At 66.7% G+C, this 56,356-nt stretch carries 55 protein-coding genes and 1 tRNA gene; 20 read left to right on the top strand and 36 right to left on the bottom strand.

The window, feature by feature from the left end; translation table 11 throughout:
- Both ACFW3F_RS18370 and ACFW3F_RS18375 read right to left on the bottom strand, forming a co-directional pair.
- The coding region (locus ACFW3F_RS18370) for a condensation domain-containing protein (RefSeq protein WP_388059869.1) at positions 1 to 1,491 on the bottom strand (1,491 nt) is incomplete at its 3' end.
- Positions 1,488 to 1,718, bottom strand: a complete 231-nt coding sequence (locus ACFW3F_RS18375) for an MbtH family protein (RefSeq protein WP_388059871.1) — start codon at positions 1,716 to 1,718, stop codon at positions 1,488 to 1,490. The genes ACFW3F_RS18375 and ACFW3F_RS18370, both read right to left, overlap by 4 nt.
- A 651-nt stretch (positions 1,719 to 2,369) precedes the next feature.
- On the opposite strand from ACFW3F_RS18375, the gene ACFW3F_RS18380 reads away from it, so the two are divergent.
- A tRNA-Leu gene (locus ACFW3F_RS18380) sits at positions 2,370 to 2,465 on the top strand.
- Between the two features lie 18 nt (positions 2,466 to 2,483).
- On the opposite strand, the gene ACFW3F_RS18385 is transcribed toward ACFW3F_RS18380, so the two are convergent.
- The 14 genes from ACFW3F_RS18385 to ACFW3F_RS18450 form a co-directional block, all read right to left on the bottom strand.
- On the bottom strand, positions 2,484 to 3,860 hold the full coding sequence (locus tag ACFW3F_RS18385) for a glycosyltransferase (protein WP_388059873.1): 1,377 nt from the start codon (positions 3,858 to 3,860) through the stop codon (positions 2,484 to 2,486).
- The gene (locus ACFW3F_RS18390) at positions 3,857 to 4,867 is read right to left on the bottom strand and encodes a hypothetical protein (protein ID WP_388059875.1); all 1,011 of its coding nucleotides are present in this window, start codon (positions 4,865 to 4,867) and stop codon (positions 3,857 to 3,859) included. The genes ACFW3F_RS18385 and ACFW3F_RS18390 overlap by 4 nt, the downstream gene beginning before the upstream one ends.
- Entirely contained in the window at positions 4,864 to 5,823 is a 960-nt protein-coding gene (locus ACFW3F_RS18395) for a WcbI family polysaccharide biosynthesis putative acetyltransferase (RefSeq protein WP_388059877.1), read from the bottom strand. The genes ACFW3F_RS18390 and ACFW3F_RS18395 overlap by 4 nt, the downstream gene beginning before the upstream one ends.
- A 223-nt stretch (positions 5,824 to 6,046) precedes the next feature.
- A complete protein-coding gene (locus ACFW3F_RS18400; RefSeq protein WP_388059879.1) occupies positions 6,047 to 7,189 on the bottom strand; it encodes an acyl-CoA dehydrogenase family protein in 1,143 nt (380 codons plus the stop codon).
- 101 nt (positions 7,190 to 7,290) lie between these two features.
- Positions 7,291 to 8,877 carry an AMP-binding protein gene (locus ACFW3F_RS18405; RefSeq protein ID WP_388059881.1) on the bottom strand — a complete coding sequence of 529 codons (1,587 nt, stop codon included), beginning with the start codon at positions 8,875 to 8,877 and terminating at the stop codon, positions 7,291 to 7,293.
- Complete coding sequence (locus tag ACFW3F_RS18410) at positions 8,867 to 10,003, bottom strand: iron-containing alcohol dehydrogenase (protein WP_388059883.1); 1,137 nt, start codon at positions 10,001 to 10,003, stop codon at positions 8,867 to 8,869. Before ACFW3F_RS18410 ends, ACFW3F_RS18405 begins: the two co-directional genes overlap by 11 nt.
- Entirely contained in the window at positions 9,988 to 10,977 is a 990-nt protein-coding gene (locus tag ACFW3F_RS18415) for a transketolase family protein (RefSeq protein WP_388059885.1), read from the bottom strand. Before ACFW3F_RS18415 ends, ACFW3F_RS18410 begins: the two co-directional genes overlap by 16 nt.
- Positions 10,970 to 11,812 carry a transketolase gene (locus tag ACFW3F_RS18420; protein ID WP_388059886.1) on the bottom strand — a complete coding sequence of 281 codons (843 nt, stop codon included), beginning with the start codon at positions 11,810 to 11,812 and terminating at the stop codon, positions 10,970 to 10,972. Before ACFW3F_RS18420 ends, ACFW3F_RS18415 begins: the two co-directional genes overlap by 8 nt.
- A 3-nt stretch (positions 11,813 to 11,815) precedes the next feature.
- Positions 11,816 to 12,613: an SDR family NAD(P)-dependent oxidoreductase gene (locus ACFW3F_RS18425; protein ID WP_388059887.1), complete on the bottom strand. Its 798-nt coding sequence runs from the start codon at positions 12,611 to 12,613 to the stop codon at positions 11,816 to 11,818.
- Positions 12,610 to 14,046 (bottom strand): MFS transporter, encoded by a 1,437-nt coding sequence (locus tag ACFW3F_RS18430; protein WP_388059888.1) that lies wholly within the window; start codon positions 14,044 to 14,046, stop codon positions 12,610 to 12,612. The genes ACFW3F_RS18425 and ACFW3F_RS18430 overlap by 4 nt, the downstream gene beginning before the upstream one ends.
- A gap of 126 nt (positions 14,047 to 14,172) precedes the next feature.
- Positions 14,173 to 14,859 (bottom strand): HAD family hydrolase, encoded by a 687-nt coding sequence (locus tag ACFW3F_RS18435; protein WP_388059890.1) that lies wholly within the window; start codon positions 14,857 to 14,859, stop codon positions 14,173 to 14,175.
- Entirely contained in the window at positions 14,856 to 15,779 is a 924-nt protein-coding gene (locus ACFW3F_RS18440; RefSeq protein ID WP_388059892.1) for a phosphotriesterase, read from the bottom strand. The genes ACFW3F_RS18435 and ACFW3F_RS18440 overlap by 4 nt, the downstream gene beginning before the upstream one ends.
- A gap of 39 nt (positions 15,780 to 15,818) precedes the next feature.
- Complete coding sequence (locus ACFW3F_RS18445) at positions 15,819 to 17,366, bottom strand: FGGY-family carbohydrate kinase (protein ID WP_388059894.1); 1,548 nt, start codon at positions 17,364 to 17,366, stop codon at positions 15,819 to 15,821.
- Positions 17,363 to 17,959 carry a hypothetical protein gene (locus ACFW3F_RS18450; protein WP_388059896.1) on the bottom strand — a complete coding sequence of 199 codons (597 nt, stop codon included), beginning with the start codon at positions 17,957 to 17,959 and terminating at the stop codon, positions 17,363 to 17,365. The genes ACFW3F_RS18445 and ACFW3F_RS18450 overlap by 4 nt, the downstream gene beginning before the upstream one ends.
- 166 nt (positions 17,960 to 18,125) lie before the next feature.
- Between ACFW3F_RS18450 and ACFW3F_RS18455 the strand changes: the two genes are divergently transcribed.
- Positions 18,126 to 18,920, top strand: a complete 795-nt coding sequence (locus ACFW3F_RS18455) for an IclR family transcriptional regulator (RefSeq protein WP_388059898.1) — start codon at positions 18,126 to 18,128, stop codon at positions 18,918 to 18,920.
- A gap of 30 nt (positions 18,921 to 18,950) precedes the next feature.
- Here the strand turns inward: ACFW3F_RS18455 and ACFW3F_RS18460 are convergent, their stop codons facing one another.
- The 4 genes from ACFW3F_RS18460 to ACFW3F_RS18475 are packed head-to-tail and all read right to left on the bottom strand — an operon-like array spanning position 18,951 to position 22,815.
- The gene (locus tag ACFW3F_RS18460; protein ID WP_388059900.1) at positions 18,951 to 19,697 is read right to left on the bottom strand and encodes a succinate dehydrogenase/fumarate reductase iron-sulfur subunit; all 747 of its coding nucleotides are present in this window, start codon (positions 19,695 to 19,697) and stop codon (positions 18,951 to 18,953) included.
- Between the two features lies 1 nt (position 19,698).
- Positions 19,699 to 21,642, bottom strand: coding sequence for a fumarate reductase/succinate dehydrogenase flavoprotein subunit (locus ACFW3F_RS18465; protein ID WP_388059901.1), 1,944 nt, complete (start codon positions 21,640 to 21,642; stop codon positions 19,699 to 19,701).
- 58 nt (positions 21,643 to 21,700) lie between these two features.
- Positions 21,701 to 22,525, bottom strand: a complete 825-nt coding sequence (locus ACFW3F_RS18470) for a hypothetical protein (RefSeq protein ID WP_388059903.1) — start codon at positions 22,523 to 22,525, stop codon at positions 21,701 to 21,703.
- On the bottom strand, positions 22,522 to 22,815 hold the full coding sequence (locus tag ACFW3F_RS18475) for a hypothetical protein (RefSeq protein ID WP_388059905.1): 294 nt from the start codon (positions 22,813 to 22,815) through the stop codon (positions 22,522 to 22,524). Before ACFW3F_RS18475 ends, ACFW3F_RS18470 begins: the two co-directional genes overlap by 4 nt.
- A 107-nt stretch (positions 22,816 to 22,922) precedes the next feature.
- On the opposite strand from ACFW3F_RS18475, the gene ACFW3F_RS18480 reads away from it, so the two are divergent.
- The 3 genes from ACFW3F_RS18480 (at position 22,923) to aqpZ (ending at position 25,391) form a co-directional block, all read left to right on the top strand.
- Positions 22,923 to 23,597, top strand: a complete 675-nt coding sequence (locus ACFW3F_RS18480; protein ID WP_388059907.1) for a hypothetical protein — start codon at positions 22,923 to 22,925, stop codon at positions 23,595 to 23,597.
- Between the two features lie 93 nt (positions 23,598 to 23,690).
- Complete coding sequence (locus ACFW3F_RS18485) at positions 23,691 to 24,452, top strand: pirin family protein (RefSeq protein WP_388059908.1); 762 nt, start codon at positions 23,691 to 23,693, stop codon at positions 24,450 to 24,452.
- 159 nt (positions 24,453 to 24,611) lie between these two features.
- Positions 24,612 to 25,391, top strand: a complete 780-nt coding sequence (gene aqpZ / locus ACFW3F_RS18490; RefSeq protein ID WP_388059910.1) for an aquaporin Z — start codon at positions 24,612 to 24,614, stop codon at positions 25,389 to 25,391.
- Between the two features lie 11 nt (positions 25,392 to 25,402).
- Here aqpZ and ACFW3F_RS18495 read toward each other — a convergent pair whose 3' ends face one another.
- The 9 genes from ACFW3F_RS18495 to ACFW3F_RS18535 form a co-directional block, all read right to left on the bottom strand.
- Entirely contained in the window at positions 25,403 to 25,549 is a 147-nt protein-coding gene (locus ACFW3F_RS18495; protein ID WP_388059912.1) for a hypothetical protein, read from the bottom strand.
- Between the two features lie 402 nt (positions 25,550 to 25,951).
- Positions 25,952 to 26,959, bottom strand: a complete 1,008-nt coding sequence (locus ACFW3F_RS18500; protein WP_388059914.1) for a 2-hydroxyacid dehydrogenase — start codon at positions 26,957 to 26,959, stop codon at positions 25,952 to 25,954.
- Positions 26,960 to 26,963: 4 nt separating this feature from the next.
- Entirely contained in the window at positions 26,964 to 28,325 is a 1,362-nt protein-coding gene (locus ACFW3F_RS18505) for an enolase C-terminal domain-like protein (protein WP_388059915.1), read from the bottom strand.
- A 20-nt stretch (positions 28,326 to 28,345) separates the two neighbouring features.
- On the bottom strand, positions 28,346 to 29,065 hold the full coding sequence (locus tag ACFW3F_RS18510) for a sulfite exporter TauE/SafE family protein (RefSeq protein ID WP_388059917.1): 720 nt from the start codon (positions 29,063 to 29,065) through the stop codon (positions 28,346 to 28,348).
- A 46-nt stretch (positions 29,066 to 29,111) separates the two neighbouring features.
- Positions 29,112 to 30,176 (bottom strand): ABC transporter ATP-binding protein, encoded by a 1,065-nt coding sequence (locus ACFW3F_RS18515; protein ID WP_388059918.1) that lies wholly within the window; start codon positions 30,174 to 30,176, stop codon positions 29,112 to 29,114.
- A complete protein-coding gene (locus ACFW3F_RS18520; protein WP_388059920.1) occupies positions 30,169 to 31,188 on the bottom strand; it encodes an ABC transporter ATP-binding protein in 1,020 nt (339 codons plus the stop codon). Before ACFW3F_RS18520 ends, ACFW3F_RS18515 begins: the two co-directional genes overlap by 8 nt.
- Entirely contained in the window at positions 31,185 to 32,183 is a 999-nt protein-coding gene (locus ACFW3F_RS18525) for an ABC transporter permease (protein WP_388059922.1), read from the bottom strand. The genes ACFW3F_RS18520 and ACFW3F_RS18525 overlap by 4 nt, the downstream gene beginning before the upstream one ends.
- A gap of 31 nt (positions 32,184 to 32,214) precedes the next feature.
- Positions 32,215 to 33,141: an ABC transporter permease gene (locus tag ACFW3F_RS18530; protein ID WP_388059924.1), complete on the bottom strand. Its 927-nt coding sequence runs from the start codon at positions 33,139 to 33,141 to the stop codon at positions 32,215 to 32,217.
- Positions 33,142 to 33,158: 17 nt separating this feature from the next.
- Positions 33,159 to 34,733, bottom strand: coding sequence for an ABC transporter substrate-binding protein (locus ACFW3F_RS18535; RefSeq protein ID WP_388059926.1), 1,575 nt, complete (start codon positions 34,731 to 34,733; stop codon positions 33,159 to 33,161).
- Between the two features lie 437 nt (positions 34,734 to 35,170).
- Here ACFW3F_RS18535 and ACFW3F_RS18540 point away from each other — a divergent pair, with 437 nt between their 5' ends.
- Entirely contained in the window at positions 35,171 to 36,145 is a 975-nt protein-coding gene (locus ACFW3F_RS18540; RefSeq protein WP_388059928.1) for a 2-hydroxyacid dehydrogenase, read from the top strand.
- Complete coding sequence (locus ACFW3F_RS18545) at positions 36,145 to 36,540, top strand: universal stress protein (RefSeq protein WP_388059930.1); 396 nt, start codon at positions 36,145 to 36,147, stop codon at positions 36,538 to 36,540. Before ACFW3F_RS18540 ends, ACFW3F_RS18545 begins: the two co-directional genes overlap by 1 nt.
- A 29-nt stretch (positions 36,541 to 36,569) precedes the next feature.
- On the opposite strand, the gene ACFW3F_RS18550 is transcribed toward ACFW3F_RS18545, so the two are convergent.
- The 4 genes from ACFW3F_RS18550 to ACFW3F_RS18565 all read right to left on the bottom strand — a co-directional run bounded on the left by ACFW3F_RS18550 (position 36,570) and on the right by ACFW3F_RS18565 (position 41,464).
- Complete coding sequence (locus ACFW3F_RS18550) at positions 36,570 to 37,463, bottom strand: LysR substrate-binding domain-containing protein (protein ID WP_388059932.1); 894 nt, start codon at positions 37,461 to 37,463, stop codon at positions 36,570 to 36,572.
- Between the two features lie 88 nt (positions 37,464 to 37,551).
- Entirely contained in the window at positions 37,552 to 38,874 is a 1,323-nt protein-coding gene (locus ACFW3F_RS18555) for a glucarate dehydratase family protein (protein ID WP_388059978.1), read from the bottom strand.
- A gap of 21 nt (positions 38,875 to 38,895) precedes the next feature.
- Positions 38,896 to 39,828 (bottom strand): 5-dehydro-4-deoxyglucarate dehydratase, encoded by a 933-nt coding sequence (locus ACFW3F_RS18560; protein WP_388059934.1) that lies wholly within the window; start codon positions 39,826 to 39,828, stop codon positions 38,896 to 38,898.
- A 25-nt stretch (positions 39,829 to 39,853) separates the two neighbouring features.
- Positions 39,854 to 41,464, bottom strand: a complete 1,611-nt coding sequence (locus ACFW3F_RS18565; RefSeq protein ID WP_388059936.1) for an aldehyde dehydrogenase (NADP(+)) — start codon at positions 41,462 to 41,464, stop codon at positions 39,854 to 39,856.
- 428 nt (positions 41,465 to 41,892) lie between these two features.
- On the opposite strand from ACFW3F_RS18565, the gene ACFW3F_RS18570 reads away from it, so the two are divergent.
- The gene (locus tag ACFW3F_RS18570; RefSeq protein ID WP_388059938.1) at positions 41,893 to 42,492 is read left to right on the top strand and encodes a hypothetical protein; all 600 of its coding nucleotides are present in this window, start codon (positions 41,893 to 41,895) and stop codon (positions 42,490 to 42,492) included.
- A gap of 104 nt (positions 42,493 to 42,596) precedes the next feature.
- Here ACFW3F_RS18570 and ACFW3F_RS18575 read toward each other — a convergent pair whose 3' ends face one another.
- Entirely contained in the window at positions 42,597 to 42,989 is a 393-nt protein-coding gene (locus ACFW3F_RS18575; protein WP_388059940.1) for a hypothetical protein, read from the bottom strand.
- A gap of 171 nt (positions 42,990 to 43,160) precedes the next feature.
- Between ACFW3F_RS18575 and ACFW3F_RS18580 the strand changes: the two genes are divergently transcribed.
- Genes ACFW3F_RS18580 through ACFW3F_RS18600 form a run of 5 tightly spaced genes read left to right on the top strand, consistent with a single transcriptional unit; the run spans position 43,161 to position 46,582 of the window.
- Complete coding sequence (locus tag ACFW3F_RS18580) at positions 43,161 to 44,396, top strand: alkane 1-monooxygenase (RefSeq protein WP_388059942.1); 1,236 nt, start codon at positions 43,161 to 43,163, stop codon at positions 44,394 to 44,396.
- Positions 44,393 to 44,605, top strand: coding sequence for a rubredoxin (locus tag ACFW3F_RS18585; RefSeq protein ID WP_388059944.1), 213 nt, complete (start codon positions 44,393 to 44,395; stop codon positions 44,603 to 44,605). Before ACFW3F_RS18580 ends, ACFW3F_RS18585 begins: the two co-directional genes overlap by 4 nt.
- Positions 44,602 to 44,781 (top strand): rubredoxin, encoded by a 180-nt coding sequence (locus ACFW3F_RS18590; RefSeq protein ID WP_010842361.1) that lies wholly within the window; start codon positions 44,602 to 44,604, stop codon positions 44,779 to 44,781. Before ACFW3F_RS18585 ends, ACFW3F_RS18590 begins: the two co-directional genes overlap by 4 nt.
- Positions 44,778 to 45,983 carry an NAD(P)/FAD-dependent oxidoreductase gene (locus ACFW3F_RS18595; protein WP_388059946.1) on the top strand — a complete coding sequence of 402 codons (1,206 nt, stop codon included), beginning with the start codon at positions 44,778 to 44,780 and terminating at the stop codon, positions 45,981 to 45,983. Before ACFW3F_RS18590 ends, ACFW3F_RS18595 begins: the two co-directional genes overlap by 4 nt.
- The gene (locus tag ACFW3F_RS18600) at positions 45,980 to 46,582 is read left to right on the top strand and encodes a TetR family transcriptional regulator (protein ID WP_388059948.1); all 603 of its coding nucleotides are present in this window, start codon (positions 45,980 to 45,982) and stop codon (positions 46,580 to 46,582) included. The genes ACFW3F_RS18595 and ACFW3F_RS18600 overlap by 4 nt, the downstream gene beginning before the upstream one ends.
- 3 nt (positions 46,583 to 46,585) lie before the next feature.
- Here the strand turns inward: ACFW3F_RS18600 and ACFW3F_RS18605 are convergent, their stop codons facing one another.
- The gene (locus ACFW3F_RS18605) at positions 46,586 to 48,070 is read right to left on the bottom strand and encodes a phospholipase D-like domain-containing protein (RefSeq protein WP_388059950.1); all 1,485 of its coding nucleotides are present in this window, start codon (positions 48,068 to 48,070) and stop codon (positions 46,586 to 46,588) included.
- 169 nt (positions 48,071 to 48,239) lie between these two features.
- Here ACFW3F_RS18605 and ACFW3F_RS18610 point away from each other — a divergent pair, with 169 nt between their 5' ends.
- From ACFW3F_RS18610 to ACFW3F_RS18640, 7 genes are all read left to right on the top strand, one after another.
- Positions 48,240 to 48,881: a CHAP domain-containing protein gene (locus tag ACFW3F_RS18610; RefSeq protein ID WP_388059952.1), complete on the top strand. Its 642-nt coding sequence runs from the start codon at positions 48,240 to 48,242 to the stop codon at positions 48,879 to 48,881.
- The gene (locus ACFW3F_RS18615) at positions 48,878 to 49,513 is read left to right on the top strand and encodes a DUF2461 domain-containing protein (RefSeq protein WP_388059954.1); all 636 of its coding nucleotides are present in this window, start codon (positions 48,878 to 48,880) and stop codon (positions 49,511 to 49,513) included. Before ACFW3F_RS18610 ends, ACFW3F_RS18615 begins: the two co-directional genes overlap by 4 nt.
- Before the next feature lie 165 nt (positions 49,514 to 49,678).
- Positions 49,679 to 51,091 carry an FAD-binding oxidoreductase gene (locus ACFW3F_RS18620; protein ID WP_388059956.1) on the top strand — a complete coding sequence of 471 codons (1,413 nt, stop codon included), beginning with the start codon at positions 49,679 to 49,681 and terminating at the stop codon, positions 51,089 to 51,091.
- A 34-nt stretch (positions 51,092 to 51,125) separates the two neighbouring features.
- Positions 51,126 to 52,121, top strand: coding sequence for an antibiotic biosynthesis monooxygenase (locus ACFW3F_RS18625; RefSeq protein WP_388059958.1), 996 nt, complete (start codon positions 51,126 to 51,128; stop codon positions 52,119 to 52,121).
- A gap of 10 nt (positions 52,122 to 52,131) precedes the next feature.
- Entirely contained in the window at positions 52,132 to 53,385 is a 1,254-nt protein-coding gene (locus ACFW3F_RS18630; RefSeq protein ID WP_388059960.1) for a multidrug effflux MFS transporter, read from the top strand.
- A gap of 48 nt (positions 53,386 to 53,433) precedes the next feature.
- Entirely contained in the window at positions 53,434 to 54,831 is a 1,398-nt protein-coding gene (locus ACFW3F_RS18635; RefSeq protein ID WP_388059962.1) for an amidohydrolase family protein, read from the top strand.
- 86 nt (positions 54,832 to 54,917) lie between these two features.
- A complete protein-coding gene (locus ACFW3F_RS18640; RefSeq protein ID WP_388059964.1) occupies positions 54,918 to 55,850 on the top strand; it encodes an antibiotic biosynthesis monooxygenase in 933 nt (310 codons plus the stop codon).
- A 23-nt stretch (positions 55,851 to 55,873) separates the two neighbouring features.
- Here the strand turns inward: ACFW3F_RS18640 and ACFW3F_RS18645 are convergent, their stop codons facing one another.
- A complete protein-coding gene (locus tag ACFW3F_RS18645; RefSeq protein ID WP_388059966.1) occupies positions 55,874 to 56,281 on the bottom strand; it encodes a YchJ family protein in 408 nt (135 codons plus the stop codon).
- Between the last annotated feature and the right edge of the window lie 75 nt (positions 56,282 to 56,356).

The following is a 56,356-nucleotide window of genomic DNA, read 5'->3' on the forward strand; positions in this document are numbered from 1 at the left end:
GCGATACGTCAGCTGCTCATGGCCGCAGATCAAGGCAACCGCATCGGGGGTCGCGGCCACCACCGCGTCGAACACCTCCACCAACGACACCCCCGCCAGCGGGCGCACCTCACCGTGGCCCGAAGACGCCAAAGCGTCGCGTTCGGTGGGGTCGAGCAGGTCGACGTCACCGATGACCACGGCGGGGTCGCCAAACACGAATCGCGACAGTATGCGACCCAGCACTGCGGCATAGTGCTCCATCCGGGCCCCGTCGTAACGATCGGGGTTCCAAGTGAACTCAACATCGAGTCCATCGCCGGCCAGACGGCTGTACACGTTGACAGCTAGATCCCGGATCGGCCCTGTGGTGAGGACGTTCGTGGTTGCCTTGGAGCTACCAACTGTGACTGGTGCGAAGAAGTCGAGGATATTCACCGTGGGACCGAAGTCCGCAACTATCGCCCGACCTGCCGAACCCCGCGCGACAGCGGCCCAGTCCCGGAAATGTTGGTGTCGCAGGGCACCCGATAGGCTCTCGCCTGTTCGCCGCACAAGGTCGGCGACGGTGTCGTCGGCGTTGAACGCGACAGACAGGGGCAGCAAATTCGACACCATGCCTGCGGTGCTTTTCAGGCGCGCGGTGGTGCGAACGGACACCGGAATAGACAACCGTATGTCGTCGTGGCCCGTGATGTGATGGAGGAAAACCGCCACCGCGGCGATTGCAGCGGCCGCCGTGGAGCGAGTACCGGGTGCGTCGTCGCAGTTAGCGGCTGCTGTCCTCGGCACCAATAGCCTGCTTACCTGCGGATGCTGGGGTGATTCTCGCTGCGCCTGCTTGATGCCTAGCACGTCCGGGCTAGCAGACAGAACGCTGTTCCAGTACTCGGCGTCCCGCTCCCAACGCTGTGAGACGTCGTACGCGGCCTCAGACCGAAGTAGTTCATCGAAGCCGCTGTAGTCCACAACCTCGGGGACCCCGATGTCACTCGTCCGCGAGTATGTCTCAAGAACCTCCTCGATAAGGTTCCTGGCACCGAATCCGTCGAGTACGGCATGATGGCAGCGGACGTAGAAGAAGGACCGGTTGTCCGATATGCGCAACAAGGTCAGTTTGAGCAGTCCGGTCACCGCGACGTCAATGGGTGTCCGATATTCGTCCGCCATCCACGCTTGCGCATCGTCAAACGGGCTATCCGAGTCCCTGAGGTCAAGACATTCGACCTGCCGTGGAAGGGTGGCGTCGGCCACCCAATACGGCTCACCGTGGAATACTCCGAGCCTGACGGACATTAGTCCACATCGAGCGTTGGCTGCTGCCGCAGCCGCGGACAGGCGGTCCAAATTGACAGCGCCACCGATGTCTAGGTAGAGGGCGATCGCGAACGAGACATCGGGCCACATCCGCTGCGCGGTCCAAATTGAGCGCTGCGCGGCGGTGAGCTTCCAGCGTCGTTGCGGCGCGGGATCGGCGATCACGTCGAGCAGCGGGCCGTTGGATGAATTCAACGCCGCGATGTCGAACCGCTCGGGGCCATCGCCTCCCGCAGCGACCTAGGTCTCAGATCCGTCCAATTCGCGTTGATGTACTCCATGCACTCGCCGCGGGAACTCTTGCGGATGACCACGGACCAGCCATTAGGCACCTCGGCGAAGGCTGGCCACAGCGAGTACTGCTCTTCGTCGTTAACCAGGACGTGGAAGTACGCATCCTCGTCGTCGAAAGGGTTACTCACGTTTGTCTCCATTCGAGGGGATCAGTGCGTTTGCCGCGGATGCGCCCCTACCCACCAGTGCTACGGCGGCCGACGGAACCTAGACGAGGCATTAAAATTTTACAGACAATCTGCTTACCGGAAAGCGCTGAGCCGCAGATTCATACGAATGGTGTACGCCCGCGCGGGATGCCAAGTGCCCTGCTGCTCCGCCCGGTCTCGCAGGTGTCCCCACGCTCCCGCCCAGGGACCGAAGCCGTCGTGCGGGCCGGTGGACGGATTATTGTTCGGCGTTCTAGCAATTCCTCTGGTGGCACGGCCCTACCTCACAATGGCGCGTCGCCCTCCCCAACGGCACACCGGTGTGTGTACCTCAGAGATGCCACCGGTCGCAGCTTTCAACGCAACTCCACCGGCGGCCTAGCTGAACTCGGTGGGCGGATCACCGTACCGATCCTGGGGACTGTCAGTCTTCTCGACGCGATTGCTCCGGGTTCCATGCTCAACCAGCTCAGCGAACGCGCCGCCGTTGTGAACGGGCCCGTGCGCAGCGCTGTCGACGGACGCACGTCATGGAGAGTGAGGCTCGCTGCCGGCACAGCAGAGAATCATCGACGCGGACGACGAGACCGGAATTCTCGTGCAAGCCCACGGTGCCGAGTAGCATAAACCGCCATCTTAACCTGTGCATAGTCCGCGTAATAATGGGTTAGGGGAAACGGATTCAAAACCCGTCCAGTGTCAGTTCGAGTCTGACCGGGGGCACCAGACACGCCGGCTCGTCGCTCACCAGGACAACTCCGGTTCCCCGTCGGCAACAGCGATGCCGACACGGTCGTGATGCACGGTCCGCACCCCGAACAGTCGGCCCAGGAGCTCATCGGCGTTCACATCGGCGTGGGCCGACCAACGTCGGACCCGGTGCCGTGCCCGGGACGCCGTGAGCGTCACCGACGCCGACGGTGATCCGTCGAAGTCCACCGTCACCCGACCGCACTCCCCCGGCGCCACATGAGCGGCGAGCAGCGCGAGGGACTCACCGGAGAAGACGACGGGCCCGGCGACCTCGACGACAAACCTGCACCGCGACAACGTCGATGCGCCCGGGTCACCGATCCGGATTCGCGAATCGTGCACGCGCAGCTGGGCAAGCAGCGCGTCGGCGCCTTGGCCGTCGAGCCAGACGGCACCATCCACCCCATGGAGCGCACCGGCGATCGTCTGCATCAGCGATGCCGGGGTGTGACCGTCCGTCGACACCAGCACGACGAAGTCCGGGATCGCGTACCACAGTCCGGCGGTCCTGGCCGCCGGGTCGGTGACGAGCGGGGCCAGTGCAAGGGCTTCGGCGTTCTTCGCCGAGATCCGTTCGGGCACCGAACGCTCGGCCCAATCGGGACCATCGTGCCATGCGACCGCACGGGGTTCGTGTGCGAACACCGCGCCCATCATGAAGGCCCGGTTCGCGAACTCCCAGTCCTCGCCCCCGTACTGGACGAACGACGGATCGAATCCGCCCACGTCGTCGAATAGGTCACGGCTGCAGGTCATCACCGCGCTGATCAGATACTTGTAGCCGTCCCAGGCCGGGGCCAGGAGGTCCGACGTACGGTCGTACGCGTCGACCAGCCACCCGGGTTCGCAGTCGTGCGAACGCTCGAGTTGGCTTCTGTCCGACATCCACTCGACCACCGAGTCCGGGGCGACCTGACTCAGGTCGGCGTGCTTACGCCGCCCGACCACCAGTGCGTCGGGCGCCGCAGCCGGCAACCTGACCGCCCGGCGGATGTAGTCGGCGGTCGGAACCGTGTCGGCATCGAGGAAACACAACACCGATCCGCTCGACGCCGCGACTCCCAGATTGCGGGCGGCGGCCGCCCGAAAGCCCTTGTCCTCCTGCGACATCACCGTGATGGTCAATCGGGATGTCCACGCGCTCACATCCGGCGAAAGGGACGAGCCGTCGTCGGCGACCACCACCTCGAGTCGATCAGCCGGGTAGGACTGCGCCGTCAACGCCTCGAGAACGAGCGCGAGTTGGCGTGGCTGGTTGTAGTACGGGATCACCACACTCACCAGCGGCGTCGACGAGGTGTCGGCGACGAGGTCCCAACGGTTGTCGGGCACGATGGTCCGACCGTCGTCGAGTCTGATGACGCTCACGCACTCCACCGCTGCAACAGGCGATCGTGAGTTCGGCCGACATCGGCAACCGTGGGCGACGGGGTCACCTCCGGATCGATCCAGGTGTCCGTGGGACGCCGGAACGCACGCTCGATGGCGGCCCGCAGCGCACCGTCGTCGTTGGCGTGCATCGTCAACACGCCCGGCGATCGAGCAGCGAGTTCCTCGGTGTAGACGGTGTGCGGGACCAGCGGCTTGCGCCCTGCGGAGATCCAGGAGTTGATCGAACCGGATGCCGACATGTGCCGGTGGTAGGCGACGGGCACCGTGACCTCGGCCGACGCCCGGCGGAGTTCGTCGTCGGTCAGATAGCCCGTGATCGTGCATCGCCGCCCCATGTCCGCGGCGACTTTGGCGAGGTCGTCGGCGAGATCCTCATGGCCGGGTGACGGAGTGCCGAGCGCCACGAAGCCGATGGACGGATCCAGACCGGACATCGCCTGCAGCGTCTCCAGATGCCCCTTCCCGGGATAGAGGTAGCCGAGCACACCGACGGTCAATTCGGTTGACTCCGAGGGCTTGTCGACACGAACCGTGTCGAACATCAGCGGAACCACCTCCGGGTCGATCGACGCGTCGACGTGTTCGGCGAAGAGCGAGGCCTCGTGCCGGCTCGACACGATCACACCCGTCGCGGCTCGGGCCACCGATCGGAAGAACTCGATGCGTGCCTGCATCGCTCGTCCATCCGAGGGTTGGGGTAGGTCGTGCAACGTCACCGAGACCGGCCGGCGAAGTGCTGCGATCATGCCCAGCAGGTTGTCGCGTGCTCGCGATGGGTTACGTCCGAACAGGCGATCGGTCACGTGGATGTGCACGAGCGCGCAGTCAGTCAGACCCGGAGGGATGCCGGCGCAGCGTGTACGCATGTGCGCGAGCCGGTGATCGGCACCCTCGGCGATCACCGCATCGAAGACCGATTGGGCATACCGCACCACACCGTGCGACCGGGGTCCGACGAGGAGGTGACCGACCGGCCGCGTCATGACAGTCCCAAGATCTCGATGAGTTCGCCGTATCGATCCAGGACGGCATCGATGAACTCGGGATGCTCGGCGTACCAGTGCATCTGACGGCGGTGGACATCCTCTTCGGTCACCACAGTGCCGTCGACGTCCCAGGACGTCCGCGGGGAAGCCTCGATATCGAGCGCATCGATCACCCGTCGTTGCAACGGCGTTCGGATGTTGCCGAGCAGCTCGCGCGACGGTGGGACCGGTGCCGACGCCCCGAGTGCGTCGAGGATTCGGGCGCCAAGGGCCAGCAAGACCCGGTTTCCAGGATGGTTGATCGTATGGGCGGCGCCGGACCCGGCTTCGAGCAGGATGTCGGAGATCCCGATGTCACAGTTGCGGCGCTCGCGGACCTCGAGTTGGCGCACACTCCACTGTGCTGCCTCTCGTAAGCGGTCGGCCGCGACGTCGACGTCCCATTCGTCGAAGCGTTGGCGGTCGTCCCTCACCGCGAGGACCGTTCGGAGATCGTGATACGGCACAGCGGCGGGTACCGCGGACGGTTGGGCGGGATGTCGGGCGATGACCTGGAAGGGGTACAAGCCGCCGTAGCGGATGACCGGCCACACGATGACCGACGCCGAGGGCGCCATGTCGGCCAGGTCGGGTCCACCGATGGGCAGTCCCCGATAGCCGGCGCGCACCGGTTGGGACACGATGACGGCGGCTCTGCGGAGGAGGTCCTCGACCCGGACGATGTCGGTCGTCTCGAGTTCGTGAACAGGCGGGACGCGAACGGTCCGGAACGGAAGATCCGGGGAGCTCGACACCACGATCCGCAAGGCTTCGGCCTGACAATTCCCCCAGACGACGAGCAGCTCCCGGTCGTCGGGCACCGGCGGCTCGGAGACGCCGTAGAACTCGCCGTAGTGTCGTGTCCGCCCATCCACCGGCGGCCCATCGACAGGAACGCGGTGACCCGGGGTCATACGAGCTCCGCAATGGTCACGCGACGCGATGGCTGTCTCGTCATCAGTTCTGATTCCCCTCTCGAACAACCGGGCCCCGGACCTCCCGTATATCCGTTTTGCCCGCCGAGGAATCATCGACTTGATCACAGCACCGGACCGCCATCCGCACCGCGACGGTAGCGACGGCTACGGCCCCGGTGACCAGGTCATCGGGGCCGTAGCCGCGTCGAGGGCGCTCGCGTCAGAGGGTGCGCGCGATGATCTCTTTCATGATCTCGTTGGTGCCCGCGTAGATCTTCTGCACGCGGTTGTCGGCCCAGAGCCGCGCGATCGGGTACTCGTTCATGTAGCCGTAGCCGCCGAACAGCTGTAGGCACTCATCGGCAACCACCATGGCGCGATCGCTGGTCCACCACTTGGCCATCGCCACGGTCGGGATGTCGAGCTCACCCTTGAGGTGCTTGGTGATGCAGTCGTCGACGAACACGCGTCCGATGCGCGTCTCGGTGGCCGCCTCGGCGAGTTTGAACTTGGTGTTCTGGAAGCTGAAGATCGGCCGGCCGAAAGCCGTGCGGTCCTTGGTGTAGGCGATGGTCTCGGCAACTGCCTTCTCCATACCCGCGACCGACGCCACCGCGATGATGAGCCGCTCCTGCGGGAGCTGCTGCATCAATTGAACGAATCCCTGTCCCTCCTCGGCGCCGAGGAGGTTCGAGGTGGGGACACGCACACCGTCGAAGAACAGTTCCGAGGTGTCCTGCCCGCGCTGGCCGACCTTGTCGAGCACCCGGCCGCGACGGAATCCGTCCCGCTCGGCCTCGACCAGGATGAGGGAGATGCCCTTGGCACCCTCGGAGATGTCGGTCTTGGCGACGACGATGATGATGTCGGCCTGGCTGCCGTTGGTGATGAACGTCTTCGAGCCGTCGATGACGTACTCGTCACCCTGCTTGATGGCCTTGGTCTTGACGCTTTGCAGGTCAGACCCGGTACCCGGCTCGGTCATCGCGATGGCGCCGACGGCCTCGCCGCTGGCCATCTTCGGCAGCCAGGTGGTCTTCTGCTCCTCCGAGCCGTATTCGAGGATGTAGTGCGCAACGATGCCGTTGTGCAGGCTGACACCCCAGGAGCTGTCGGCGACGCGCGCCTGCTCCTCGATCAGCACGGCCTCATGGGCGAAGGTGCCCCCGCCGCCGCCGTACTCCTCGGGGATGGACATGCAGAGCAGGCCGAGCTCGCCGGCCTTGTTCCACAGGTCGCGGTCGACGTGGTGCTGTTCGATGAACTTCTCGGCGTTCGGCTTGATCTCCTTTTCGCAGAAACTGCGAGCCAGATCGCGCAGCGCGCTGAGATCGTCGTCTTCCCAAGAGGACCGTTCGGCCATGGTGTGCGTACCTATCCACGAGTGACAATGTCAACGGCGAGCGTAACAGTGCTCGTTGGCAACGTCACGCCATGGTCGTCGGGGCCCAAGCGAACACCGGATCACCCGCGGCCGCGGAGTACGTTCTTCTGGATCTTGCCCGTCGAGGTCTTCGGCAGGTCGGCGAACACGATCTCCTTGGGCACCTTGAACCGGGCGAGGGTTCCGCGCGCGAAGTCGATGAGCTCACCGGCGGTCACCGTGGCTCCGGCCCGCACGCTGACATAGGCGATCGGCACCTCCCCCCAGCGTTCATCGCGCCGGCCGACGACCGCGGACTCGACGACGTCGGGGTGCCCGTCGAGCACTCGCTCCACCTCGACCGAGGCGATGTTCTCGCCGCCGGAGATGATGACGTCCTTGCTGCGGTCCCGGATCTCGACGTAGCCGTCGGAGTGCATCACCGCGAGATCGCCGGTGCGCAGCCAGCCGTCGATCGTGGCCGCCGCGGTGGCCTCGGGATCGCGGTAGTAGCCGAGCATGACGTTGTTGCCGCGGACGACCAGCTCACCGATGGTCTCGGCGTCGGCCGGGACATCCTGTCCTCCGTCGGACACCACGCGAACCCGGCCGGCCACGATGTTCCCGATCCCCTGCCGCGCCTTGCGGACGGCACGTTCGTCGTCGGTGGCGTCATCCCATTGGGGCTGCCACTGATTCACCACGATCGGCCCGAAGGTCTCGGTCAGGCCGTAGAGATGGGTGATCTCGATGCCGAGTCCGGCCATCCGGGCGAGGAGCGCGGGCGATGGTGGCGCACCTCCGGTGGCAGCCTGAACGACGCGTTCGAGCCGAGCGGCCGATGCGTCTTCGGCGATCATGGTGAGCACGGTGGGCGCCGCACTGAAATGGGTCACCCCGTCGTCGACGAGGTGGCGCCAGATCTGTGCGGTGTCGATGCTCCGCAGGCAGACGTTCGTACCGCCCGCGGCGATCACCGCCCAGGTGAAACACCAACCGTCACAGTGGAACATCGGCAGCGTCCACAGGTATTTCGATCCCGGTCCCAGACCGGAGTGATACGCCATCGCCACGGACTGCAGGTACGCACCGCGATGGTGGTACATGACGCCCTTCGGCCGGCCGGTCGTCCCCGACGTGTAGTTGATGGCGAGCAGGCCTCGCTCGTCCGGCGTCCGCCGGACCGGCTCTCCGGCCTCGGCGAGGAGGGCCTCGTACTCGTCGGCGCCGTCCGCCGACCCGCCGATCACCAGGCGGATACCCACCTCGGCGGCGACGGCACGTGCCAGATCGGCGAACTCGACGGTGGCGACGAGAAGGGTCGCGCCGCTGTGCTCCAGGATGTAGACCAACTCGGGCTCGGCGAGCCGAATGTTCAACGGCACCAGCACCGATCCGTGCGCAGGCACCGCGCTGTGCAGCTCCAGCATCACGTGCGAGTTGGTGCACAGCGCGGCAACCCGGTCGCCTGCGCCGACCCCGAGTCCGTCGAGAACGGCGGTCAGTCGGCCCACCCGCTGGTGGAGTTCGGCGTAATCGATGCAACGGTCGCCGTCGACGATCGCGGTGCGGTCGGCGAAGGCGGTTGCGGCACGGTCCAGGAAGGATGCCGGGCTGAGTTCGGTGAAGGTGAAGTCAGCCGGAGTCGCCCGCGGGGATCCCGAATGCCGTTGCCCGTCAATTGTCACCGGTGTCCGCCTCCTGTTCCACCTGCCTGATGGCTGCGATGATACTGGCGGCCGAGGCGTCGACCCAGGTGTTCGCCACGTGCGGTGCCGACGCGGCGGCGACTGCCAGAGCCTCGATCTCGGCGGCGGAGGGATCGGCCATGTCGAGGTCGGCGAGCCGCGTCGGCAGGCCGACCGCGGTCAGGAAACGGCGTATCTCACCACGGTCGACCTCCGCGTCGTCCTCGAGCGCCAACTGCACCAGCAGTCCGTAGGCGACGTGGTAGCCGTGAAGATGCCTCGCCGAGCCGCGCCCGACCTGTAGACCGCGAGTCATGCAGTGCGCGATCGAGAGTCCGCCGTTCTCATAACCGATGCCCGACAACAGGATCACCGCCTCGACGACTGCCTCGAGTTCGGGGGTGACGCTGCCCGCGATCGCGTCGCGGATCGCGGTCTCTCCGTCGCGCAGCAGGATTCGGGAACACCCTGTCGCGATGACCTCGCCGATGGCGAGTGGCCGGGTTCCCTGCGTGGTGACGCCACTCCCGCGGGCGCACGACCGCGCCTCGTACCGTTTTGCCAGCGCGTCCCCGACCCCGGAGATCAGGAACCGGATCGGCGCCTTGGCGATCACCGCGGTGTCGACGAGCACCGCAGCCGGATTGGTCGGCAGCCGTCCCAACTCGGAGAGGCGGCCGAGTTCGTCGTACAACGCGAACACACTCGCCGTCGGTCCGTCGTTGGAGGCGACCGTGGGTACCGAGACCATCGGTCGGTCCAGGTGCGCGGCAACCCCCTTGGCGATGTCCAGGGCTTTGCCACCGCCGATGCCTACGACGACGTCACCGCCTCCCGTGACCAGGTCGAGGGTGGAGGCGATCGCGTTCCTGGTCACCGGACCGGACACCGGCAGGACCTGGGCGCGCAATCCGGCGCTCGCCAGCGACGCCTGCACCCTCGAGCCGAACAGGTCGGCAACCGCGGCATCGATCACGACGATCGGCGCGGTGCCGACGTCGGCCACCACCGCACCGAGATCGTCGAGCACACCGGGCCCCTGCAGGTACTGGCCAGGAGCCGCAAAGCGGCGCACCGAGCGAACGACGCCGAGCCCGTCGAGGACGGCGCTCACGCGTGATGCCATTCGCCGGTGATGACCGCGCGGGTGATGGCGGGCTCGTCGAGCCCGAACAGCGCCTCGTTGTAGCCCTGAGAACCGCAGGGGTGAAACCGATCCCCGAGACCGATCCTGGTGACCGGCACCGAGATCCCGCGATCGGCGAGGGTCTCCACAACCGCGGTGCCGAGACCGCCGGACCGCAGCCCGTTCTCGACGGTCACGATCCGACCGACGTCTGCGGCGACGGCGGCGATCGCGTCGGTGTCGAGGGGCTTGATGGTCGGGACGTGCAAGACCGCCGTCGACACCCCGGCCGCTTCAGCGGCCTCGGCGGCCTTCAGCGCCCGTGCCGTCATGAATCCGGTGCCGATCACCGCGACGTCGCGGCCCGGCCGCAGCATGCGCGCCCGCCCGATCTCGAAGTCGAAGTCGTTCTCGTCGAAGACGACCGGCACCTTGCCGCGCAGATTGCGGATGTAGAAGGTACCCGGAGTCGCCGCGGCGGCGCGGATCACGTGACGGAGTTCCACCGCGTCGCAGGGATCGATGACGGTCAGGTCGGGAATGGCACGCATCACGACCAGGTCCTCGAGCGACTGGTGGGTCGCACCATACGGATTCACCAATCCGGGCGATCCGGCGACGATCTTCACGTCGGCCTTGCTGTGAGCGCACGACACCGCGATGAAGTCGAGCGCCCGGCGGGTCAGGAACGCCGCGTACGTCGCGCAGAACGCGACCTTGCCGACCTTCGCCAGCCCGGCCGCCATCATCACGGCGTTCTGCTCCGCCATCCCGGCGTTGAAGTAGCGCTCCGGGAATCGATCCCGGAACGGGATGATGTCGGAGTACTTGGACATGTCGGCACTCAGCCCGACGATCCGCTCGTCGCGTGCACCGAGTTCGGCGAGTTCGGTGCCGAACGGCGCGCGCTCATAAGGTCCCTCGACCTCGGCGATCTCACCCATGCCGCCCGCGCGGTTCTTCAGCTCAGCCACGATTCTCCTCCAGTTCCGCGATCAATCCGGCCCACTCGGTGTCGTCGACGCGGACGAAGTGGGCCCGTTCCCGGGCCACCAGGGTGGGTACACCCGTTCCCGGTGTGGTGCGCGCGATCAGCACGCGGGGAACGTCATCGGGCGCGGCCGCCAGCGCGTCGAGCGCTGCTGTGATCGCGGTGATGTCGTTACCGTCCACCTCCTCGACGGCCCACCCGAATGCGGACCACTTGGCCGCGATCGGTTCCATGTTCAGCACGATCGGACCGTCGGCCTGGATTCCGTTGCAGTCCACGACCGCGGTGATGGAGCCGAGACCGAAGCTGGCCGCGGACATCGCCGACTCCCAGGTCGAACCCTCCTGCAGCTCTCCGTCGGACAGCTCGACGACGATCTTCTGATCGCCGCCGTCGAGGCGCAGCCCCAGCGCCATCCCGACGGCCTGACCGAGACCGTGGCCCAGCGAACCACCGGTGATCTCGACTCCCGGGGTCTCGTCGAAGGTGCTCATCGGCAGCTCGCTGCCGTTGAGGCCGTAGTCGGCGATCTGCTCCTCGGTCAGGATGCCCAGTTCGGCCAGCACCGCATACAGTGCGATCGAATAATGGCCGGTGGACATCAAGAACCGGTCGCGTCCGGGCGAATCGGGGACCTTCGGATCGAACCGCAGCTGTCGGAAGTAGATCACTGCCAGCAGATCTGCGATGCCGAGTCCCTGGGCGATGTATCCCTCCCCCTTGTCGGCCGCCATCCGCATCATCGTGGCCCGCAGCCGGAAGGCGGTGTCGGCGATATCGGTGGTCGATGGTTGGTCGACCTCGTTGTGCACGAGCATGTCTCAGGTGCCCTCTCTGGTCAGTTCGGCGTCGGCCGAGTGGAATGTGCCGTCGATGGTGATGCCGCCGTCGACCCGCAGCACGGTGCCGGTGACGAACGAGGCATCGGTCGAGGCGAGGAACGAGGCGGCGGCAGCGACCTCGTCGGGAGATCCGAACCGCCGCAACGGGGTCCGGCTCAGTAGGCGCCGTTCGTCGAGCGTTCCGGACTCGATGCCCGAGCGCATCATGCCGGTGTCGATGTAACCGGGCGCCACCGCGTTGACCCGGATACCGTGCGGCCCCCATTCCGCAGCCAGTGTTCGGGTGATACCGAGAACCCCGGATTTGGCTGCGGTGTAGGCCAGTCGGTGTGGCAGACCGAATGTGGACCCCACCGAGGCGAGGTTGATGATCGAAGCGGTCGGCGACTCGCGCAGCAGGTCGAACGCCTCCCGGCTGCACCTCATCGTGCCGCCGAGATGGACATCGAGTTCGGCCTGCCAACGCCCGGAATCGATCTCCTCGGCATTGGTGCGGGAGATGATCCCGGCGTTGTTGATCAAGGTGTCGAGCCGGCCGTGAGTTCGCCGGATCGACTCGACACCTCGACGCACCGAGTCGTCATCGGTCACATCGACCACCAGTGCGGTCCCCGAGACGTCGGCGGCGGCCTGATCGGCCCGGCCGGCGTCGATGTCGGCGACGACCACGCGATGACCATCGGCATGCAGCCTCCGCGCCATCGCGAGGCCGAGGCCCTGTCCCCCGCCGGTGATCAGCACGACCGATCCGGGTGCGGTCACACGTCCGGTACTCATCGTCCGGACACCTCGCGGACGGCCATGTCGCCCTCCGCGGCGGCGATCTCGTTGGCGTCGTGGGTGGTGTCGAAGGGTTCCCAGCGGATGAGCATGCAGATGGCCGCGCCGATCAGCGGCACCGCGACGAAGATCGTGATGGTCGTGGACAGCCCGAGCGATTCCGACATCCGCGGGAAGGCGTAGAGACCGACGATGCCGCCGATACTCTGCGAGATCGTGGCCAGCTGACCGCCGCGGCCGCGCAGATCGGACGGATAAGCCATGGCCGCCATCGTCAGACCGGACGCACCGGGTCCCGCCGAGTGGAAGAAGATGAACATCGCGGGGACGATGAACGCGAGCAGGATGGGCAGCGAGTCGAAGAACACGCCGAGGACCAGGATCATCGCGGCGACTGCCAGGAAGCCGTATCTGGCAGCACCATTCGCGCCCAGCTTCGAGGCCACCCAGATCGAGGCGATACCGCCGACGATGCCGAACACGTTGAACACGATCGAACCGAAGGTCGCCTCGCCGAAATTGTCACCGAAGAGGCTGAGCGCGATGACCGGCAGGTAGTAGGCAACGGCGTAGTACTGCAGTGCCTGCATCATGGTGACCACGTTCGCCAGGACGGTCCTCGCCCGGAAACGCGTGCTGAACAGTTCGGTGAATCGTCGCTCCTTCTTCGGCTCCTCGATGGCTGCGTCGAGGTGTCCGGTGGGGTAGGTGGCATCGATCCCGTACATCGCCTTCAGCGACGTGGTCAGCTCGGGGAGCCTGCCCTTCTTGGCGAGCCAGCGCGGGCTGTCGGGCATGAGGGCGAACTGAGCGATGGCGACGACGAAGGCGAAGACGGCGGCGGTGACCAGTCCCCAGCGCCAGATGCTCAGTCCGACATCGAGGTGGTAGAGACCCAGGACGATGGCCAGCGCGACGACGGTCGAGATGTACCACTGGGCCTGCCAGAAGTTGAGCAGGTACTGACGCTTCTTGGGCAGATTCTCCGACAGGTAGGCCATCGCGACGCCCAGGTCGACTCCGTAGGCGGCGCCGGCGATACAGCGTGCGAGGACGAGCATCGCGAAACTCGGTGCCGCAGCCATCATCAGCGCGGCGATGACGGCGACGACCTTGGCGACCACCATGATCCGGACGCGTCCGTAGCGGTCGGCGAGCAGGCCACATGTCGCGGCCGCGATGAGCGTTGCGACGTAGCCGTAGGCGCTGACCAGGCCCACACCGTTGGCGTCGAGGTTGAGCTGCTCACTCATCGGTGCGGTACCGGAACTCAACACCGCGAGGAAGTACGCCTCGAAGGCGATGCCGGCGAGTCCGAGCACCAGCATGAGTTTGTGTCTGCGGGTCTTGATGTCCTCGGCGTCGACGAGGTCGTCGACCTCGGCGACCGAGGTGAACGCCCGATTTCGGGCAGGCAGAAGTTGGGTCATCAGAGTATCCGTTCAGGAGCACCCACCGTGCGGGCGGGTGAATCGATTGGTCGCTGAACCGAGAGATGTTGTGGCGCAGCATTGATGACGGATCAGCGCACAACCGCGCCGAACCGGATGGATGAACTAGAGATGTGTCAGCAGGTCGCCCAAGGTGTCGAGGAGGTGATCGGGTTCGTGATCGGCGAGTGTGTCGTGTCCGTAATATCCGTAGGTGGCACCCATCGTTCGGGTGCCCGCGGCGGCCCCGGCCCGAATGTCCTGAGGGCCGTCACCGATGTACCAGGTATGGGCCGGGTCGAGCCCGGTCCGCTCCAGTCCGAGTAGAACCGGGGCCGGATGCGGCTTGCGTTCTTGCGTGTCGTCGGCGGTGACGATGGTCGCGAACAGGTCGACGTCGATCGCGAGGTACTCGAGATCTCTCTCCACCCGACTCATCCGCTTGTTCGTGACGATGCCGACGGTGACGTCCCGGTCGGCGAGCTCGCCCAGCGTCTCGCGCAGTCCCGGGTAGGCGGTCACTCGTGTATACGCACTCGAGATGTAGTGTGCGCCATACGCGTTCTCGAGTTCGAGCGGATCGCCGTCGGACCACCTGGCGAAGATCTCGGGCGGACGTGGCGCCATCAAGGCGCTCGGGTCCTCGAGTTCCCCGGGCAGAGGCCGTCCGAGTTGGTTCTCGAACGTCGCTCGATACGCCTCGATGATCGCGAATCTCGAGTCGATGAGCGTGCCGTCCAGATCGAACAGCACACCTCGGGTCGACACGTGGGTCCCCGACTCGGCAGCGGCCGTGCCCGCCGGGGAGCTCATGCCTGTCCCTGCCGCGGGGTGAACGCGAAGAACTCGCGCGGGTTCTCCACGAAGACCCGCTCGGCGATGTCGGCGGGCAGGCGATCGCGAATCTGCTTCAGCAAACCCGCGAATCCTGGTCCTCCCCCGTGGTGGGGCTGGTAGGACGGACGGCCCAGATCGCCCGAGACCATGATCTTGGTGAAGCCCTCGTCGACAAGGCGCCGGACGTAGTCGACGCGAATCTCATCGGAGGGGTACTTGGGTTTGGTCCAGTGATCGAAACCCAGCCACACGCCGGTCCGGGCGACCTCACGGAGGTAGCCGTAGTCGAGGTTGCGGTCCAGATGCCCGATGAGGACGTGGTCGGGGTCGACGCCCAGGTCGGCGAACCCGTTCGCCTGCAAGTCGCCGAGAGTACCGGCCTGGCAGTGCGTGGAGATCGGCGCGCCGGTCATGAGATGCGCGCTGGCGACTGCCTGCTGGACCTTCCGCTCGTCGTCGCGGATCTCGTCCGTGCGACACGTGCCGAATTTGATCACGCCGGCAAGCGCCGAGGTGTTGTCGGTTCCGGCGGTCACATCGGCGACGAACCGCGCGGCGATCTCGTCGACCGATTCGGTCGCGACCGTATCCGGGTAGTAGATCCCCTTCTGATAACCACTTGCACTGACGATGTGCACGTTGGAGGCCTTCGCCACGGCGAGTAACCCGGATGCGTTGCGGCCGTAGTCGGCCGTTGTCATCTCGATCAGCGCCCCGCCGCCCAGTCCATCGAAGTCCGCCACTTCGGCGATGGCCGCGTCGACACGGTCGAGCACCATGTCGGGGTCCTTGTCCTGCGCCCACTTCGGCGGTTTGGTGAAGAGGTGTTCATGGCACAGGGTCACTCCGAGATTCTCCGGGGCGATGTCGCCGAGCACGGTCCTGATGACGGGCACGAGTTCTCCGTTTCGGGGGTCGAGAAGGGTGGCGGCCGGTCAGGCCGGGGACAGGTGGTCAGTGTCGGCAGTGGCGGCCCAGACCTCACGCAGCGGCTCGAGAACCGCTCGATAGACCGCGAACGCGTCGTCGTACAGGGCGCCGGTCGCCGGATCGGGTTCATGCACGCGCCCGGGCCGGACCAGGCGGGCGGTGACGGTGTCGAGGTCTGTGTACTGGCCGGTGGCCACGGCCGCGAGCATGGCCGCCCCGAGCGCCCCCGACTCCGGGACATCAGGAGCCACGATCGTCTTCTGCAGCACGTCGGCGATGATCTGGCTCCATTCGACACTGCGCGCGCCGCCACCGGTCAGACGGATCTCGTCGATCTGCACCGGCATCGCCGCGTAGCAATCTCGGACCGACAGCGCGGTGCCCTCCATGACCGCTCGGACGAGCTCGGCGGGCGTGGTGTCGCCGCGCAGGTCGACGAAGCTGCCGCGCGCGTTGACGTCCAGGAACGGGGCCGTGGCGCCTGCAGTGTTGAGGTAGGGATGGAAAACCAAGCCACGACAACCTGGTTCGGCGGCTGCCGCGAAGCCCCGCACGACTTCACCGAGAGTGGTCGCACCGCGGGCGATCCGATCGACCTCGGCGGGGCAGAAGGTGTTGATGACCCAGTCCAGACACAGGGTTCCTCCTCCGGAGTTGGTGATCTGGCGCTGCCAACGGTTCTCGGGCATGAGGAAGCCGAACCCGACCCCCGCCGGTTCGAGGAGCGGGTGGTCGGTGGATGTGCCGTTCATCAGACTCGTGCCGATGGTCGTGACGGCCTGGCCGTCGTGTGCGGCGCCGATGCCGATCATGTTGGCCGTCGCATCGCCGGTGCCGGCACAGACCGGGGTTCCCACCGGTAGTCCTGTCTCGGCGGCCGCCTCGGCGGTGACCGTGCCGAGAAGCCCGTCGCTGACCCCGACTTCGGGCAACCGTGCCGACATCTCCTCGATACCGAAAGCGGCGAAGAACTCCTCGGACTTGCGCCGGCCCCGAAAATCGCAGGGCGCGAACGAGAGATCGGACTCCTCGGTGGCCACCACACCGGTGAGCCGGTAGTTCACGTAGTCCTTGGCCATGAAGAAATGCCTGATGCCGTGATACCGCTCCGGTTCGGCACGTTTGAGCCATGCCAGCAGGGGATACGGGGTTCCCGGGATCAGCGCGTTGCCACTGATGTCGAAGAGCGCATCGAGCAGTCCCCGGTCGCCGACTTCGTCGAGGACGGCCGTGGCGCGCGCGTCGGGCCAGCAGATGGCCCGGCCCACCGGTTCACCGTCGGCACCCAGGGCCCACAGACCGCCCATGTGTCCGGTGACACCGATCGCTGCGATCGAGGTCCTCGGATCGAGCGCTCCGACGACCGCTTTGATGGTGGATGCCACTGTCGCCCAGGTTGTCTCCGGGTCTTCCTCGTGACGCCCCGCGGTCGGGTAGAAGCTGGGCGTCCGGGCACCGCATTCGGCCACGAGCTCACCGGTGGCGAGGTCGACGGCGATCGTCTTCAGCGAACTCGTCCCCTTGTCGACACCGATCACGACCGAGCGACTCATCGGGTCACCCCTTCGGCGACAGCCGCCACGCGGAGCGCGAGACGGTCGACCTCGAGTCGGTGAGAGGCGGCCGGATCTCGCACCAGTTCGTCTGCGGCGCCTGCCACGCGCACCCCGAATGCCCGGAGGCGGTCGACGAGCACCTGCGTTCCGGGATGATCCGATTCGACCCGGACCGGTACGTCGATGCCGGCATCGTTCAGCACCCGCACCAGTGACGTACACAGCCCGCGCCAGACCGCGCCGAGAACCTCGTCGGGCGAGGTCTGATAGGAGAGTCCGATCAGGACGTCGCGACCGTTGACAGCCGAATAGGTCACGCGCGTCGGTGCCGCCTCCCACTCGGCGACCGTCTCGGCGAACCGCGTCGACAGGTCGGCGGCCACGTCGGGTGCGAACCGCTTCACAAACGAGTCCAGCAGTTCCCAACCCGGTGCCTCGAACGTCTCGGCCCGCCGATCCGTGCCCGGCACGACGACCCGCGCGGGCCCGTCGGCGGCCAGGATCACGAGAGTCCCGGGCGAATTCTCGTTGATGTCGAGGACCTCCGGGCCTTGACTCGGTGTCCGGAATCCGGATAGCGTGTGCGCCATACGGAACAATTGCATGGCTAAGTATCTGTGTCAACCATCACAACACGACCCAGGTGTGTGGCAGCACTCGGACCCAGCTGGACCCGACGATGCATTCCGCCCCGCCACCCGACCCATAGAGTGCCGAATTACTCAGTCGCACTCAATCATTCGCGAGGAGACCACCGTGACAGTCCAGCGCGACCGATCCGTCGAGATCGACCCGAAGAACCACATCGCTTCCATCATCAAGGCGGTCGACGTCCTCGAGGCCTTCAAAGGTGACCGCTCCGAGCTGTCGCTGGCGGACCTGATGAAGAAGTGCGGGTACAGCAGGACGACGATGTACCGAATCCTCAGCACCCTCGAGGTCGCGGGCTGGGTCGAACGGACCCGCTCCGCCGACTACCGGCTCACGCTGCGGGTCTTCGAACTGGCCTCGGCGGTCCTGGGCAGCTTCGACCTGCGGACCGAGGCCAGTCACGTGATGTCGGAACTGGCCGCGCGCTTCGACGAACACGTGTACCTACTCGTCCCCGATGGTGCCCGCGCGGTGTGTCTCGACATGATCGAGAGCAGCCAGCCGATCCGGGTGATGGTGCTGACCGTCGGCAGGTCGTTGCCGTTGTACCTGGGAGGGGCGCCCGTCGCGATGCTGGCCGAACTCGAGGACACGGCCCTGCCCCAGGTGTTGGAGTCGGGACCCATGTTGACGCCGGCCGGCGACGAGATCACCGAGGACGAGCTGCGGGACCGGCTCGTCGAGACACGTCGGCGGGGATACTCGGTCAGTGTCGGGGACGTGACGCCCGGTGTTGCCGCACTCGGCGCATGCATTCGGGACCGGAAGGGAAATGTCGTGGCGGCGTTGAGTATCGGCGGATTGTCCGCGGACCTGTCCGACGAACGCCAAGACGAGATGGCTGCCGCCCTGGTAGACGGCGCGCTCACCGTGTCCCGTCGGTTGGGATATACGGGCTGACGGGCGCAGCATCCGCTGACCCGGCGCTCACTACCGTCGAAACAGTTTGTTGCCCAGCCACACCAGCGGGTCATAGTGGCGGTCGACGACGCGTTCCTTCAGCGGGATCAGCGCATTGTCGGTGATCTTGATCTGTTCGGGACAGACGTCGGTACAGCACTTCGTGATGTTGCACAGGCCCAGCCCGTGTTCGGTTCGGGCCGAATCGCGTCGCTCGGCCACATCCAGGGGATGCATGTCGAGCTCGGCGACGCGCATGAGGAAACGCGGACCGGCGAAGTTCTGCTTGTTCTCCTCGTGGTCGCGCACGACGTGGCAGGTGTCCTGACACAGGAAACACTCGATGCACTTGCGGAACTCCTGCGACCGCTGCACGTCGACCTGCTTCATCCGATACTCCCCCGGCGCCAGTCCCTCGGGCGGTGTGAACGACTGGATCTCACGGGCTTTCGCGTAGTTGAACGAGACATCCGTGACCAGGTCGCGGATCACCGGGAACGTGCGCATCGGCGTCACGGTGACGACCTCGTCCTCGGTGAAGGTGGACATCCTGGTCATGCACAGCAGCTTCGGCCGGCCGTTGACCTCGGCCGAACACGATCCGCACTTGCCCGCCTTGCAGTTCCACCGCACCGCGAGGTCGGGGGCCTGCGTCGCCTGCAGCCGATGGATGATGTCGAGCACCACCTCACCCTCGTTGACAGCCACCGTGTAGTCCTCGAGACCACCGGCGTCGGTGTCGCCGCGCCAGATCCGGAACTTCGCGTCGTATCCCATGTCAGTCCTCCGAATGCCCCTCGGCTCGCTCGCCCCCGGCGCCGGGATGACCTGCGATCTCGGCTGCTGTGTAGTACTTCTCGACCTCTGGGAACTCGAAGAGTTCCATCAGGTCCGGCCGCATGGGGGTCTGTTCCGTGCGTACGACGTCGACCTCCGGAACCGGGGAGTCCCCGTCGGGTTCCGCGGTGCAGACCAGCAGGGCGTTGCGCCAACTCGAATCCATCGCCGGGTGATCGTCGCGGGTGTGGCCACCACGACTCTCGGTGCGCATGAGCGCAGCCTTTGCCACGCACTCGCAGACCAGCAGCATGTTGCGCAGGTCGACCGCGAGGTGCCAACCCGGATTGAACTGACGATGCCCTTCGACCTGCATGCCGCCCAGCCGCTTTCGCAGGTCGGCGAGTACACCGACGGCCTCCTGCATCTCGGCTTCCTTCCGGATGATCCCGACCAGATCGTTCATGGCCTGCTGCAGATCGGTGTGCAAGGTGTAGGGGTTCTCCGGTTTCCCCTCGGCCGGCGGATCGAAGGGCGCCAGCGCGTACGCTGCCGCCCGATCGATGTCGTCGGCCGAGACCGCGGGCCGCGTCGTCAGCGATTCGACGTACGCCGCTGCACCGAGTCCGGCTCGCCGGCCGAAGACCAGCAGGTCCGACAGCGAGTTGCCGCCCAGCCGGTTGGAACCGTGCATACCACCGGAACACTCACCCGCCGCGAACAGCCCCGGCACCCGTGAGGCGGCCGTATCCGGGTCCACCTCGATCCCGCCCATCACGTAGTGGCAGGTCGGCCCGACCTCCATCGGTTCGGCGGTGATGTCGACATCGGCGAGTTCTTTGAACTGGTGATGCATCGACGGCAGCCTGCGCATGATCTCCTCGGCGGGCATCCGCGACGCGATGTCGAGGTAGACGCCGCCGTGCTCGGTGCCTCGACCGGCCTTGACCTCCTCGTTGATCGCCCGCGCGACCTCATCGCGCGGCAGCAGGTCCGGGGTCCGACGGGCGCTGTCGTTGTCGGCCAGCCATTCGTCGGCCTCCTCCTCGGTCTCGGCGTACTGGCCCTTGAACACCGGTGGGATGTAGTCGAACATGAAGCGCTTGCCGTCGGTGTTCTTGAGAACCCCGCCGTCGCCTCGGACACCCTCGGTGACCAGGATTCCCTTGACACTGGGCGGCCAGACCATCCCGGTCGGGTGGAACTGGATGAACTCCATGTTGATCAGGCTGGCCCCGGCCCGGAGGGCGAGCGCGTGGCCGTCGCCGGTGTACTCCCACGAATTGGAGGTCACCTTGAACGACTTGCCGATACCGCCGGTCGCGAGCACCACCGCCGGCGCCTCGAACAGGACGAACCGACCGGATTCACGCCAGTAGCCGAATGCCCCGGCGATGGCGTCGCCGTCCTTCAGCAGTTCGGTGATGGTGCATTCGGCGAACACCTTGATGCGCGCCTCGTAGTCACCGGTGGCAGCGTAGTCCTCCTGCTGCAGCGAGACGATCTTCTGTTGCATCGTCCGGATCAGCTCCAACCCGGTGCGGTCGCCGACGTGGGCGAGTCGCGGATAGGTGTGACCGCCGAAGTTGCGCTGCGATATCCGCCCATCTGCAGTTCGATCGAAGAGTGCGCCATAGGTTTCGAGCTCCCAGACGCGGTCCGGTGCCTCCTTTGCATGCAACTCGGCCATCCGCCAGTTGTTCAGGAACTTCCCGCCGCGCATCGTGTCCTGGAAATGCGTCTGCCAGTTGTCCTTCGAGTTGGCGTTGCCCATCGACGCGGCACATCCGCCTTCGGCCATCACCGTGTGCGCCTTGCCGAACAGCGACTTGCACACGACAGCCACCGAATAACCGCGTTCGCGGGCCTCGATGACCGCCCGCAGGCCGGCACCGCCCGCCCCGATGACAACGACGTCGTACTCGTAGCGTTCCGGCTCAGCCATCTGGCGCGACTCCCAACGTTGAAAACGGCTGCACAACAGGCGTTGCGCCCTCAATCGATCAACCCACGAACCTCAGGTCCGAGATGGTGTTGCTGGCGACCAACATGACGTAGAAATCGGTGAGCACCAAGGTGCCCAACGTGATCCAGGCGAACTGCATGTGCCGTGTGTTCAGCTTCGAGACCCGGGTCCAGATCCAATACCGCACCGGATGTTTCGAGAAGTGCTTGAGCCTGCCGCCGGTCACGTGACGACACGAATGACAGGACACGGTGTACGTCCAGAGCAAGAGCACGTTCACGACGAGGATCACGTTGCCCAGCCCGAAGCCGAAACCACCGTCCTCGCCGTGGAACGCGATGACGGCGTCGTAGGTGTTGATCACCGAGATGATGACGGCGGCATAGAAGAAGTACCGGTGCGAATTCTGGATGATGAGGGGTAGGCGTGTCTCCCCGGTGTACCTGCTGTGGGGTTCGGCGACAGCACATGCCGGCGGCGACAACCAGACCGACCGGTAGTAGGCCTTGCGGTAGTAGTAGCAGGTCAACCGGAATCCGAGCAGAAATGGCAGCGACAGGAATGCCAGCGGTATCCACATCGGCAGTTCGGGGAAGGGCGTGCCGAAATGACTCGCCCCGGGCACGCACGACTCACTCAGGCACGGCGAGTAGAACGGCGACAGGTAGTGGTAGTCCGCGGCATAGTAGGCGGTGCGCACGAACGACCGGACGGTCGCGTAGATGACGAAGGCCGCGAGGCCGACGACCGTCAGCAGCGGCGAGAGCCACCATTTGTCCTCGCGGAGAGTTCGCGCCAGGATTCGTGCGCGACCCGGAGAGAAGACCCCGACTGCGTCCCGCTCAGCCGCGGGGGCGCTCACTTCGTGCGCTCACGCGAATGAAAGCCCAGCCCTTCGTCTTGCGCACCCAACCAGGCCGACTCGTCCGACTTGCTGTCGGGAACGTAGATCACCTGATCCCGCCCGAGCTTCGCCTGCAGAAGCGGAGGTGGCGCATGCTCGAAGTCATGAAGGTCGATCTCCAGACGGTCCAGATCGTTGGACATCCGCCGGACGGCGTCGACGTCGCCGTACTGCGTCTGCAGCGTGGTCATGTGATGCCGTAGGACTCCGATACTGCGATGCAGTTCCCTCATTTCGGTCGGTATCATGGCACATCCCTTCCTGCCTGTGTGATGAAGAACACAGTACCGGCCGGGCACGTCGAGTCAACGGTGTTGGACGAACGTGTCGGGACCCTTACCCCGGAGGCCACCGGATGAGTGACGACAACCGCGGTCCCGGGGAAGCCCTGCCTCGCGCGGAGCAACGGTGGACCGCCTCGGCGTTCGTCCTGGTGGCGATGACGATCCCGTTCTTGCTCCCGGCGCGATATGCCGCAGGCGACGCGTGGCTGCTACCGACGGTCGAGGGGATCGTGCTGCTGACGCTGATCGTCGTGGACCCCGGGAGGATCGACCGACCCGGACGATGGGTCCGAGCGCTGTCGATCGGTCTCGTCGTGGCCATCGCCGCAGGTGCGGCGTGGGCCGCAGGACGACTCGTGTGGGATCTGTTGCACGGCAATCCGCAGACCGAGGCGGCCGACCAGTTGCTGGTTGCCGGCGCACTCGTCTGGCTGCAAACCGTCATCGCATTCGCCTTCCTCTACTGGGAGCTCGACGGCGGCGGTGCGGTGAACCGGCACCTGCATCCCGCCGAGCACCCGGATGTCGCCTTCCCCCAGCAGCTCGAGCCCCGGTTGGCGGCGCCGGACTGGCGGCCCGTGTTCTTCGACTACCTCTATCTGGCACTGACCAACGCAACGGCCTTCAGCCCCACCGACGTGATGCCGCTGTCGCGTCGCGCGAAGCTGGCGATGGCGTCGCAGTCACTGCTGTCGATCGTCATCCTGAGTCTCGTGGTGGCCAACGCGGTCAACCTCCTCGACTGAAGGCCCGCCACCACCGCCGTGCATCGGAATAGCGGTGACGACGCAGCGGTTGTGTCGGCGGGGTTCCCAGGACCAGATCGGAGTGTGCGGGCGATGAGCGAATCACGAGCGGCGAAGACACCGTCACGTCAGGTCATCGCGGGTGCCGATCGGTACCTCTTCCGCAGCGGATGGCTCGAATCCCGGCAGTCCTTCCCCGTCACCGGCAACTTCGATCTCGCAGCGAACGCACACGGGGTCCTGCTCGTGCACAACGACGACCGAGTCGACGCCGGCGAAGGCTTCGACGCCCACTTCCACCGCGACGCCGAGATCGTCACGTGGGTACTCGAAGGCGCCGTGGCTCACCGTGATTCGTTCGGCAATACCGGTGTGATCTCCCCCGGCGTCGCGCAACGGATGAGCGCCGGCCGCGGCATCACCCACACCGAGGCGAATGCTTCTCGACGTAGCGAGGACCGAGACCTGCGCGTCGTCCAGATGTGGGTGGCTCCCGAACATGCCGGAGGCGAACCCGGTTACGCCGAGCGCGATTTCACCACCGATCTCGCAGCCGGTGGATTGGTGACAGTGGTTTCCGGGATGCCCGAACACGCCACCACCGGAGCGATCTCGATCAACAATCCGGCCGCGGCTCTACACGTTGCCCGTCTCGGATACGGGGAATCGGTCACCCTGCCACCGGCACCGTTCGGACACCTCTACGTGGCCCGGGGCGTCGTCGAACTGGACGACGGCGTACACCTCGGCGAGGGTGACGCGCTGCGCACCACCGATGACGGCGCGGTCACCGTCTCGGCGACGTCCGATGCCGAGATCTTGTTCTGGGAGATGCGCACGACGCTCCGCCGCTGACCATCGCCGGGACAGCCCTCGTCCTTTCTTCACTGACGTGCACGCGATTTGCCATAACGCTGCCGGTTTCCCGCGGCACCGCTACTGTGTGAGCCATTCGAAGTCGTTGGGGTCCTTCGCATGCCTCGGCGGTCGGTGAAGAGAACGAAAGGACGTCCATTGCATTCTCCGTCCCCCGCCGCACGACTTGCGGCTGAGTTCTTCGGCACATTCTGGTTGGTCTTCGGCGGATGCGGCAGCGCGATCTATGCGGCCAAGCAGATCGCCCAATCCGACGACGGACAGGACACATTCCAGGTCGGAATCGGATTCCTCGGTGTCTCTTTGGCTTTCGGACTGACCGTGGTCACGATGGCCTACGCGGTCGGACACGTCTCGGGAGCACACTTCAATCCGGCGATCACGCTGGGTGCCGCCGTCAGCGGCCGGCTCTCCTGGAGAGAACTCCCCACGTACTGGATCGCGCAGGTCGTGGGCGGTCTACTCGCCGGACTGATGCTCTTCCTCATCGCGAAAGGTCAACCCGGGTTCGTGGCCGAGGGCAACATGGCCGCCAATGGATTCGGCGAGCACTCCCCCGGCGAGTATTCGCTCGTCTCGGTCCTGATCGCGGAGATCCTGCTGACCGCCTTCTTCCTCGTCGTGGTCCTGGGGGCGACCGACGGACGCGCTCCGGCAGGCTTCGGTCCGTTGGCCATCGGACTGTGCCTCACCCTCATCCATCTGATCTCGATCCCGATCAGCAACACATCGGTCAACCCGGCACGCTCGACGGCGGTCGCCTTCTTCAACGGCAATGGCGCACCGGGTCAGCTGTGGGCCTTCTGGCTCGCGCCGCTCATCGGCGGGTTGATCGGCGGTCTCCTCTACCCGCTGCTGTTCCAGAACAAGAAGGACGCACCCGTCGAGGCGGCTCGGTCCGAGACCGCTGACGCCTGATCGAGGGTCGGTCAGAACGCAGGTTGCTCCGTCAGCTCAGGCGGAGTCCGTGTGCCGTCCAGGACTTCCTGCCGTGGGCGATAGAGCCGGATGAGGTAGTTCCATCCACGCGGAGTGACGATCGCATTGTCCGGCAGCTCGCCATCGGCAGTGGGCACGAATCGCACGGTGACCGACCCGTCGGCGTTGCGCGCGCCGGTGAGGCTGTTGACCGTCTACAGGTTCTTCGTACAGCGTGTCCCGATTGAGCCTGATGACCGTCTGCTCCGCGATCGAGGCGGGCTCACGGTTGTGCCGGAAGGCCCCGACTCCTCCTGCCGCCTCCTGGATGTCGGCGAACATCCGGTGCGTCTCGGCACAAACGAAGTTGTCGGCGTTCACGCGAACAGGGTTCTCCTGGGCCGGCATGGTCACTCCCTCTCGCTGGTCCGCCAAGATTCCAACCGGCTCTCGCGGTTCGTCGCTCGCGGCCCGCGCGTCCATTGATGTCGCGTGCGACGTCAATCCGTTCGTGCGACCTCGATCGACGTCGCGCCCACGGACCGATATCGCATGCGACATCAATCTGAGGCGGCATTGACGACCCGCAGAACGTCCCGCCCCGAGTGCAGCCGGGAGATGTTGTCGGTGATGTCGTGCACCCGGCCGACGAAGGTGTCGCGGGTGACGCCCGAGATGTGCGGGGTCATCAGGACATTGGGCAGTTCGGCGAACGGCAGGCCCGACGGGTCCGCCTCGTCACCGGCGGTCGGATAGCGATACCAGACGTCGATCGCCGCGCCACCGATGACCCTGTCCCGCAGCGCCTCGAACAGATCCTGCTCCACCACGAGCGGACCGCGGCCCACGTTCACCAGCACCCCCGACGCCCCGAGTCGCCGCAGGTGCGCGGCGTCGATCATCCCGGTCGTACTCGCGGTCAGCGGCGCGGAGACGACCACGACGTCCGACGCTTCCATCAGACGGCCGAGGTCGGTGGTGTCACCGTGCCATTCGAGCCCGGCGTCGTCGGCGACCCGACCGGATCCCGTCACCGCACAGCCCCGCGCGCCGAATGCGTTCATCAAGTCCGCGGTCCGACGCCCGATGTGGCCGAAGCCGACATAGCCGACCATGGCACCGCGAAGGGTACGCGGCTGCGGCACGCCGTCGCGGTACACCGCCGACGCCCACAGCCCCTGCCGGAGCGCCGCATCCTGGACGAGCAGGTCTCGGCGCATCGTCACCACCGCGGCTGCGATGTACTCGGCGATCGAGTCCTCGTGGTGAAACGTGTTGGCGACCTTGGTGCCCGCCGGGAGGTCGTCGAAGCTGACCTTGTCGGTGCCGGCACCGCCGGTGAGTACGAGGCGTAGGCCCGAACCCGCGCGGGCCATCGCCGGGGTCACCCGACCGCCGACGTAGACATCGGCGTCGGCCAGGTCGGCCACGAGCGCGGCCTCGTCGAAGACCCCGTGCCAGGAGGTGTTCACGCCGGCGGGCAGCAGGCTCTCGAACTGGTGGCGATGTGGCGTGAAGTTCCGTTCGCCCACCACTACTTTGAGGTCATCGTCAGTCGCTTCGGCCACGTGGTCAGCTCCGCACGAGCGCGGGACGTTTGCTGTCGAAGGTCCAGTCCGGGATGAGGAACTGCATACCGATCGCGTCGTTCCGGGCACCCAGCCCTTCGGTGCGGTAGAGCTGGTGGGCTGCTTCCACCTGCTCCATGTCGAGTTCGACGCCGAGTCCCGGGCGGTCGGGAACCGTGAGGTAACCGTCGACGATCTCGTACGGCTCGGCGGTCAGCCGCTGCCCGTCCTGCCAGATCCAGTGCGTGTCGATCGCGGTGATGTCGCCCGGCGCAGCGGCCGCCACGTGGGTGAACATGGCCAGCGACACGTCGAAGTGATTGTTGGAGTGCGAGCCCCACGTGAGGCCCCAGGCATCGCACAGTTGCGCAACGCGTACCGAGCCGGCCATGGTCCAGAAGTGCGGATCCGCCAGCGGGATGTCGACCGCGTTCGTCCGGATCGTGTGCCCCAGCTCGCGCCAATCCGTCGCGATCATGTTGGTCGCGGTCGGGAGTCCGGTCGCGCGTTTGAACTCCGCCATCACCTCGCGGCCGGAGAACCGACCCTCCGGCCCCACCGGATCCTCGGCGTAGGCGACCACATCCCGCAGCCGTCCACCGACCCTGATCGCTTCCTCGAGCAACCAGCCACCGTTGGGGTCGAGGGTCACCCGCGCAGCCGGGAAACGTTCGGCGAGCGCCGTGACGACGTCGGCCTCCTCATCGGGCGACAACACCCCGCCCTTCAACTTGAAATCGGCGAAACCGTAGCGCTTCTGGGCAGCCTCGGCCAGCGCCACGACACCGTCTGCGTCGAGGGCCTCCTGGTGGCGCAGGCGCATCCAGTCGTCGGTCTCGCCGGCACCATCGGCATAGTCGAGGGTTGTCTTCGTGCGATCGCCGACGAAGAACAGGTAGCCGAGCGCGGCGACCCGGTCGCGCTGCTGCCCCTCGCCGAGCAGCGCGGCAACCGGGACCCCGAGGTGCCGGCCGAGTAGGTCGAGCAGAGCCGATTCGACGGCGGTCACCGCGTGAATGGTGACGCGCTGATCGAAGGTCTGGTCGCCACGGCCACCGCGATCGCGGTCGGCGAAGGTGCGCCGGATGTCTTGCAGGACCGCGTTGTACTCGCCGATACCGCGTCCCTCGACGATCGGGCGGGCATCATCGAGGGTGGTGCGGATCAGTTCGCCGCCGGGGACCTCGCCGACTCCCTGGTTGCCCTCGGAGTCGGTGAGAACCACCAGGTTTCGCGTGAAGAACGGGGCATGCGCGCCGGAGAGGTTGAGCAGCATGCTGTCCCGGCCGGCGACGGGAATCACCCGCATGTCGGTGACGACCGGGGTCGTCGTGGCGGACGGTGTCGATGTCGCTGTCGTCGTCATGGTTGGTCCTTTCAGGAGTGTCAGAAGAAGATCTGCTGGCCGATCAGCAGGGCTGCGCCGAGGGCCGACACCGAGATCGACACGGTGCGCAGCCGGTTCCGGTCGAGCACCCGGTTGATGAAGCGTGAGGCGACGAAACCGAGGACGACAACCGGTGTCAACGCGACGAACGCCCAGAGGATCTCCGCGCGCAGGCTGCCGGTCGCGGCGAGGGCTACCAGGGACATCAGACTGCCGACGAGGAAGAAGGCACTCATGTTGCTGCGAACATGTGCGTTCTCCGCGCCGGAGTACACCAGCGCCATGGGTGGTCCACCGATGGACGTGGCCGTACCGAGCAAACCGGAGGCCGCGCCCGCGGTCGCCAGGTTGCGCCGCACAGGTGCCGGCCGCCAGCCGATGGATGCGACTGCGACCCCGCCGAGGACGACCGCCGCCAGCAGCAGGGACAAGCCTCGGGTCGGTAGCCACACCAGTAGCAGGGCGCCGGCGATGGTTCCGGGTATCCGTCCGATCAGGGCCCACCCGGTGCCGCGTAGGTCCAGGCTCCCCCGCTCGCGGATCACGACCAGCAGCGTCACGGTCGTCGCGGACGCGATCAGCATGCCGGGCAGCAGCGTCGGCGCCACCAGGGCGACCACCGGTGCCGCGAGCATGCCCATCCCGAAACCGATGGACGCCTGCATGCACGACGCCAAGAAGACGGCGACGGCGATGACCACGCACGCCACAACGCTCACGTTGACGGTGCCCGCATGGTGTCGGTGCCCGCAGGGTGCCGGGCGCTCACGCTGCCGGCGCGGGCAGGCCCAGTCCGACCCGTCCTCGGGGGTGGTAGCACTCGGCGATGTGCCCGGGCTCTTCTCGATCGGCAACGGCCGGCGGGAGTGCGGTCGCGCAGACGTCGGTGGCGTGCGCGCAGCGGGTCCGGAATCGGCACCCCGACGGCGGGTTGAGTGGCGAGGGCACCTCACCGCTGAGCAGGATCCGCTCGCGGCGGTTCTCGGCGTCGAGCGTGGGTGCCGCCGACATGAGTGCCTCGGTATACGGATGTGCGGGATTGTCGAACACGGCTTCGGTGCTACCGGTCTCGACGATGCGGCCCAGGTACATCACCGCGACCCGGTCGGCCACGTGGCGAACCACCGACAGGTCGTGCGAGATGAATATGTAGGAGATGTCGAGCTCCTGCTGCAGTTCGTTGAGCAGATTCAGCACCTGCGCCTGTACCGAGAGATCCAACGCGGACACCGGCTCGTCGCAGATGATCACCTCGGGATCGAGCGCGAGCGCTCGGGCGATTCCCAGGCGTTGACGCTGGCCGCCCGAGAACTCCTGGGGGCTACGGTGTTCGTCGCTCGGCCGCAGCCCGACGAGGTGCAACAGTTCGCGCACACGAGCGGCCCGGTCACGCTTGCGCGGATAGAGATCCTTGTGGGTGCGCCACGGTTCGCCGATGATCTCGGCCGCCGTCATCCGGTTGTTCAGTGAGGCGTACGGGTCCTGGAACACCATCTGCACCTTGCGGCGGAGGGCGAGTAGATCCTTGCCCTTGAGTCGGTAAGGGTCGGTGCCGTCCCAGCGGACGGTGCCGGTGTCGGGACGCTCCAGCATCATCAGCGTTCGCGCGAGAGTGGATTTCCCGCAACCGGATTCGCCGACGAGACCGAGGGTTTCGCCCCGGCGGAGCTCGAGGTCGATCCCGTCGAGTGCACGCAGTTGCTTGCGGCCGCCCTTGCCGGAGACCGCGAAGGTCTTCCCGACGTCGCGAACCTCGAGAACCTTGCTCGTTCCGAGCGGCAGCGCGGAGTCCGGAGTGGTCGCCTTGTCGAGGCTGGTCGTCTCAGGCATTGTCGATCTCCTCCGAGAAATGGCAGGCGGCGGCCCGACTGGTACCGGTGGCCGTGAGCTTCGGGCGTTGCTGGACGCACTGGGTCCGAGCCAGCGGACACCGCGCCTGGTACACGCAACCCGTCGGGATCGAGTGCAGGTCGGGCGGGGTTCCGCCGATCGACTTGAGGTCGGCGCCGCGCTCGGCGCTGACGGGTACGGAATCGAGAAGTCCTTTGGTGTACGGATGTCTCGGACTACCGAAGACCTCGGCCACCGGTCCGGTCTCGACGACGTTGCCGGCGTACATGATCGCGACGCGGTCGGCCTGTTCGGCGACGAGCGCGAGGTCGTGGGTGATCAGGACGACCGCCATGTCGTGCTCGGTCCGCAGGCGACTCAGCAGCGCCATGATCTGCGCCTGGACCGTGACGTCGAGTGCGGTGGTGGGTTCGTCGGCGAGCAGCACCTTCGGGCTCAGCGCCACCGCCATGGCGATCAGCAGACGCTGCCGCATCCCGCCGGAGAACTGGTGGGGGTAGGAGTCGATCCGGGACTCCGGTTCCGGGATGCCCACGTGACGCATCAGTTCGATCGCCTCGACACGGGCCTTCTTCTTCGACATCCGCCGATGCAGGCGGAAGGGTTCCGCGAGTTGGGTGCCGACGGTGTACACCGGATTGAGCGCGGTCAGCGCGTCCTGGAACACGATCGCGAGTTCGGTGCCGGCGACTTCACGCCGCTTGGACGCTGATGCGGAGACCAGGTCCACGGAGTCGAGGGTGATCGACCCGTCGGAGACCGAGGCGATCGGGTCGAGCAATCCGACGAGCGCCTGCGCGGTCATCGACTTGCCGCACCCGGATTCGCCGAGGAGCGCCAGGGTCTCGCCGCGACGCGCACGAAAAGAGACATGATCGACGGCACGGACGGTACCGGTGGGGGTTCGCAGATCGACGGTCAGGTCGACGACGTCGAGGGCCACCCGATCGTCGGTGCCGGCATCGGGACGGTCGAGGGCGGGAGCGCTCATCGCAGTGCCTTTCGTGAGGAGAAGAACCGCTTGCGGGCGTTCGGTGTGGTCAGTCGCCACCGCTGGCCGGGGTCGGTCGCGATGCGCGCCCAGGCGGCCAGTATGGTCGCCGACACGGTCGTGATGACGATGGCCAGGCCCGGGAAGAACGAGAGCCACCACGCGGTCTGCAGGTAGGTCCGGCCCTGCGACACCATCAATCCCCAGCTGATGTCAGGCGGCTGGATACCGATGCCGAGGAATGACAGCGACGATTCGGCGAGCATCACATAGCAGAAGTCGAGAGTGGCGACCGTGAGCAGCGTCGGCAGCAGGATGGGCAGCACGTGTCCACGGAGGATGGCGCCGCTACTCGCGCCGAATGTCCTTGCTGCGTCGACGAACACGCGACTCTGCAACTCGGCGGACTCTGCGCGCGCGGTCCGCAGGTAGATCGGGATGCGGGTGATCGCCAGCACCGCGATGATGTTGGCGGCGCTCGGCGAGAACACGTAGAGGATCACGACGGCGAGCAGCAGAGACGGGAAGCTCATGATCACGTCGGCGATCCGCATCGCCGTGGTCTCACGCCAGCCGCGGTGGTATCCCGCCCACATGCCGATCGCCGAACCCACCACGCACGAGATGATGACTGCCGGCAGCGACACCATCAGCGTGGTCTGACAGGCGACGATGAGCCTGGCGAGCATGCTCCGCCCGAGCGGGTCGGTACCCAGGATGTTCATCCATCCGGTGTCGAGGTTGAACGGCGGGAGATTGGACTCGTCGAGGTTCTGGTCGGTGGCGGCGTCGCCGACGAGCCAAGGACCGAAGATCGCGGTGAGCAGGATGAAGGTCAGTATGCCGGCCGCGACGGTCGCGAATTTGTCGCGGAACAGCAGCCGCCACAACGGCATCTGCCCCCCGGGCACCTTCTTGGTGGCGACGGAGTCGCCGGTGATGTCGGTCGAGGCGACGGGACTCGTCGTGTCGACGGGTTCGGTGACGATGGACATGGTGTCAGTACTCCTCGATGGTCGCCGGCGACTAGACCGTGGCCTTGTCACGAACGCGGGGGTCCAGAAGCGCGAGCCCGGCGTCGATGACGATGTTCAGGATGAAGATGCTGATGGCGGTGAGGAGCACCGCCGCCTGCAGGACCGCGAAGTCACGTTGCAGGATCGAATCGATCATCAGCTTGCCGATGCCGGGCCATCCGAAGATGGCCTCGACGATGACCGCACCGTTGATCAGGCCGACCGCGAGATCGCCTGCGACGGTGAGGGCCGGGGCGGCCGCATTGCGCAGAGCGTGATGCGTGACGATCCGCAGATCCCCTGCCCCCTTGCTGCGCGCCACCTTGACGTAGGGGGCCGACAGCGCGGAGACCATCGCCCCGCGCACCACCTGTGTGAGTACGCCGAGCGGCCGGATCATCAGAGTCGCGATGGGTAGGACCCAGGCCAGCATCCCGCCGGTGCCGGACGTCGGCAGCCAGCCGAACACGACCGCGAAGATCCAGATCCCGGTGATCGCGAACCAGAAGTCGGGGACGCTGGCCGCGGTCATCGACAGCAGGCTCGAGAAGCGGTCGGCGAGCGAATTCGGGCGGTAGGCCGCCCAGCAACCGATGATGATCGATCCGAGGATCGACAGCACCAGCGTGACGAACGCGAGCTGCAGGGTGGCCGGGAAGGCGCGCAGCGCCATGCCCGCCGCCTCCTGACCGGTCTTGAGCGACTCACCGAAGTCGAGGTGGAGGACGCCGGCCAGATAGTCCGTCATCTGCTGCCAGATCGGCTTGTCGAGACCGTTCGCCGCCGCGAACTCGGCACGCTGGTCCGGGGTCGCGGAGACGGGCAGGTAGAGATTGGTGGGGTCGCCGGTCAGCCGAGCCATGAAGAACACGCCGAACAAGACGATGATCAGCGGGATCAGGCTGGTGAACATCCGGCGCCGGAGGAAGGTGAGCATCGGTCATCGCCTCTGTTTCAGTCGTTCTGGGCTGGCGCGTGGGTCATCTCGGCGAGACGCATCTCGTCGCCGGTGGCCGAATTGGGCTGGTAGGCAACACGGTTCGCTTTCGCGAGGACGGCTTGCATGTGTGCGATATAGGCATACTGGCGGATCTCGCGGGGCTCGGCGGCCAGGACGGCGGCGAGCGCGTTCTGGCGTGCCGCTCCGGTCAGCGCCTCGGCGGCGCGGATCTGCTCGTCATAGGCAGGGGTGCCATACGTGCTCTGGTAGCCGTCGGACAGCATGTACTGGTCCAGGGTGAACTGGGTGTCACCGGCCTGGTTGCCGTGCATGATCATCAGCAGCACCGGACCCGCACCGGACACGAAAGGTCGTGTCTGGTACTGCATCTGCCCGGAGGTGTCCATCATCTCGATCTTGACGTCCAGCCCGATCTTGCTGAGCGTGAACTGGAGGTTCTCGATGGTCTCGTTGATCTTGGGGAACTGGCCGGTGCGGCCGATGAGCCGGATGGTCCGGTCGACCGGTACACCGTCTGCCCGCGCTTCGTCGACCAGCCTCTTCGCCTGGTCGAGGTCGTAGGACGTCGGCGTGAGGGCGTCGTTGTACCCGACGATGCCCTTGCCGACCAGTTGAGCCGCAGGAGTACCGAGTCCCTGGAACAACGCCCCGACGATGCCTTCGCGATTGATGGAGTGGTCGATGGCCTCGCGCACCCGGTAGTCGTTCAGGGGCGCCTCGGTGGCCTGCATGCGCAGCGCCGTCGTCTCGTTGTTGGTGTAGGCGATACCGAGATCGCCGGCTCCGTCTTCGGGCCCCAGCGATGTGGCGACGTCCGCCTCGTCGTTGGTGACCATCGCGGCACGGACACTGCCCTCGCCGCGCCACTGGTACACGGCGCGGGTGAACTCGGGCGCGTCGCCGTGATAGTTCGGGTTCGCCTTGAGTGCCACCCGCTGTCCGGAATCCCAGAAGTCGACCATATAGGGGCCGGTCCCGATGGGAACCCGCACTTTGTCGTCGGCGACCGTTGTGCGCGGAACGATCTCGATGAAGGACAGGCGCAGCGGGAGGATCGGGTCGGGCGTCTCCGTACGGACCTCGACGGTGTTCGGGTCGACCACGCTCACCTCGCGGGTGCTGTCGTCGAACACGTAACCGTTGACGTCACAACCGATCGCCCCGTTGAACGTCCGGCGGATCGAGAACGCGGCATCTTCGGCGTCGAACGGTTGGCCGTTGCTGAACCGGATACCCGAGGCGGTGGTGAAACGCCAGACGTTCGGTTCCACCTGGGTCCACTCGGTCGCGAGGCTCGGCTCGAGCGCTCCACTGTTCGGGTTTCGTTCGATGAGCGGCTCGGTGATGTTGGACCGGACGACGACGCCGGTCGCGGTCAGGGAGGCGTCGCACGGTTCCAGGGTCGGCGGCTCCTGAGGCAGGACGATGCGCAGGGTGTCCGGCGACGCGCTCTCGCTCGCGGTGGTGTTGGCGACGCTGCAGCCGCCGGCCGCGAGCACGGCCACCGCGGACAGGGCCAGCAGACACCCGGCGGGGCGCTTCCGGGATCGCAGTGCTGCGATCTGCATGGGGACCTCCGATGAAGAGAAGACTGCGAGTGATCTCGCGGTGGGCTCGACCGCGTTTGTGACGGTAGACACACGCTATGAGCGTCGCGATGACGGCGTCAACAGAGCAAAAGCCCAGGAAACGGCCATTTCGGTGGGTGCCGACCCCATCCGTGACGCACCAGATCAGGCCCGAGTGCCGCCGGAAAAAGCCGCTGACCTGACAGTTCTTCACGATCACCTTCCACGCACCGAATCGACGCCGCCGCATCCATACTGTTTGAGTATCGATCCATGTTATTTGCGTGTTGGACAGGTATCCCTGCGCGCTTCTAGCGTGGAACTCATCCACCGAAGGACCGGTCTGTGTCCTGCACTCCTGGAGGTCAAGCATGACGAGCAGTTCGGCCGGCACCACAACAGCCTCGGAAACCGTTGCCACGAACGGTTTTTCACCCATGCACGGCACGATTCTGCGAGTGGGCCCCCTCAAGCCCTCCCTGGAAGAGCGTCTCGCCGAGACCTACGGCGCCGAGCGGCTGCCGGACGATGACGAGGAGCGGACCTCTTTCCTCGCGCGGAACGCCGACGCGGTGACCGCGGTCGTGACCTCGGGACGGACCGGGGTGGACGCCGGCCTGATGGCCGCGCTGCCGAACCTCGGCGCCATCGTCCACTTCGGCGTCGGATACGACACCACCGACGTCGATCGAGCCACCGAGCTCGGTATCGGGGTCAGCAACACCCCCGACGTCCTCACCGACTGTGTCGCCGACACCGCTGTCGGGCTGCTGCTCGACACGATGCGCGGGCTCTCGGCGGCCGACCGCTTCGTCCGCGCCGGACGCTGGCCCGACGAGGGCAACGTTCCCCTCACGCGGAAGGTCTCCGGCACCGACGTCGGCATCCTCGGCCTGGGCCGCATCGGATCCGCGATCGCCCACCGTCTGGACGCCTTCGGGTGCCGGATCTCGTACCACAACCGGCGCCCGGTGACCGGCTCCACGTACCGCTACGCGGCGTCGCCGGCCGAGCTCGCCGCGGAGGCCGACGTACTGATCGTCGCCGCCGCCGGCGGCGCGAACACCCGCCATCTCGTGGATCGCGAGGTCCTCGAGGCGCTCGGCCCCGACGGCTTCCTGATCAACGTCGCACGGGGCAGCGTCGTCGACGAGGACTCGCTCGTCGACCTGCTGCGGCAGGGACACCTGGCCGGAGCCGGCCTGGACGTTTTCGCCCGCGAGCCGCGGGTGCCCGAGGAATTGCTGTCGATGGACAACGTCGTGCTGCTACCCCATCTGGGAAGCGGCACGGTCGAGACGCGCGCCGCGATGGAGGAGCTCACCCTCGAGAACCTCGAGTCGTTCCTGCGCACCGGCGATCTGACCACCCCGGTCGTCGCCCCGAATCCCACTTTGCGAAAGGCCATCTGATGTCGGTCGTACTCAGCTATCTCGCGACCCCCGAGGGGCGCGGTGCACTTCCCTTCGGATTCGCCGAGGCCCGCATGCGCGGCACCGATGTCGTGGTGGTCGCGGATGGTGACAGCGCCGCGTCGCCGCAGTTCCTGGTCGACCTCGAGAACGCGCGCGACATGGCGGCCGCCGGCGAGGTGGAATACCGGGTCGCCGAGAACGATCCGGGTCTGTCGCACGCAGATCAGCTCATCGACGCGTCCTACGACGACGCAGCCGAGCTCCTGGTGATCGGCCAGCGCAGGCGTTCACCGGTCGGCAAGCTGTTGACCGGCAGCGTCGTGCAACGTGTACTGCTCGACGCACAGTGCCCGGTGGTCGCGGTGAAACCACCGGTACGCGCCGCGGTCTGACCCGCTTCTCATCGCCGGCGAACCGGCCGTCAGATCCATTCGCGCTCGGGTAGAACGTCTCTCATCAATCGCGCGAGGGCGGGGTTGGCGTTGTCGGCACGCCAGGCGACGTTCATCTGCACGGGGCGATCACGAATCGCGGTCACCTCCTTGAACACCACCCCGTCGGGGTGCATGGTCATCGCAGACTCCGGTACCAGCGCCATCCCCAGTCCGGAGTGAACCAGCACGAGCATGGTGTGCACCTGGGTGACGTACTGGACATAGCGGGGTGAGGCCCCGACCGCGGTGAAGGTGCTGATCAGCAACTCGTTGAAGTAGCGCGCATCCGTGGGCGAGTACATGATGACCGCCTGACCGTCGAAGTCCTCGATCGTCAGGTGCTCGACGCCGGCGAACTCGTGATCGGCCGGCATGGCGGCGACCAACCGCTCGTGATGCAGCGGACGCGAGTTGACACCCGGCCGCGAGATCGGCGGCCGGACGATGCCGAGGTCGAGGTCACCGCGCACGAGGGCCTCGATCTGCGCGACGGTCACCATCTCTCGCAGCACGAGGCGGACGTCCGGCAACCTCTCGCGGGCAGTCTGCATGAGCCGGGGCAACACCGCCCTCGCCGAGGCGCCCGTGAAACCGATGTTCACGGTGCCCAGGTCGCCGGCGGGTACTCGGCGGACGGTCAGGGCCGCCCCTTCGGCGAGCGCGACGATCCGCCGCGCATCGGGCAGGAAGGCCGTCCCGGCCGCCGTGAGCGCCACCGCACGACTGCTGCGTTCGATGAGCTGGACCCCGAGTTCGTGCTCCAGCTGCTGGATCTGGCGACTCAGCGGCGGCTGGGTCATGTGCAGGCGCTCGGCCGCTCGGCCGAAGTGCAACTCCTCGGCGACCGCGATGAAGCAGGAGAGGCGCGACAGGGAAAACATCGATCCACTTTCGGCATCATGGCCCCGCGATCTGCGGGGTGGTGTGGATGACGTTAAACCACTCCGCCGATGCCGGTCGAGGGTTCGGTCACCACCGCGGGGCAGAGTTGACGAAGCCCGGGTCGATGGACTGCATGTACCCGGTGTCGTCGCGATCGCGGATGCCGCAGTCGAGGTACTGCTGATGCAGCATCTCCAACGACTCCTCGTCGAGTTCGACGCCCAGACCCGGCCCGGTCGGGACCGGCACCGCACCGTCGACGATGCGCAGGCTCCCGGGCTCGACCACGTCCTCGGTCTTCCACGGCCAGTGGGTGTCACAGGCGTAGGTGAGGTTGGGCGTCGCGGACGCGAGATGCACCATTGCGGCGAGGCTGATGCCCAGGTGCGAGTTGGAGTGCATCGACAAGCCGAGCCCGAAGGTCTCGCAGATGCCGCCGAGGAGGCGCGACCGTTGTAAGCCGCCCCAGTAGTGGTGATCCGACAGGACGACCGAGACCGACCGCTTGCGCACCGCCGGTTCGAGGTGGTCGAACGCGACGACGCACATGTTCGTCGCCAGTGGCATGGTCGCCCGTTCGGCGACCCGCGCCATACCGTCGAGGCCAGGGGTCGGGTCCTCCAGATACTCGACGATGCCCTCGAGTTCTGCTGCGACGCGCAGGGAGGTCTCCACGGTCCACGCCGCATTGGGGTCGAGGCGCAATGGCACGCCGGGGAATTCGGCGTGCAGCGCCTTGATCGCGGCGATTTCCTCGTCAGGGTCGAACACCCCGCCCTTGAGCTTGATCGCGGTGAACCCGTAGCGGTCGATCATCCGGTGTGCCTGACGAATCAACCCGCTCGGGTCGATCGCCTCACCCCATTCGTCCGGCAGACCGTTGGTGCCGGCCGCACCGGGGTGGGCCGCCCACTTGTAGAACAGATACGCGCTGAACGGCACCCGGTCGCGTACCCGCCCGCCGAGCAGATCGCTGACGGGCCGGCCGAGGGCCTTGCCCTGGATGTCCAGACACGCGACCTCGAACGGCGAGAACACGCGGTCGGTGGTGCTTGCCGTGGTGATCATGCCGGCCACCCCGTCACCTCCGGTGACCGTCAGCGTCGAGACCCGGGCGTCGATGGCGTCCCGCAGGCGGTGGAGCGCGAACACGTCGAGCCCGATGATCGCCTCCGCGGCCGCCTCCATCCGCGCGAGATGCGCAGTGTCCGCGTATGTCTCACCGAGTCCACGCACACCATCCGCGGTGTCGATCACGATGATCGCCCGGAGCGCGTAGGGCTGGTGAACACCGACGGTGTTGAGCAGCGGCGGGTCGACGAAGGCGACCGGGGTGACGGTGACCTTGGTGATCGTCGTGTCGACCCGCGGACTCGTGGCCGAGGAGAGCCCGACCGGCGCCGTGTCCATCGTGTTCGTCGTCATGACTTCTCAGACCGCTGCTTGTGCCGCGAGGGTGGTCGCCAGGACCGCCCGGCCCGCGGCGGTGATCCGCTCGAGCTCGGCTTGGTGCTCGAGAGTCGGCTGGACCAGAGGTGCCCGCACGGGACCCGCTTCGATACCCTCCATCGTCACCCCGTGCTTCACGAGAGCGACGGCGTACCCCGGCACCGTGTTGCGCAGACGCACCAACGGGTGGAAGAACTCTCGCAGCAACGCCTCGGTCAGTTCGAGGTCGTCGTTTTCCAGCGAGTTGTAGAAGGCGAGAGCAAGTTCGGGGGCGAATGCGAATGTGGCCGACGAGTAGAGGGTGACACCGATGGCGCGGTAGGCCTGCTGCGTGATCTCGGCGGTGGGCAGGCCGTTGAAGAACAGGAAATCCTTGGTATCTCCCAACGCCTCCTTGACCGCGATCACGATGCGCGACACGTTGTCGAGGTCACCGGTGCCGTCCTTGAACCCGATGACCGTCGGCAGCTGGGCGACCTTGATCGCCGACTCCTCGTCGAACACCGCGTTACCGCGGTTGTAGACGATGAGCGGCAGGTCGGTGGCCGCCGCAACAGATCGCGTGTACTCGGCGAGGCCGGCGGGCGGCATCGTCACCAGGTACGGCGGGAGGAGCAGGATGCCGTCGGCGCCATTCGCTTCAGCGCTCACCGCGAACTCTCGGGCCTGGACGATCGAGCCGCCGGCACCGGCGAACACCGGTACGCGACCCGCGACGGTCTCGACCGCACACCGGACGATCCGGCCGAATTCCTCGAGTCCGAGGGCATGGAACTCGCCGGTGCCGCAGGCGACGAACACGCCGCCGGGGCCGGCAGCCACCCCGCGGTCGATGTGTTCGGCGAGGCGACGGTAGTCCACCTCACCGCTGCTGTCGAAGGGTGTGACGGGAAAGAACAAGACGCCGTTGAGCATTGGGACTCCTTGGATGAGGTGTGGTTCAGTCGCGGATGAGTTCGCCGTCGACACGGCGCCAGATGTGTTCGGGGTTTCCGTCGGCGATCGGTTGCGGCATCAGTGCCGCCGGGACGTCCTGGTAGGCCACCGGGCGCAGGAATCGCTCGATTGCCAGGGAGCCGACACTGGTGGTACGGCTGTCGGAGGTCGACGGATAGGGGCCGCCGTGGACCATCGCGTGTCCGACCTCGACACCGGTCGGCCACCCGTTGAAGAGGATCCGGCCGGCCTTGAGTTCCAGCGCCTCGAGGAGCGCCCGGGCGTCCTCGTGGTCGGAGTCCGCAGCGTGGACGGTCGCGGTGAGCTGACCCTCGAGGTCGGCGGTCACCTCCCGGACCTGCTCCAGGTCACGGCATCTCACGACGAGACTCGACGACCCGAAGACCTCCTGCTGCAACGTCTCCGACGCAAGGAATGTCTCGGCGTCGGTGCCGAACAGCGCGGCCCGACAGGTATTCGGCCCGGTCGCCTCTTCAGATCGAGCGAGAACCTCCGCGGCGGAACCGAATTCGTCCACACCCGAGGCATAGCTCGACGCGATGCCGGGGGTCAGCATCGGTGTCGGGGCGGAGGCGGCAATTGCCTCGGCGGCCGCGGCGACGAAGGCGTCGAGGTCGGGGCCGTCGACGGCGATGACCAGGCCGGGGTTGGTGCAGAACTGCCCCGAACCCATCGTCAGCGAGCCGACGAATGCACGGCCGAGACCCGCCGCGTCGGCACGCAGCGCCCCGGAGAGCGGATAGACGGGGTTGATCGAGCTCATCTCCGCATACACCGGGATGGGCTCCGGGCGCGACGCCGCAGCAGCGACGAGAGCCGTTCCCCCCGAACGTGAACCGGTGAATCCGACTGCCTTGATATGCGGGTCGGTGACGAGTGCGACCCCGAGCTCGGGTCCGCTGCCGTACAGCAGCGAGAAGGTGCCCGGGGGCATCCCGGTGGCTGCGACCGCGTCGGTGATCAGCCGCCCCACCAGTTCCGATGTGCCGGGGTGGGCATCGTGCGCCTTGACCACGACCGGACATCCGGCCGCCAGCGCCGACGCGGTGTCGCCGCCGGCGACCGAGAAGGCGAGCGGGAAGTTGCTGGCGCCGAACACAGCTACGGGTCCGAGCGGCACCTTGCGTTGCCGGATGTCGGCGCGCGGGAGCGGCGTGCGATCCGGTCGCGCGGGATCGATGCGCGCCCCGTGCCAGCTGCCCTCGCGGAGCACCGACGCGAACAGCCGGAGCTGACCCGAGGTACGGCCGACCTCACCGGTGATCCGCGCTGCCGGGAGTCCGGTCTCGGCGACGGCACGCTCGACGAGGACCTCGGTCGCGGCGTCGAGACCGTCGGCGATCGCGGAGAGGAAGCGGGCCCGTTCTTCCGACGAGGTCGCCCGATAGGGCCCGAAGGCGTCCGCCGCCGCGGCGGTGGCACGAAGGACGTCGGCGCCGGTTCCGTGTGCGTACGCGGGCAAAAGGCGCGTGCCTGTCGTGGGGTCGATGCCGTGGACGGCATTCCCCGAGCCCGTGACCCGCTCACCCGCGATGATCAGCTGTCCGGTGAGGTCCTGGGTCGTCAGCGGTGCAGGTCGCTGCGCAATGGTCATCGTGGTCCCATCTCTGGTGAGTTGGCGTTCTGCCGAGGTGACCGTGAGGCGGTGCCGTGCCGCGGTGACGCTGTCCGAGAGGTGTCATTGCCCTCGAACGCGGATCGCCGCCGGCGACGGCCTCGCGGTGAGCTCGGCCTTGTCCCGACCGTAGAACCGCCGATCCATTCATGTCCAAGTCAATTAGTCACGCCATCAATGCAGGTGATGAATCGGTGCAGGTGATCCGCCCGCTCACACGCGGGTCGTGAGCTCACCGAGGTGTCATCCGACCGGCCCACGCCGCGCGCTATGCCAGACGAACGGCGACCCACAGTGGGACAATCACTGCGCCGAATCCGACATACCGAACATCCGCCGAGCCACGGCGGGGCGTCGGCCGTCGAACCGGCAGACCACCCACTCGACGAAAGCGGAATCCAGAACCGATGAAGCGCATTCGCCTCCTCGCCATCATGGCCTTGGCCATCTCGGCCCTCACCGTCTCTTTCGGTACCGCCCACGGCGCTCCCGCGCCGGCAGTGCCGTCCCACCATTCGAGCGCATCCGCCGACGGGACCTCCATCACCTCCCAGCTGCGCAACGCGACGTTCGTCGCGGGCGAACAAGAGCTCCGGGTCGTCGACTCCCACGGTCGGACGATCGAACGGATCGCTCTCGTTCTCCCCTTCGCCGGCGCCACGGTCCCGATGCGCACACAGGTCTCCGCCGACCGCACCCAGGCGACCTTCACCCCGATCCTCTCCCCCGAGGCGCGCGCGGCAATCGCAGCCGGCGTTCGCCCGGCCTCGGCGAAGAAGGACCGCGCTTACCAGAAGATGATCTGGCACATCAACAACGGCTGGAACCGCGGCGGTAACGTCACCACCGCCATCGGAGCGCTCGCCGGCCTCGTCATCGGCTGCATCGTCATCGTCGGTTGCGTCTGGGGCGCAGGCGTCGGCGCTGCCATCGGCGCGGTCATCGGAATCAACAACGGTGACCCCCGCGCCGCCCAGTCGATCCTGGACTGGATCAATACCCCGTAGCGCCACCGTGACGCGCCACCTCTGGGCGGCCGTCGCTGACATCTGATCCCCAACCCCCGGACTCGGGGGTTGGGGATTTTGTTTTCGTTCACCCTGGTGCGAGTTCAACTGGCGCCGTGCGCTCGGCCATCGGAAATCACACCGGGACAGGGGCCGCCGTGAACGCCGACGACACTGATCCGTTCTGAGTTCGACACTTCCTGACCCGGAAGGACTGCACGCCGCGGTTGATCGACGAAGTCCCCGACCTCGTGGTGCTGCAGCGCAAGGGAGTTCACCAGCCGCCGACCCGTCCACAAATGCGCCCAAGGTCGAACCGAATTCCGATACGGGTGTGACTGCAGTGCACCACCGTCCACGATGAACGCACAGTCAATGGAAATCGACGCACAGTCGACGAAATGTCCTGCACAGTCGACATTTTCGCGGATCTCCGCTTGCGGAAATCCTTCGTAATCGAACGTCAGCGGCAGACCGACCTCGATGTCGGTGGCCATGCGGCCGGCTCCGACGCAGTCACAAGCCAGGGCAACCATCGCGATCACAGACCAGCGCGGCCCCCTCATCGGTGATCGCTTTACAAATGATCACTTTTGTCTAGACAACGGACATTGTCTCGGTTAATGTCTAGTGCTGTACGTCACAGTCCAGCCCAGACAGGAGTGCGCATGAGTACCGCACCGACCCCATCCACCGCGGACGACTCACACGTCGAGTGGAAGGACCGCAAACGCCATCTGTGGCTGCTCGGCCTCATTCCGCCGACGTCGATCTTTCTCGCGATGGCTCTCGTCGCCGGCTTCAACGCGATCGGTCACGGCTTTGACGTCGTGTCGCCGGTGTGGTGGTGGATCGGACCGATACTGGTCTATGTCCTGCTCCCCATCCTCGACGTCTTCTTCGGGCCGGACGGATCGAATCCGCCCGAGGAGTTGATGGAGCAGTTGGAGAACGACAAGTACTACCGCTACTGCACCTACGTCTACATCCCGTTCCAGATCGGGAGCCTCGTGATGGCCTGCTACCTATGGACGGCCGACGATCTCAGCTGGCTCGGCATCGACGGCGGGCTCGGTCTCGCATCGAAGATCGGGCTGGCACTGTCGATCGGGGCGATGGGCGGGATCGGGATCAACACCGCCCACGAACTGGGCCACAAGAAGGACGACCTCGAACGTTGGCTATCGAAGATCACTCTCGCGCAGACCTTCTACGGCCACTTCTACATCGAGCACAACCGCGGGCACCACGTGCGGGTCGCGACGCCCGATGACCCGGCGAGTTCGCGCTTCGGAGAGTCGTTCTGGCGCTTCCTTCCCCGTAGCGTCTGGGGGAGCCTGAAGTCCTCGGTCGAACTGGAGCGCAAGCGACTCGAACGTGCGGGCACACCGTTCTGGCATCCGAGCAACGACGTCCTCAACGCCTGGGCGATGTCGATCGTCCTGTGGGGGGCGCTCACCGCGATCTTCGGCTGGGAGATCCTGCCGTTCCTGGTGATCCAAGCCGTCTACGGTTTCTCGCTGCTGGAGACCGTGAACTACCTCGAGCACTATGGCCTGCTCCGCCAGAAGACGTCGACCGGACGCTACGAACGATGCACGCCCGAACACAGCTGGAACTCCGATCACATCTGCACGAACATCTTCTTGTATCACCTACAGCGCCACAGTGATCACCACGCGAACCCCACCCGGCGGTACCAGACCCTGCGCAGCTTCGACGGCGCCCCGAACCTGCCGAGCGGGTACGCGAGCATGATCACCCTCGCCTATTTCCCGCCGATCTGGCGGCGGGTGATGGACAACCGTGTGCTCGACCATTACGACGGTGACGTCGAACGCATCAACATCGCACCGCATCGCCGTGAGCGCGTCCTCGCCGAGCACGGGGTGTCGCCGCGATGAGCACATTCCACTGCCCGGTCTGCGACTACGTCTACGACGAGTCCGCCGGGGCTCCCCGTGAGGGATTCCCACCCGGCACCGCATGGGCCACCGTTCCCGACGACTGGCCATGTCCTGACTGCGGCGTCCGGGAGAAGATCGATTTCCTCGGCGCCGGGAGCGAAGCGAACGGGCCGGACAATTCCAGCGACAGGAACTCGGTGCGATGAATTTCAAGCTCTTCCGCTGTGAGGTCTGCGGTTTCGAATACGACGAGGAACTCGGTTGGCCGGAGGACGGCATCGAGCCCGGCACCCGGTGGGCCGACATCCCCGACGACTGGAGCTGCCCGGACTGCGGTGCCGCGAAGGCCGACTTCGAGATGATCGAGGTGGCCCGGCCGTGAGCGCCGGCGCCACCGGGGACGGGTCGGTGGTGATCGTCGGCACCGGTGTCGCCGGCATCACCGCCGCGGAGACGCTGCGGAGCCATGGTTTCGATGGGACGATCACCGTGCTCGGGGAGGAGCCCCAGCTCCCCTACCGTCGGACGGCTCTGAGCAAGAATCTCGTCGTCGGCGACCTGTCTGATGCCAAGATCACGCTTCGTCCGCCCGGGTACTGGTCGGAGCGGGGTATCGACATCGTGACCTCGACGCGAGTGACCGACGTCGACACCTCGTCGCGCAGGGTCTGTGTCGCCGACACCACCGAGGTCTCCTACGACGCGCTGGTTCTGGCAACCGGAGGCCGGGCTCGTCGGTTGCCTGCCGACTCGTCATCCGCCTGCTCGCCCCACTCCCTCCGTACCCGGCGCGATGCGGAGCAATTGCGAGACGCTATCGCGGACGGACCTGTGATCATCGTCGGCGGCGGACTCATCGGACTGGAGATCGCCGCTGCTGTGGCGACGACCGGCGAGGGCTCGCGCGTCACCGTTGTCGAGCGCGGCGAGTCCCTGCTGTCTCGCGTCGTCCCGGAGACGGTGGCCGACGCGGTGGCGACCCTGCATCGTGAGCGCGGTGTGCGGATCATCACCGGCGCGGCGCCCACCGCAGCCGGTCCACAAATGGTGACGCTGTCCGACGGGCAGACGTTGACAGGCACGGTGATCAGCGCGATCGGTATGGAGCCCGATCTCGAGTTGGCCCGCCGCGCAGGACTTCCCGTCGATCCGGCGGGGATCATCGTCGACGACTCGCTGCGAACGGGAGTCCCTCGTGTCTACGCGGCGGGCGACGTCGCGGCACGTCCGCACCCGTTGACGGGGGCACCGATGCGCGCCGAGCAGTGGCTCACGGCGACCGAGCACGGCAGACTGGTCGCCATGACGATCGCCGCCGACCTCGGGCTGGACATGGGCACCGCCGCCCCGGTACCGCGTGTACCGCTGGCCTGGACGATGCAGTACGCCGCCAACATCCAGATCGTCGGGTGGCCGGCCGCGGGAGAGCGAATCGACGTCGAGCTCGATGGTTCCAGCTCTGTCGTGAGGTCTTTCGCCGGCGATCGGCTCGTCGGCGCGGTCTGCATGGGACGGGGCGGCTCCGGGCGAGCCCTGCGCACCGAGATCGAGGCCGCACTCCAGCCGGCCGGCGTCGGCAGATGACGGCGCGCAACTATGCGCAGGACAGCAAAGCGCTGCTGCGCAACTCACTGCTCGACGGACTGCACGACCTCTTGCTGGACCGGGACTGGGCAGCGGTGCGCATGTCCGACGTCGCCGCCGCCACGGGGGTCAGCCGCCAGACCGTCTACAACGAGTTCGGGTCCCGTTACGGACTCGCGCAGAGCTACGCGGTACGACTGGCCGGTCGTTTCGCCGGTCACGTCGCGGATTCGCTGGCAGGTTGCGTCGACGATGTCACCGGTGCCCTGCACAAGGGTTTCGGTGAGTACTTCGCCGGGGTCGCCACCGATCCACTGATCGCCTCGCTGCTGTCCGGCGAGGCCAAACCCGACCTGATGAAGCTGATCACCACCGACGCCGCCCCGATCATCACCACGGCAGCCGACCGATTGGCCGATGCCTTTCGCGAGTCCACCTGGCTGTCGATGCCGGAGTCCGATGTCGTGCGGATCTCGCGTGCGATCACCAGGATGGCACTCAGCTACATCGCGATGCCTCCCGAAGGCGATCGCGACGTCGCCTCCGACCTCGCCGAGATCATCGCCCCGGCCATCGAGGTGGCCCGGACACGCGTGTGACGATCAGCGCCGCAGCAGGTTTCGCGTACCGCGACGGATGACCGCGCGATAGATCCGGTCGATGGTGCCGACTCGCGCGTCCTCGGGGTCCACGAGTTCGTTCTCCGCGATGAGCGACTCCTCGCCGTCGATCGTCTCGCGGTCGAACGCCTCGAGTGACCGGCCCGGCCCGGTCAGTCGATCGATGGCCTCGACGAGAGAATCCCCCTGTGTCACCGCATCGTCGAACGCATCGTGGTCGACGCCCAGATGCTCCGACAGCAATCGTGTACGCATGGACAGGATGGTCTCCCGCAGAGTCCGATCTGCCGGGTCGTGCGGATCGGCTTCGATCGCGACGTCGCACTCACTGTCGAATCCGAGCGACCGGTTGTTGAGGTTCGAGGACCCGATGCGCAGGAGGACGTCGTCGACGATCAGCACCTTGGCGTGCACATAGATCGGGTCACCTTCGGCGGTCACCGGGTAGTACGCGCGGAATCGGTCGAACTTGTCGGCGCGCCAGAGGAGTTGCAGTAGTTTGTGCCGGGCGCCGTCCATGGCGAGTCGTTCCACCGGGCTGTCCGCGTTCCGGGGCAGCACCAGGACGATCTCGGGTCCGTCGGGCTCGGCGAGTCGTTCCGCCAGGGCTTCCGCGACCTCCCGGGCCGCCAGATACTGGCTCTCGATGTAGATCGTCCGGCGGGCCGCGGCGAAAGCCGCGCGGTACAGCAACCGGATCTCCTCGACCTGGGGGCGGTCGTCGTACTGCGGGATCGTCCGCGCCACCGCGACGTCGCAGTCGGTGAACGTCACGGCGAGGTCCGTCGGCCAGATGTCGGGCCCCTCGGTGTCGACGAGTGGTTTGAGGCATTCGCCGGTGGCGGCTTCCCACCGGTCGAGCGCGACGGTGGCGACCATGCGCGCGGCGTCACCATCCAGCGCGACAGTGACATCGTGCCACGGTCCGTGCGGCCGTCCATCAGGATCTCGACGGAACTCGTTGTGCGACAAGTGGTCGGATGTGTCCCAACGGTCCACTGTCATGTCTATGCCGCCGCAGAAGGCGAACTGGTCGTCGATGACCGCGATCTTCTGGTGATGGGCCGCGGACACCGGGTGGGCGGCGTCGATCCGGTAGTGCAGTCGACGACCGGTGAGCAGGTCCTGGACGAAGGGGGGCGCGACCCCGCGCAGAATCCCGGTGAACGCGCCGGTGCTCCAGCGCAGGACGTGGATTTCCAGTTCGGGACGGTTGTCGATGAGCCACCGCAGGAAGTCACCGAGCACATCGGGGACCTCGTCGTCGGCGGTCCGGGGATCGAGCCTGATGCGGGTGTCCACGTCCCAGCCGATGAGAACGACTCGTTGCCGGGCCTGCAGCAGCGCCGACTTCGCGTGCAGGAAGTAGTCCGCGGCGTCGACGATGCACGCGACGCGGTCTGCGGTCGCGATCTCCCGGCACGTGTCCCCGGCACGCAGGATCGCTTCGTGAGCTGACTCGTCCACCGCGTTCTCTCCTCGAATTGCCTCGGCCCCCGACCGGCGCCCCTGTGGACCGGCGCCCATGGTGGACCGGCGCCCATTGTGCCAAGGCCATATCGGGGCCGTGCGGGCGAGGCCGGGGGTCGGGGCCGGCGGCGGGCTCGGCGCGCCGGCGATCCCTACACTCGTCGAGGTGAGCGCCGATACGACTGCCGACCGATCCGAGGACACGGCTGCGCGCACCCGCCCGGCGCTCCGGCGCGGTCGGCGGTTGGCGATCGCCGCAGCGCTGGTCGTGGTCGTCGTCGCAGGCGCAGGCCTCGTCGTCTGGCGGACCGTACCCGAACGATGGCTGCCCTGGGACACAGCCGAGTTCCCGCAGGTCGACGCATCCGAGCTCACGCCGGGTCAGCTGCGGATCGTCGACGCGGTACGCCACGAACACGCCGCGCAGCGCCCGGGGACGTTCTTCTCCGAGGGCACCGACGAGCCGTGGTGTGCCAATTTCGTGAGCTGGATCATGCGTTCCGCGGGTCGCCCGCTGGTCAACCCCCACTCCGGTCACTGGCGCATCCCCGGCGTGTACACGCTCCAGGAGTACTACGAGGACGCGGACCGGTTCGAGACCGTCGGCGACTACACGCCCCGGGTGGGCGACGTCGTGCTCTATGACCGTTCGTCGGGATTCGGCCAGCACACCAACATCGTCGTGGCGGTCGACGGAGACACCGCTGTCACCGTGGGCGGCAACGAGATGGGCCGTATCCGGGTCCACTCGCTGGACTGGAGATCCGACGGCGGTGTCGTCGGCTTCGGACGCGGCGTGCCGGGGTGACGGACTTCACCGGGTTCACCGACGCTGCCCTCGACTTCTACGACGACCTGGAGATCGACAACTCGAAGGCGTTCTGGGAAGACCACAAGGAGATCTACCGTTCCGCGGTCGCCGAGCCCATGCGGGCCCTGACCGACGCGCTGGCCGACGAGTTCGGCCCGGCCAAGATCTTCCGACCGTACCGCGATGTCCGATTCTCGAAGGACAAGACGCCATACAAGACCCACCAGGGCGCGTTTGTCGCCGTGGCCCCGGCTACCGGTTACTACGTCCAGATCGGCGCACCGGGAGTCCGCGTCGGCGCCGGCTTCTACGAGGCCTCCGCCGCCCGGCTCGCCGAGGTGCGCAAGTCGATCGATCACGACCGCAGCGGACCCGAACTCGAGCGCCTTCTCCGGCGGCTCACAACGGACGGCTGGGAGGTGGCCGGAGATCGGCTCAAGACCGCGCCCCGCGGATACGATGTCGCCCATCCGCGCATCGAACTGCTGCGCCACCGATCGCTGTCGGTGGGCCGGGACTACGGGTTCGACGAGATCATCCATTCTGTGCAACTCGTGGACCGTATCCGCCGGGACTGGCGGGCGACCGTGCCCTTGATCGAGTGGATCGCGCTCCGCACCGGTAGCTGACTTCGGGCGGCGAAGCGCGTCCGCACTGGTCCACCCGGACCAATTCACGACGAGTTCTCCGGTTTGGCGCGCGCGCGTGGACGGAGCCGGGTGATACTTGCGCCGACCGCGTCCGAGACGACTCCGAGCACCTCGGGCGATCACGAACACCCGGGCGGGCGGCCGATGACGACCCTTTCCGACGGCATCGCCGCCGAGCTCGACGACGCGCTGGCGGGACGCGTGCATTCACCCGGATCACCCGGTTATCGGGAGTCGCTGTCCCGCATCTTCTTTCCCGACGCCTCCCGACGTGAACCGCCCTGTGTGGTGCACCCCAGGAACACCTCAGACGTGGCAACGGCGATGCGGATCGTCTCGGCCGGCGGCGGCCGAATCACCGTCCGCGGTGGCGGACTCAGCTCCAACTGCGTCGACGAATCCGCCGTCTTGCTGGATCTGTCCGTGCACCTCACCGGGGTCGATGCCGGCGACGGCATCGTCCGGGTCCAGGGTGGTGCGACCGTCGGTTCGGTGCTCGACGCGCTAGCCGGGTCCGGGCGGGTCATCCCGGTGGGGATCGTCGGTCTGGCCGGATTCGGTCTGGTCGCACGCGGTGGCGTCGGATACCTCACGCGGAGCGTCGGACTCACGCTCGATCACCTGGTCGAAGTCGAGCTGGTCCGGCCCGATGGCGAGGTGATCCGGCTCGACGAGGACAGCACCGGCATCGAAGCAGACCTGTGGTGGGCGGTGCGCGGATGCGCACCGAGCTTCGGTGTCCTCACCTCCGCGGTGCTCCGAACCGTGTCGCAGGGCCCGGTTCATGTCGACCGAGCGGTCGTCGAACTGGATGCGCTGGCCGAGTATTTCGCGATCGCCCCCACGCTCCCCCGACATTCGACGATGGGCGCGGTCCTGGGGTTCGGCGACGATCACGAACCCGCGTTCCTCGTCTACACCGCGTGCCGCAGCTCTCGGGAGGCCGATCTCGCCGAGGCTCGCGAGGCCACCGACGCCGTGGTGGCCGGCTCGGATCGTGCGCCGCGCTTCCGGTCGCAGAACGCGGGTCGCTATCTGAGTGAGTTGCCGGAGTTCGCACTCCCCGGACCGGGCGGCACCGACCCGCCGCCGATCCGGGCTCCCGGACCCGACGCATCGTCGAACGGTGACCACTTCTTCGGGAAGTCGGTGTTCGTCGGCCCGACGCTCGGCTCCGGCGTGGCCGACGGGTTGCGTCGCGCAATCACCGCCGCACCGACCCGTGCGTGCCGAATCGACTTCCAGCACACCGGCGGCGCCCTCGCCGACGTCGACGACTCCAGCACGTCCTTCTGGGGTCGCCGTGGCGAATGGAACGTCCCCCTGAACGCGATCTGGTCCGATGACGCCGTCACCGAACAATGCGAGGCCTGGGCACGCGACACCCTCGACGTACTGGCCGCGGACACGATCGGTGTCTACAGCGTCGAACTGCGACCTGGGTTCGCCGAGACAGACCGGGAGATCGAGGCGGCGTTCGGCGGTAACCTCGCCCGCCTCCGGGACCTGCGGGGCCGCATCGACCCCGGTCGGGTCCTGGGCGTCCACCCGCTCTGACCGCCCATCCCGCCCAGACCACGCCGGAGGACCCATGACCGACGAGATGTCCCGCCCCGACACCGGGCGGCAGGCCGGAGCCCCCGAGGGGGCCGCGACACTCATCATCGGACAACGCGTCCACGCGGGTATGGACGACCGCTACCGCGAGTGGTACCGCAAGATCGAGACAGCTGCCGCCGGGTTTCCCGGTTTCGTCGGGTCGAAGCTCCGGGCTCCCGATCCCCGCCAACCCGACTGGACGGCCATCTACGGGTTCGACTCGGTCGGCCATCTCCAAGACTGGCTCAACAGCGCCGCTCGACTCGACCTCGTCGACGAAGGCAAACCTCTCTTCGATGGTCCGGCCACCGCCCAGGTCCTGGCACCGGGAACCACCGAGCCGGAAACCCTGGTCACCGTGGTGGTCTCGCACCGAGTGGCCGAGTCCAGGGTCGACGACTTCCTGGCGTGGCAGCGGCAGATCGACGACGTCGAGCACCGCTTTCCGGGCTTTCGCGGAACCGAGTTGTTCCGGCCGATCGCCGGGGTCCAGGACGAGTGGACGATCTCCTACCGCTTCGACACCGCCGAGCACCTCGACGCCTGGCTGACCTCCGGTGAGCGGGCCCAGTTGCTGGCCGAGGCCGAGGACTTCGGCGATTTCACACTCCGCCGGATCGACCACTCGTTCGGCAACTGGTTCTCCCACGGCGAGGACGACGCGCCGCCGCCCTCGAATTTCAAGACCTCCGTGGCGGTCTGGGTCGGCCTCTACCCCACCGTCGTGTTCCTCACCCTGATGACCGCACCGCTGGGAATGCCGCTGTGGCTGGGCATGCTGGTCGGAAACCTGTTGTCCAGCTTCGCGATGAGTTACCTCACGATGCCGTACTACGTGAACCGGGTGCTCGGATGGTGGCTGCAACCGAGATCGAGTGCGCCGCAACCACGGACCAACCTCCGGGGAGCGCTGTTCATCATCGCACTGAACGCGGCCTGGGTCGCGATCTTCTACCTGATCACGGTCCAGTTCTGGACACTGCCGTGAGTGTGTGGCGATGAGCACGGGTATCGCCGGGCCCCACACCGGACGGGTCGTGGGCATCCTGCTGTGCGTGGTGCCGCTCAGCCAGGTCCCGCTCGACATCTACACACCCGCGATGCCCGAGATGGTGACCGACCTGTCGTCCACCTCGGCAGCCGTGCAGTCCACCGTCACGGCCTACATGCTGGGTCTCGCGGTGGGTTTCATCCCCGTCGGCGTCCTCGCCGACGCGTGGGGACGTAAGCGCGTCCTGTCGGTGTGCATCGGTGTGGTGATCGCCGCGAGCCTCTGCTGTGCGGCCGCGACAACCGTGCCGCAGCTCCTCGGAGCCCGCTTCGTCCAGGGACTGGGTGCATGCGCATGTATGGTCCTGAGCTACGCCATCGCCGCGGACTGCTTTCGCGGAAAGAAGCTGACCTCGGTGTCCGGACTGCTCGGCGCCGCCTGGGGTCTCGCACCGGTCATCGCGCCGGCGGTCGGCGGTGTCCTTGCCCAGTTCCTTTCCTGGCGACTCATCTTCGTTCTGATCGCGATCATGACCGCCCTCGTCGGAATCCTGGTCGTCGTGGCACTGCCCGAAACGCTGGCAACGGCCGACCGGGTGCCGGTGTCCGTGCGCGACACCTGGCGGAGTTCCGGCTCGATCGTGACCCACCCCGTCTTCGTCTGTTTCGTCGTGGTCTTCGGGCTGATGGCGGCCGCCCAGCTCGCCTTCGGTGTCGCGGGCCCGTTCCTGTATCAGTCGACGCTCGGGTTCGCGCCGGCCGCCTACGGTGTCATCGCCTTGTGCGTGGGCGCCGCGAACCTCACCGGCGAGCTCGCGTGCAGCTACTTGGCCACCCGCACGACGACCCGACGCCTCGCGTACGGCGCGTTCGCCCTGTTCGGGGCGGGTACCACGGTGATTCTCGCGTCGGCACTCACGATCGGCTCCAACGCGTGGGCCCTCACGATCGGCGCTGGGCTCGCACTGGCCGGATGCGGCATCCTGTGCCCTCAGATGTACGGCCTCGCAATGGGATTGTTCACCAAGAACCTCGGACTGGTCGGCGGGATCGCGACCGCCGCGTCCTATCTGATCGTCTCGGTCGCACTCACCCTGGTGGGTGCCCTCCCCGAGACGTCGCCGGCGCCCCTGGGCTGGCTGTACGCCGGGTGCGGGCTGATCGGGGTCCTGCTCCTCGGATGGGCGACATCGAGCCGACGTCACCGCGAGTACCCACCAGCCCGGAACTCACCGAGAACAACTGACCCACAGCGAGTCTGATCACCGACAACCAGCACCGACCGCACGCACACCAACCGAGGAGTACCGATGACCGACACCGTCCACCACGGGCACATCTTCCATCTGGCCGGCAGTCCCACGATCACCGAGGCGGTCGACGCGCTGGTGTCGATCCCCGACGGCGCGCTGGTGGTCGGCGAGGACGGCACGATCAAGTTCGCCGGCGAAAAAGCCGACCTCCCAGCCGAATTCGACTCGGCGGAGTCGCACGACCATCCGAATGGCTATCTCATACCGGGCTTCGTCGACACCCACATCCACTTCCCACAGACCTACGCCGGAGACTCCTACGGCGGTGGGCAGCTGCTCGAATGGCTCAACCTCTGCATCTTCCCGTCGGAATCCAAGTTCGCCGACCCCGAATTCGCCCAGGCCGCGGCGGTCGAGTTCACCAGGAGACGGGTCGCTGCGGGTACCACCGCGATGATGGTGTTCGGGTCCGCATTCCCTCATGCCCAGGACTCCCTGTTCTCCGAAACCCGGAAGGCCGGGCTCCGTATCGTGGCCGGTCGCGGTATCCAGACCGTCGGCGGCGACACCGCCAAGCCGCTCCTGACCTCGGAGGAGGAGGCGATCAGCCTGACGCGCGCCGAGATCGACAAGTGGCACGCCGCCGACACCGGCGACTTCCGGACCGCGCTGCTCCACGTCGCGATCGTGCCGCGATTCTCCCTGTCGGTGACCACCGAGACGCTGAAGAACCTCGGCGACCTGTACGACGAGTACCGCGACCAGGGCGTCTACGTCCACAGCCATCTGAACGAGAACAATCGCCCCGGCACCGGCGAGGTGGACACCACCAAGGAGGTCTACCAGGTCGACTCCTACCTCGACACCTATGACGGCAAGTTCCTACCCGGGTCCCAGGTCGGCGGCAAGAGCCTGCTCGGCCCGCGGACCATCCTGGCGCACTGCGTGCACTGCCAGGATGCGGAGCTGGCACGAATGGCGGAGACCGGCACGTCGATCTCGCACTGTCCGGTCTCGCAGTTGTTCCTCGGATCGGGCACGATGCCGTGGAAGCGTACCGTCGCGGCAGGCGTGAACATCTCCGCCGGAACCGATTTCGGCGGTGGTGACGAGTGGTTGATCCCGCGCGTCCTCGGCGACGCCTTCAAACAACACATCACCGAACCCGGAGACGACGGCGTGTCTATGCACCCGGCCGAGATGCTGTTCATCGGGACTGTCGGCGGCGCTCGCGCCCTCGACATGGAGAACCGCTTCGGCAACTTCGACCAGGGCAAGGAAGCCGACTTCCTCGTCATCGAGCCGGTGGATGCGTTGAAGTCCACGCTCGACAACGCCGTCCGCTCAGACGATCCCGATCTCGCCCGCGACCAGACTCTGTTCGGCCTGCTGATGGGCCTGCGGGAATCATCCATCGCCGAGGTCTACGTCCAGGGGCGTCGGGTCACCGTCTGACCGGCGGGCCCGACCGGACGACCTCGCAGGATACGACGATCGTCACCGCACCAGGCGCCACCGGCGGCAACACCGCGATCATCGCGGTGTCCGTGTTCCACGCCGGTCCCGCCGAGGAGTTCCAGGAGTGGGCGGCGACGCTGGCCGCGTCGGCCACCGACTCCGAAGGCTGCCTGGGAGTCGAGATCTCGGCGGTGGCCGGCGGGCATTTCGACCCGGCGATCGCGACCACATTCGTCGACGAAACGGCACTGGACCGGTGGCTCGACAGTCCGCGCCACCACGCGGCGCTCGACGCCGGACGAGCACACGGCTGGTTCCCGGCGGCGCCTGTGCTCGAGCTCGTCGACGGCCAGTCGCCACCGCCGGGTGTCGGCGCGTTCCGTCACGACATCGCGGCGGGGGCGGTCGGCGATTTCGTCGCCGCGCAACATGTGCTGACCGATGCGGCAAGCGACTTCGGCGGCTACGAGGGCACCGCACTGTTCGTCGACGAACAGCGTGAGACGTCGCTGTCGGTGTTGCGGTTCCGCACCGACCGGCAACTCGCGGCCTGGGTGTCGTCGAGCCGACGCAGCGAAGCGCTCGCCGGACTGCGGTCGAGTCTGACCCACGACTTCGAGACGATGGCAAGCACCACCGCGTTCGGTACCACCGTGCGCACCGACCGCGGTCGAATACTGCAGACGCCGAACTGGAAGTCGGCGATGATGGTGCTGTTGGTCCTGTACCCCACGGTGATGACTCTGTCGCGGTTCCTCGGCCCGACCCTCGACCGCCTCGGCGCAGAGCCGTGGCTGGCCTTGTGGCTGAGTCAGGTCGTCAGCGTCTCCCTCATGCAGTGGTGGCTGATGCCGTGGGCGTCACGCCCGTTCCGGCGATGGCTCGATCCCGTCGACGGGAACAACTGGCGCAGCAACATCGCCGGGGCGGGCGCCGTGCTGCTCATCTACCTCCTGTGCCTGACGGTGTTCGCCAACGTGACGTGGCTGCAGTTCTGGGATTATGCCGACGCCTGAGCGGTGTCACGCCCGAGCCGTGTTCACCCGACGACCCCGTCGACGTAGACCCAGCGGCCGTCGGATCGCGTGAATCGGCTGCGCTCGTGCAGGAATCCGCGTTCCGCGCCGCGTCGGTAATAGGCGGTGAAAGTGACCTCTCCATCGGCGTCGAACGGCGACCCGGCCTGCGTCGAATCGATGTCGAGGCGGTACCAGCGCATCGACTCGTCCAGATCGAGGGTTGCGGGTCGGGTGTCGGGATGCCAGCTGACGAGCAGATGGTTGCGATCTCCGAGCGCGAAAGCGGTGAAACGCGAACGCATCAACGCCTCGGCGGTCGGGGCGGCACGCTCACCGGCCAGAACAGGTCCGCAGCAGTCGCCGAGGACGAGACCCGACAGACACGGGCATCTCTCGGAGACATCTCGGTTTACCGATTCACTGGTCACCTTTCGATCTTAGGGGTAGACAGGAGGAGCGGTCGGCCGCGCGCCGGGCCCGCCGCACCCAACGCCCGAAGGTTC

It is taken from the genome of Gordonia sp. NPDC058843 (assembly GCF_042743165.1).
Lineage (GTDB): Bacteria > Actinomycetota > Actinomycetes > Mycobacteriales > Mycobacteriaceae > Gordonia.

Bases quoted from the DNA above. Each gene is read 5' to 3' on its own strand.
- ACFW3F_RS18445 (WP_388059894.1), bottom strand. From the start codon at position 17,366: ATGAGTCGCTCGGTCGTGATCGGTGTCGACAAGGGGACGAGTTCGCTG.
- ACFW3F_RS18620 (WP_388059956.1), top strand. From the start codon at position 49,679: ATGACGACCCTTTCCGACGGCATCGCCGCCGAGCTCGACGACGCGCTG.
- ACFW3F_RS18545 (WP_388059930.1), top strand. From the start codon at position 36,145: ATGTCGGTCGTACTCAGCTATCTCGCGACCCCCGAGGGGCGCGGTGCA.
- ACFW3F_RS18535 (WP_388059926.1), bottom strand. From the start codon at position 34,733: ATGCAGATCGCAGCACTGCGATCCCGGAAGCGCCCCGCCGGGTGTCTG.
- ACFW3F_RS18555 (WP_388059978.1), bottom strand. From the start codon at position 38,874: ATGGACACGGCGCCGGTCGGGCTCTCCTCGGCCACGAGTCCGCGGGTC.
- ACFW3F_RS18630 (WP_388059960.1), top strand. From the start codon at position 52,132: ATGAGCACGGGTATCGCCGGGCCCCACACCGGACGGGTCGTGGGCATC.
- ACFW3F_RS18625 (WP_388059958.1), top strand. From the start codon at position 51,126: ATGACCGACGAGATGTCCCGCCCCGACACCGGGCGGCAGGCCGGAGCC.
- ACFW3F_RS18600 (WP_388059948.1), top strand. From the start codon at position 45,980: ATGACGGCGCGCAACTATGCGCAGGACAGCAAAGCGCTGCTGCGCAAC.
- ACFW3F_RS18515 (WP_388059918.1), bottom strand. From the start codon at position 30,176: ATGCCTGAGACGACCAGCCTCGACAAGGCGACCACTCCGGACTCCGCG.
- ACFW3F_RS18460 (WP_388059900.1), bottom strand. From the start codon at position 19,697: ATGGGATACGACGCGAAGTTCCGGATCTGGCGCGGCGACACCGACGCC.
- ACFW3F_RS18435 (WP_388059890.1), bottom strand. From the start codon at position 14,859: ATGAGCTCCCCGGCGGGCACGGCCGCTGCCGAGTCGGGGACCCACGTG.
- ACFW3F_RS18635 (WP_388059962.1), top strand. From the start codon at position 53,434: ATGACCGACACCGTCCACCACGGGCACATCTTCCATCTGGCCGGCAGT.
- ACFW3F_RS18420 (WP_388059886.1), bottom strand. From the start codon at position 11,812: ATGCTCGTGCACAACGAGGTCGACCAACCATCGACCACCGATATCGCC.
- ACFW3F_RS18465 (WP_388059901.1), bottom strand. From the start codon at position 21,642: ATGGCTGAGCCGGAACGCTACGAGTACGACGTCGTTGTCATCGGGGCG.
- ACFW3F_RS18425 (WP_388059887.1), bottom strand. From the start codon at position 12,613: ATGAGTACCGGACGTGTGACCGCACCCGGATCGGTCGTGCTGATCACC.
- ACFW3F_RS18565 (WP_388059936.1), bottom strand. From the start codon at position 41,464: ATGACCATTGCGCAGCGACCTGCACCGCTGACGACCCAGGACCTCACC.
- ACFW3F_RS18530 (WP_388059924.1), bottom strand. From the start codon at position 33,141: ATGCTCACCTTCCTCCGGCGCCGGATGTTCACCAGCCTGATCCCGCTG.
- ACFW3F_RS18585 (WP_388059944.1), top strand. From the start codon at position 44,393: ATGAGCACATTCCACTGCCCGGTCTGCGACTACGTCTACGACGAGTCC.
- ACFW3F_RS18525 (WP_388059922.1), bottom strand. From the start codon at position 32,183: ATGTCCATCGTCACCGAACCCGTCGACACGACGAGTCCCGTCGCCTCG.
- ACFW3F_RS18580 (WP_388059942.1), top strand. From the start codon at position 43,161: ATGAGTACCGCACCGACCCCATCCACCGCGGACGACTCACACGTCGAG.
- ACFW3F_RS18520 (WP_388059920.1), bottom strand. From the start codon at position 31,188: ATGAGCGCTCCCGCCCTCGACCGTCCCGATGCCGGCACCGACGATCGG.
- ACFW3F_RS18575 (WP_388059940.1), bottom strand. From the start codon at position 42,989: ATGGCCACCGACATCGAGGTCGGTCTGCCGCTGACGTTCGATTACGAA.
- ACFW3F_RS18560 (WP_388059934.1), bottom strand. From the start codon at position 39,828: ATGCTCAACGGCGTCTTGTTCTTTCCCGTCACACCCTTCGACAGCAGC.
- ACFW3F_RS18505 (WP_388059915.1), bottom strand. From the start codon at position 28,325: ATGACGACGACAGCGACATCGACACCGTCCGCCACGACGACCCCGGTC.
- ACFW3F_RS18390 (WP_388059875.1), bottom strand. From the start codon at position 4,867: ATGACGCGGCCGGTCGGTCACCTCCTCGTCGGACCCCGGTCGCACGGT.
- ACFW3F_RS18540 (WP_388059928.1), top strand. From the start codon at position 35,171: ATGCACGGCACGATTCTGCGAGTGGGCCCCCTCAAGCCCTCCCTGGAA.
- ACFW3F_RS18485 (WP_388059908.1), top strand. From the start codon at position 23,691: ATGAGCGAATCACGAGCGGCGAAGACACCGTCACGTCAGGTCATCGCG.
- ACFW3F_RS18450 (WP_388059896.1), bottom strand. From the start codon at position 17,959: ATGGCGCACACGCTATCCGGATTCCGGACACCGAGTCAAGGCCCGGAG.
- ACFW3F_RS18550 (WP_388059932.1), bottom strand. From the start codon at position 37,463: ATGTTTTCCCTGTCGCGCCTCTCCTGCTTCATCGCGGTCGCCGAGGAG.
- ACFW3F_RS18480 (WP_388059907.1), top strand. From the start codon at position 22,923: ATGAGTGACGACAACCGCGGTCCCGGGGAAGCCCTGCCTCGCGCGGAG.
- ACFW3F_RS18475 (WP_388059905.1), bottom strand. From the start codon at position 22,815: ATGATACCGACCGAAATGAGGGAACTGCATCGCAGTATCGGAGTCCTA.
- ACFW3F_RS18395 (WP_388059877.1), bottom strand. From the start codon at position 5,823: ATGACCCCGGGTCACCGCGTTCCTGTCGATGGGCCGCCGGTGGATGGG.
- ACFW3F_RS18410 (WP_388059883.1), bottom strand. From the start codon at position 10,003: ATGGCATCACGCGTGAGCGCCGTCCTCGACGGGCTCGGCGTCGTTCGC.
- ACFW3F_RS18430 (WP_388059888.1), bottom strand. From the start codon at position 14,046: ATGACCCAACTTCTGCCTGCCCGAAATCGGGCGTTCACCTCGGTCGCC.
- ACFW3F_RS18400 (WP_388059879.1), bottom strand. From the start codon at position 7,189: ATGGCCGAACGGTCCTCTTGGGAAGACGACGATCTCAGCGCGCTGCGC.
- ACFW3F_RS18590 (WP_010842361.1), top strand. From the start codon at position 44,602: ATGAATTTCAAGCTCTTCCGCTGTGAGGTCTGCGGTTTCGAATACGAC.
- ACFW3F_RS18570 (WP_388059938.1), top strand. From the start codon at position 41,893: ATGAAGCGCATTCGCCTCCTCGCCATCATGGCCTTGGCCATCTCGGCC.